Source organism: Flavobacterium sp., assembly GCF_044341185.1.
In the GTDB taxonomy this organism is placed as follows: domain Bacteria; phylum Bacteroidota; class Bacteroidia; order Flavobacteriales; family Flavobacteriaceae; genus Flavobacterium.
The window spans coordinates 1-49,508 of record NZ_JBIISE010000012.1 but is presented as its reverse complement, the minus strand read 5'-3'; the positions used below and the strand labels follow the sequence as shown (position 1 = coordinate 49,508).

The window sequence follows — 49,508 nt, the reverse complement described above, 5'->3', positions numbered from 1 at the left end:
CTTTATTAGTTATAAGTTTTTCTAATTGAATAGTGAGTTCTTCACAGTTATTGGGTTCAAAAAAAAGCCCTGTTTCATTTTTAATTATTATTTCAGAAAGACCTCCATGATTTGCTGCTACTACTGGTTTTTTTGACAACATAGCTTCTGTTGCAACTAAACCAAACGATTCTTTTTCAGTTGAAGGAACAATAGCTATATCAATAGAATCATAATACGGCCAAATATCTTCTTGAAAATCTATGATTGTAGTATTTTTTTCTAAATCTAAATCTTTTATTTTTCTAAATATACTTTCAATATATTCTTCTTTTCCTTTAACATGAGAGCCAATAAACACTAAATGAATATTTCTATGCTTTTTTAGTAAAGCAGAAAAAGCATCTAAGGCTAAGTGTTGCCCCTTTATTTTACTTATTCTACCAATTAAACCTATAACAACTTTTCCTTCAATATCAGAAGAAAATGTATGTCTTATTTTTGTAATGTCAACATCAGATGTTATTACTGTTTTCCTATTTTGACCATTATGAATTATAATTGATTTAGAAATTATTTTTGGTAAAATAGTTGTAAAATGATTTGAAGTAGCAACAGAATTAAAAACAACTCTGTTTGAAAAAAAACTAACTATGTGTGGGTAAATTTGTGCTACTTTTTTTGGCTTTTCAATTATTTCATGAACATGCCAGATATGAGGAATTCGAAAAAAATAGCTATAAAAAGCTCCAATAAAAACTGAAGTTGCATTTGAATGAATTAAGTCAATCTTCTTTCCTTTTAACTCTTTTTTAATTTTAACAAAGGATTTAATAATTTCAAAGGGGAATCTAATAAAAAAAGAAGGTTTTAATATACCTCGTTTAACTTTTATTACAGAAGTTTTTATTACCTGAATCCCCAGATTGTCTAAAATTACTTTTAAAGGCCCTTCTTCGTGTAATACAACAATTGGGGTGTAGTTTTCGGGAAAATTTTCAATTAATTCAAGTATAGCTTTGTCGGCGCCATATAATTCTGCCGATTGATTAACAATTAAAACATTTTTTTTCAAATTCATTACTGATTTTTAGCCGTTCCACTTCCAAAAAATTTATTTTTGGTTTGCACTAGAAAATTAAAATTCTTAGCTAACAGTTTTTTCATAAATGAAGCATCTTCTTTAGGAAACCAGTCTGTTGTTCTTGGAGTTTCTAAAATTTTATGATGCACTTGATAAGCATATGTAGCAATTGAAGTTCTGAATTTACCTTCTGGAAAATTAGTCATATCGTAACCATGTAAAGTGTAAGGCGCACATTGCTGAATTATCAATCTATTAAATGGCACTTCCAATTCGCATTCTTCGTTTGTACGAAGGTCTTTAATACGCAATCCGCCTTTATATTCTGGCTTCCAATCTTTGTTTAAATATAAAAGTAAGTTTAGTTCACGATACCAATTTTTTTGTAAAGGATGGTAATTAAAATCTAAATGCATATCTAAAAAACTATTTTTCTTTCCCTGGTGTAGGCCTCCTCCATGATTTTTTGGATCTACAAATATTTTTTTAGCTGTAATGAAAGACAATAATTCATTAAATCTATCTGAAGACAAATCACGATATAATTCATCTAATTCAGGTGATAAAACTTTATAATTTGATTTTTCAAATTTGTTATTGGCAAAAGCATAATCTCTACTTTTATTTTCTAGTTCAGGAATTGAATTATAAGCCTTTGTTAGTTTTTCTTCCTCACAAAAATTATCAATAATTAAATAAGGAAAAGGTTGAGCGGTTAAATATTTTATCCTTAAAGATTCTTTGTTTTTTTCTAAAAAATCAAAATTAATCATTTTTTTCTTTTTTTAATATTAGCAAAAGTAAGAATTAATAACGTAAAAGTTTTAGGATAATTGCCTATTAAAACAAAATAATTTGAAAACATTCATTTTAATCTATTATTTTTGTTTTTTTATACTAATTAAATGAAAATAGGAATATTAGGAACCCGTGGAATACCCAATAATTACGGAGGATTTGAGCAATTTGCCGAGTTTTTTTCTATTTATGCCGCAAAAGCAGGTCATTCTGTTTTTGTTTATACACCTCATAATCATCCTTATAAAGAAACTACATTTGAAAAAGTGAATCTAATTAAATGTTACGATCCTGAACATAAAATCGGAACAGCGGGTCAATTTATTTATGATTTAAATTGTATTCTTGATTCTCGAAAAAGAAATTTTGATATTATTCTACAATTAGGGTATACGAGTAGCGCTTTTTGGTACGATTTACACCCAAAAAATAGTATTGTTATTACAAATATGGACGGTTTAGAATGGAAACGAACGAAATACATCAAACCCATTCAAAAACTTTTAAAGCTTGCCGAAAAAAGGGCAGCTACAAAAAGCGATTATTTAATTTCAGACTCTTTAGGCATTCAAGAGTATCTATTAAAAACGCACAACAAGGAAAGTGAATACATTGCTTATGGAGCAGATAATTTTGACACACCAAACGAAGAAATTTTAAATAGTTATAAAGTTGAAAAATATAATTTTAATTTAATTATCGCGCGTTTCGAACCAGAAAATAATTTAGATATGGTTTTGGAAGGCGTGATGTTAAGTAAAGATGAAAAACCAATTTTAGTTATTGGGAATCACTTCACAAAATATGGAGATTATTTAAAAAATAAATTTGTTTCTTGCGAAAAAATACAATTTTTAGGAGCGATTTACAATCTAAATCATTTAGATAATCTAAGATTTTTTTCAAATATATATTTTCATGGTCACACAGTGGGCGGAACGAACCCGTCTTTATTGGAAGCGATGGCATCACAAGCACTAATAGCAGCACATAATAATCATTTTAATCATGGCGTTTTGAAAAAAAATGCGTTTTATTTTGAAAATTCGCTAGATGTTAAAAAAATACTTGAAACAATTAAAAAAATTGATAACTTGCAGTTTGTAAAAAACAACTTTGAAGCCATCGCAAATAACTTTAATTGGAACAAAATAAATGAAGAATATTTACAGTTTTTTAGCAAATGCTTGGCAAGAAATTTTACTGGAGCAAAAGATAAATAAATCTTTTTTACCTTTTTTACTCATCTTAATTACATTGCCAACTCTAATGGCAATTAATAATGTTAGTACTGCGATTTTTATTTTTTCAGTATTATTTTTTAATAGAACAAACAAAATTTCATTTAACGGCACTTTATTATTTCCAATAGCACTTTTTATTTGGATGGCAAGTTCATATTTTTGGTCAATTGATAAAGCGGCAACAATACCCGCTATTTTCAAAGAAATCTTTTTATTATTACTTCCGGTTGCTTTTTTAATCATGCGCCCGTTCAATAAAAATCAAGTTTATAAATTATTAAAATATTATAGCTATGCTATGGTATTTTATGCTGGTTTTTTTCTGGTAAGAGCAGTAATTAGATACATAATTACTTCAGACCAACGAGTGTTTTTCTACCATGGAGACTACAATGACGATTTTGGATTAGTTCCAAAATTATTAAACGCAATTCATGTGTCCGTTTATATGGCTATTGCATTTTTTTACTTCTTAAATAAGGAAATAAAATCAAAATTAGATAGTATTTGCGCTTTAATTTTACTTGGGTTTGTTTTTTTATTGTCTTCAAAAAACATAATTATTGTGTTTGTGGTATTAATTGGACTTCATTTTTTTTATTTTTCAAAATCTTCAAATAAAATGCGATTGAGAAATTTAATTATTTTTATAACAATTATTGTATCGGTATTTAGTTTTAGTAAAATTAAGAACAGATTTTTGGTTGAATTTCAATCCAATACAAAAACCAGCTTAAGTCATAGCGTATACAATGAAGCGGATGAAGGTATAAATTATATTAGTATTTATGAAGCATGGAATAACGAAAAATTTTCACAGGGGGATTATTTTCCAGGCACTGCTTTTAGAGTTTATCAATTTAGAATGTTTGTGGAGATTTTTAGCGAAGAACCTCTTTTCTGGAAAGGATTAGGGTTAAATGCTTCACAAGTAAAACTTAAAGAGAAAGAGATTAAATATAATCTTTATCCAGGATATGGATCTTTTAATTTTCACAACCAATATGTACAAAATTTTGCTGAATTAGGTTTTTGTGGTTTTGTGATTTTGATAATAATAGTATTCATTAATATAAAAACCGCTATAACACATAAAAATTTTATACATATTTCTTTTGCAGTTCTAATGATAAGCTTATTTTTGACAGAGTCATTCTTGTGGAGACAAAAAGGGATGTTGTTTTTTATATCTTTATATTGTTTGTTTCAAATTAAGGAAGATAAAATTACCTTAAAAATCTAAAATTTAATGAAAAGAATATTAGTTACTGGTGCTGCGGGATTTTTAGGTTCTCATTTATGCGATCGCTTTTTAGCCGAAGGCTATTTTGTGATGGGGATGGATAATTTAATTACTGGTGATTTAAAAAATATTGAACACTTATTTAAAGAAAAAAACTTTGAGTTTTATCATCATGATATTACAAAGTTTGTTCACGTCCCTGGCAATTTAGATTATATTTTGCATTTTGCTTCACCAGCAAGTCCAATAGATTATTTAAAAATTCCTATTCAAACTTTAAAAGTAGGTTCTTTAGGAACACATAACTTGTTAGGTTTAGCAAGAGTTAAGAAAGCAAGAATTCTAATCGCTTCCACTTCTGAAGTTTATGGAGACCCTTTGGTGCATCCTCAAACCGAAGAGTATTATGGTAACGTAAACACAATTGGACCTCGCGGTGTTTATGATGAAGCGAAACGCTTTCAAGAGTCAATTACAATGGCATATCACACATTTCACGGAGTAGAAACCAGAATTGTACGCATTTTTAATACTTATGGGCCAAGAATGAGATTAAATGACGGACGAGTTATTCCTGCATTTATTGGTCAAGCCCTTCGCGGAGAAGATTTAACGATTTTTGGAGATGGAAGCCAAACACGCTCTTTCTGTTATGTTACAGATCAAGTTGAAGGCATATATAGATTATTACTTTCTGATTATCATTTACCAGTAAATATTGGAAATCCAGATGAAATTACCATTTCTGATTTTGCTGAAGAAATTATCAAATTAACAGGAACTAAACAAAAAGTTGTTTATAAGGATTTACCAGTAAATGACCCTATGCAACGACAACCTGATATTACAAAGGCTAAAGAAATTTTAGGATGGACAGCAAAAGTAAAAAGAGAAGAAGGAATGAAATTAACTTTCGAATATTTTAAATCACTTTCACCAGAAGAATTAGCTAAAGAAGAACACAAAGATTTTTCAAAATACATTTATTAGATTGAAGCCAAAAACAGGAAGATACTCAGGATTTATTAGACCTCTAATTATTTTTATAGATTTATTAATTATAAATCTGTTGATTTTAGTTTGTCTTCGTTCTGCCATGAGTAATTTTGGTTATCATACTATTTTGACTCTTTCATGGATTATTATTTCATATTATTCAGGATATTATGAAGTGTATAGGTTTACTAAAGAAATTACAATCTTAGGGAAACTAATAAAACAATTTATTTTTATAAGTTTAATAACTTTCGCATATGTTGGTTATAAATATAAATATGTAACTCCAGATGAGGTATGGAATTACATTATTTCTTGTTTTGTTTCTGTCGGATTTATTAAGTTTTCAATATTTATATTATTAAAAAAATATCGATTGTTATATGGAGGAAATATTAGAAATGTAATCATTTTAGGAAACGGTAAAGACGTGGAAGAATTGAAATCATTTTTTACTACAAATCCAAATTATGGTTATAATTTAATGCGTGTTTTTAGTTTAAAAATAAATAAAAAAGAAGAAATTAAAGCGTGTTATGAGTTTGTAACAAAATACAAAGTGGATGAAATTTACGGCTCATTAAATACACTTAACAGCACAGATTTAGACGGTTTAATATATTTTGCAGATAATAATCTTAAAACAATAAAATTATTACCCGATAGTAAAAACAGAATGTTAAGAAATTTAGCAGTGGAATACTATGGTTATGTACCTATAATTTCTTTAAGAACCATACCTTTAGATAAAGTAGTAAATAAAAGAATAAAACATTTTTTTGATGTAGTATTTTCTTTACTTGTAATTTTGTTGCTTTTGTCATGGCTAACACCTTTAATTGCATTACTAATAAAGTTAGAGTCCAAAGGCCCGGTTTTCTTTAAACAAAAAAGAAATGGGTTAAACTATAAAGAGTTTTATTGTTATAAATTCAGATCTATGCGATTAAATTCAAAGGCTGATTTAGAACAAGTTCAAAAAAATGATCCAAGAGTTACTAATTTTGGTAAAATATTAAGAAAATTTAGTCTTGATGAGTTACCACAATTTTTCAACGTATTATTAGGAGACATGTCAGTTGTAGGCCCAAGACCACATATGGTTAGTCATACAGAGATGTATGCTAAAAGTGTAGATAAATTTATGGTTAGGCATTTTATTAAACCTGGAATTACTGGTTTAGCTCAAATAAATGGCTGCAGAGGAGAAGTAGAAACCGAAAAAGATATTGTAAACAGAGTAAAGTTTGATATTTTTTATCTAGAAAATTGGTCAATTTTGTTAGATTTAAAAATAATACATAAAACAGTCATTAATGCCATTAAAGGTGAAGAAAAAGCGTATTAACACAAATTTTTCATTGCAATTTCATAAAATTAAAAAATTAAAAATAAACTTCTTATTAAGATCCACCTTATTTTTTAATTAAAAGACACTATTTTTGCACCAATAAAAAACAAAACAAACAATCATGAATATTTTACTTTTAGGATCTGGCGGAAGAGAGCATGCTTTTGCTTGGAAAATGATTCAAAGTGCATTATGTACACAACTATTTGTAGCGCCTGGCAATGCAGGAACAGCAAAAATCGCTAAAAATATTGCTGTAAATCCAAATGATTTTGAAACAATCAAACAGTTTGTTTTGGAAAACGCTATAAAAATGGTTGTAGTAGGTCCTGAAGACCCATTAGTAAATGGTATTTATGATTTCTTTAAAAACGATATTCAAATTTCACATATTCCAGTAATTGGACCTAGTAAATTAGGTGCGCAATTAGAAGGAAGTAAAGAATTTGCTAAAGAATTTTTAGTGAAAAATAATATTCCAACGGCAAAGTATGAAAGTTTTACTTCTGAAACAGTTGAGAAAGGATTTACTTTTTTAGAATCATTATCTTCGCCCTATGTGTTAAAAGCAGACGGTTTAGCTGCCGGAAAAGGCGTAGTAATCTTAAATGATTTACAAGACGCAAAAGATGAATTAAAAGCCATGCTAGTAGATGCAAAATTTGGTTCAGCTAGTGCAAAAGTAGTAATTGAAGAGTTTTTAGACGGAATTGAGTTAAGTTGTTTTGTATTAACCGACGGAAAAAATTATAAAATTTTACCTACTGCAAAAGATTACAAAAGAATTGGCGAAGGAGACACCGGATTGAACACTGGTGGAATGGGCGCTATTTCTCCAGTTCCATTTGCAGATGCTGCATTAATGCAAAAAATCGAATCGCAAATTGTGATCCCTACAATTCAGGGCTTAAAAAACGACAATATTGAATATAAGGGCTTTGTATTTATTGGTTTGATAAAAGTGGGCGACAATCCATTTGTAATTGAATATAATGTGAGAATGGGTGATCCAGAAACAGAAGTCGTTATTCCAAGAATTAATAGCGATTTAGTAGCTTTGTTTGAAGCAGTTGCCACTGAAAAATTAGCTGATTTTGAGTTGAGTTTAGATGAAAGAACGGCGGCAACAGTTGTGGTTGTATCTGGCGGTTATCCTGAAGAATTTGAAAAAGGGAAAGAAATTTTTGGTTTAGATGATAAAACAGATTCTTTAATTTTTCATGCAGGAACAAAAGAAGAAAACGGAAAAATTGTATCTAATGGCGGAAGAGTGTTAGCGGTAACATCATTCGCAAATTCATTTATAGATGCCACAAAAAAATCTTATCAAACTATAGAAAAACTAAAGTTTGATAAGATGAATTATAGAAAAGATATAGGGTTCGATTTATAATCGAACTTTTTTCTTTTATTTTGTTAAGAAAGAGTGTGCGGTAGTGTCTTGTTCATCTTCTCCAGATTTTTTGAAAATCTGCAATTGTTTTGTCCAATAGTATGTCCAATAACAACAAATACAAATAAATATCCAATTGATAATATTTGCTCCCCACCAATTTGTTAATTCTAAACTTCTTAAAAAGTCCATTGGTACAAAAAGTACTTCAACAAATAAAAATTGTATTGCTTCGAAAAATGCTTTCATTTTTTTATTATTATATTTACACTACAAAAATATAAAATATCTTTATGATTGCAAGCCTTTTTAGTAAAACTCGACCAATAAATTATGCATTAGTATTAATAATGTTGTTTTCTTGCTTTTTTTTGTATCAAATTCAGGTTCCAAACGAAGCTTTTACAACTGGTGATCTGTTTTCAAAAATAATTGTTTTTCTATTATTGTTGTTGTCTTTTTTTCTAGTGAATTTTATTTCACTTAAAAATGCCTTAACACAAAACGATAATTATGCAATTCTTCTGTTTCTAGTCTTTATATTATTATTTCCATCGGTACTAAATAACATAAAAATTGTGTTATCAAATGTGTTTTTGTTATTGGCTTTACGTAGGTTAATTTCTTTAAAAACATTAAACTCTTCAAAGGAAAAGATATTTGATGCTTCTTTCTGGATTTTTCTTTCTGCTATCTTTCACTTTTGGAGTATTTTGTATATTATTTTAGTTTTTATTTCAATAATATTTCACTCTGGAAAAGAGTATAAAAACTGGATTTTACCATTTGTGTCATTCCTTTGTGTTTGGATTTTATATATAGCCACTAGCTTATTTTTATTCGGTAACTATTCAATTAACAAGGCTGTTTTTCAGATAAGTTTTAACTTTTTTGACTTTAAAGACGTCTATCAAAATATGGCATTGTCTTTGTTTGTTTCTATTTCTGTTTTGTTTTTTGCTTCTCAAACCATCGACTATCAAAACAAACCTTTAAATATGCAGGCATCATACAAACAAGTTTATTTTGCTTTTCTTTTAGCTTTAGGTATTTATGTTTTTTCTGCAAATAAATCTAACGACTTACTATTGTATACTTTTGCTCCATTAGCCATTTTAGGGGCAAATATGTTCGAAAAAATGGAAAACTCTATCTATAAAGAAGTGTCTCTATATTTGTTATTAGGTATTGGCTTATTTTTCTTTTTTGTTCAATTATAACTTGGTTCCATAAGCCAAATCGCCGGCGTCACCCAAACCAGGGATAATGTAGTTTTTTTCATTTAATTTTTCATCTAATGAAGCTACCCATAAATGACAATTTTTCGGAAGATTTTCTGTCACATATTTAATTCCTTCAGGCGCAGCAATAACAACAGCAATATGAATGTCTTTTGGTTGATGTGTGTCTAAAATTTTATTTAAAACCGTCACTAATGATTGCCCGGTTGCCAACATCGGGTCTACTAAAATTAATGTTTTATCATTCATATTTGGCACGGCTTGGTATTCTACTAAAATATCGAAATTTTCATCCGAATTATAATGATTTCTGTAAGCTGAAATAAAACCATTTTCTGCATCATCAAAATAATTTAAAAATCCCTGATGAAGCGTTAGACCGGCCCTTAAAATAGAACATAACACAATTTTGTTTTCTATTTTTGAAGTGTTTTTAATACCTAATGGAGTAGTTATAGCAATGTTAGTATATGTTAGTTTTTTACTAATTTCATAAGCTATAATTTCACCAATACGTTCCATATTTCTTCTGAAACGCATGCTGTCTTTTTGATTGGTTATTTCTCTAAGTTGGCTCAAAAAATGATTTAAAACGCTGTTTTCTTCTGAAATATAATGAATGTTCATGTGAGATATTTTGTAATTTATGGTTAAAAGTACAAAAAATCCTTATTTTTGTAAATTAAATTAGTAACTATGTTTGCAGAATTCGCCTTTCCTATTTTTGAACAAGCTATAATTGACTATCATGTTATAGATGACGTGTATCAGCCGGTATTAAATCCGTACGAAAAAGGTTCAGTAGAACATTTATTGTATGCTAAAAACTGGGTTGATACGGTGCAATGGCATTATGAAGATATTGTGCGAGACCCAAACATTGATCCCGTTGCAGCCTTAGATTTAAAACGAAAAATTGATGCTTCTAACCAAGTCAGAACCGATATGGTAGAATATATTGACGGTTATTTTTTACAAAAATATGCTCACGTTGAAGTGAAACCAAATGCTAGAATTAATACTGAAAGTCCTGCTTGGGCAATTGATAGATTATCTATTTTAGCCTTGAAGATTTACCACATGAATGAAGAAGCTACTCGCGAAGAAGCCACTGCTGAACACCGAGCAAAATGTCAAGAAAAATTAAATGTATTGTTAGACCAAAAAAACGATATGTTTATATCAATAAGTCAATTAGTGGAAGATATTGAAAATGGCGACAAATTCATGAAAGTATACAAACAAATGAAAATGTACAACGACGCTGATTTGAATCCAGTTTTGTATCAAAATAAAAAATAAATGTCTTCACACATTTTAGTTATTCGGCTTTCAGCTATGGGCGATGTTGCAATGACAGTTCCTGTACTGAGGGCTTTTTCTTTGCAATATCCCAACGTAAAAATTACGGTTGTTTCTCGGCCATTTTTTAAACCTTTTTTTGATGATATTGAAAACGTAACTTTCTTTGCCATAGATTTAAAAGAAAGACACAAAGGTTTTTTAGGACTTTTGCGTTTGTTTTCCGATTTACGAAAACTCAATATTGATGCAGTTGCCGATTTACATAATGTATTACGATCAAAAATTATTCGAACACTTTTTGCTTTGAATGGCAAAAATGTAGCCGCTACAGATAAAGGCAGACAAGAGAAAAAAACACTTACAAAGTTAACTATCAAAGCCATTTCTCCAATAAAAACAATGATTGATAGGCATTGTGAAACATTCGAAAAATTAGGCTTTCAAATAAATTTATACAACCCTACATTTCCAAAAAAAGCTATTTTATCTGAAGAAATAATAAATATTACTGGTAAAAAAGAAGAAAATTGGATTGGAATCGCGCCTTTTGCACAATACGAAAGTAAGGTCTATCCAATAGATTTGATGCAACAAGTAATAGATGATTTAGCCAAAAACGCTTCAAATAAAATTTTATTATTTGGTGGTGGAAATGAAGAAATTAAGAAACTAAATCAATTAAAAAATAATCATAAAAATGTGATTGTTTTAGCTGGAAAAACCAATTTAAAAGAAGAATTAGCCATTATTTCTAATTTAAATGTAATGTTATCTATGGATTCTGGAAATGCGCATATTGCCGCTATGTTGGGCGTAAAAGTAATTACACTTTGGGGCGCTACACACCCATTTACAGGATTTCAACCGTTCCATCAACCCGATGATTTTTGTCTGACTTCAGATAGAAAACAATATCCATTTTTACCTACTTCGGTGTACGGTAATAAAAAAGTAGCAGGCTATGAAAATGCTATGCGTACGATTTTGCCGTCTCAGATTATTGAAAAAATAAATTCCAATCTTATTTAAGTAAAATTGGAATTTGGAATTTTTTATTTGAGATTTTAAGACTAAATATCATCAAAATCAACTTTAATTTCAGCGGATGTTGGTACGGCTTGACAAGCTAATACTAATCCTTCAGCCAACTCGTTATCAGTTAAAATTTGGTTTTTCTTCATAGTAGCGCTTCCTTCTGTCACACGACAAATACAACTGCTGCAAATTCCGCCTTGACAAGAATAAGGCACATCTAAACCTTGTTTTAAAGCCGCTTCTAAAATGGTTTGTTGCTGACTCATTTCAAAAGTAACTTCGTCTGCATCTACAGTAATTGAAATAGCTGTATGACCTTCATTTCCAGTTGCAACTTTGTTTTCTGTGGCAGATGAAGTTCCAAACAATTCAAATTTGATGTCTTTTTCAGCTACATTGTTTTCTTTTAAAGTCGCCGTAACTACTTGTATCATTGCTTCTGGTCCACACAAGTAAAACTTAGAAAAGGTTTTATCGGAATGTTTGGTTTTTAAAACAGTATTTACAACATTTTTGTCAATTCTACCAGATAATTCGCCAGAAATATTGGCTTGACTATATACAAAATGCACAAAAAAGCGACCTAAATTTTTTAGTTGAAGCGCCTTTAATTCCTCGTGAAATATAGTTTCTGATTCGTCCTTATTTCCATAAATTAATACAAAAGTACTATTAGGTTCTTCTTCTAAGACACTTTTTGCAATCGATAAAACAGGCGTAATTCCACTACCAGCTGCAAAAGCGGCATAGCTTCTTTGGTGTTCTTGTTTGGCTTCAAACGTAAATTTTCCTTCAGGAATGCTGACTTCTAACAAATCGCCAACAGCTAATTTTGTATTAGCAAATTTCGAAAAAGTACCGTTTTTTACTTCTTTAATCGCAATTCGTAATTCATCACTTTTTGGTGAAGAACAAATAGAATATGCTCTACGAAGTTCTTTCCCGTCTAAAGTTAGTTTTAAGGTTACATATTGTCCAGCTATAAATTGGTAAGCCGATTTTAGTTCTTGTGGAATATTAAAAACGATTGAAACTGCATTTTTTGTTTCTCGTTTGATTTCTTTTATTGCTAATTTATAAAAATCCATATGATGTATTAGTTGGTAAATAATGCTTTTAATTCAGTTGCTTCACTGGGTTTCATTTTTCCTGCCAATACCAAGCTTAACTGTTTTCTTCTTAGCGCGGCGTCGTATCGTTGTATTTCTAATTCGGTTTGTGGTTCAATTTGTGGCACAGGAACAGGACTTCCAGTTTCGTCAACGGCTACAAACGTATATATGGCTTCGTTGGCTTTGTTTTTAATGCCAGATTCTCTATCTTCAATCCAAACATCAATAAAAATTTCCATAGAAGTATTGAAGGTTCTCGATACTTTCGATTCTACTGTTACCACACTTCCTAACGGAATGGCTCTGTTAAACGCCACGTGATTTACCGAAGCCGTAACGCAAATTCTTCTCGAATGACGACGCGCAGTAATACTTGCGGCTCTATCCATACGAGCTAATAATTCGCCACCAAATAAATTATTTAAAGGGTTGGTTTCGCCAGGCAACACTAAATCGGTTAATGTTGTAACGGAATCTGAAGGATATTTGTTTTGCATTATTTTTTTTACAAAGATACTAACTCTGAATTAAATAAAGGACATAAAAAAATCCCAAATTGGGATTAGTCTATAAGCAACCAAGCTTCTACGCTATCTTTTGTTTTTATTTGAATTTTTAAATTTTGAGCTTCAGTTAAATTAGAAAAACTTCCAAAAGCAACAGGAATTAAACCGTATTTGTTTTCCGTCAATAAATGCGCTTCAAAACCTTTTGATATTAAATCATTCATAGCTTTAATCGCGTTTTGTTTACTTCTAAATGCACCTGCCACTACGTGGTATTTTTCGGTATGTGATGCTTCTAAAGTTAAATCAATAGCGTTTATTGGATTTGGAATCACAAAAGTAGCCTCTTGAAGTTTTTGATTTATTTTTTCTTGCACCGTTTTTTCTACGATACTTGTTTGTTGTTCAATCGTGTAGTCAAAATACATTTTGTAACCATACGTTCCTGCAGAGGCAAAAATAGCCACAGCTGCAGCATATTTCATCCAGTTTTTGGTACGATTTTTTCCGTTTAACGGAATAACTGGCGTTTCTTCTTCAACTGTATTATCAATTGAAACAGGCGTTTCAACAATAGGTTCTACTTCTGAAGTAATTTGATTTGCTCTTACTATTTCTGGCGAATTAAAACCAGCTAAACCAAAAGAATCTGTCAAATAATTTATAGCCGTATTGGGTTTGAAAACAAAATTATGTTCAGAATTTGAAAAAATTTCACCAATATTTTCTAATACCAAGCTTTCTTTGTTTTCTAATTTTTCCAACCAAAAAACAACTTGCGTTTGAATTTTATTTAAGGCGTTTTCGTAACTAATTTTTTCTTGTAATGCGATATGATTGGCCAATAAACCATCATTGTTTTTTATATGAGAATTAAAAGAAATTACTTTTTTCGGCGGTACAAATGAATTTTGAGCCACAATAACTTGTGCAGATTGCCATTCGCATAAAAACGCTCCAAAACCCGGAACGCCTACGCATTGGTATCTGTACAACAATTCTGAAATGTATTTTTCTATTTTCATATATGCAAAATTAAGTATTCAAGCCCAAAAACAAAATTTTATTAACAAATTTTATTAACAATTTAAAAATAAATTTTCTACGTTTTATAGATTGTTATAAATTTTCTAAAAAAATAAATATATTTGTAGGATATATTATACGCCATGTTACATAACGAATTATTACACACGCTCGCACTCTTAAAAGTCGAAGGAATTGGTGATGTTGTTGCCAAAAAACTAATTAAACAATGCGGTTCTGCCGCTGCGGTATTCCAAACCTCTAAAAAAGCTTTTGTTGCCATTGACGGCATAGGGGATTATCTCTACAAAAATTTACAAGAAAAAAAAATTTTTAATTGGGCGGAAAACGAACTTCGTTTCATTGAAAACGAACAAATTTCTTATGCTTCTTTTGAAGATGATTCGTATCCAGAGCGCTTAAAACATTGTGCCGATGGTCCAACTGTTTTATTTCAATCTGGAACTATTGATTTGCAAAATAAAAGAGTAATTAATATTGTTGGAACTCGACAAATCACACCCTATGGTATAGAATTCACAAAAAAACTAATATCAGATTTAGCACCATTAAATCCAGTTATAGTTAGTGGTTTTGCCTATGGAGTAGATATTGTGGCGCATCAAGCGGCCATGCAAAATAATTTACAAACGATAGGTGTTTTGGCGCACGGTTTAAATCAAATTTATCCCAAAACACATAAAAAGTATGTTTCTCAAATGGAGCAAAACGGAGGTTTTATGACCGAATTTTGGAGTACTTCAAATCCGGATAGAGAAAACTTTATCAAACGCAATAGAATTGTAGCAGGTATGTGCGAAGCTACTATTGTAATTGAAAGTGCCGAAAAAGGCGGTTCACTAATTACGGCTAATATAGCGAATGATTATAACCGAGATGTATTTGCTGTTCCGGGAAGAATTACCGATAAATTTAGTCAAGGTTGCAACAATTTGATAAAAACCCAGCGGGCACATTTACTAAATAGCGCGGCGGATTTAATTTATATTTTGAATTGGGATATTGATTATAAAAAAGAAAGCAAACCTATTCAAAAACAATTATTTATTTCCTTGACGGAGGAAGAACAAAAAATCTATGACTATTTAGTACATAAAGAAAATGAATTGATGGATATTATAGCATTAGATTGCGATTTTCCTATTTTTAAAACGTCATCTTTGTTATTAAATATGGAGTTAAAAGGGGTTATTAGACCGTTGCCTGGCAAGTTGTTTGAAGTGGTTTAGTTTTAAACAAAAATTTCACAGATTAGTATCAAACTAATTTGTGAAATTTATGAAAATCTGAGCGAAAAAATGCTACATAAAGCCTAATTTCTCCCTTACTCTTTTTAAAACGCCATCCGCAACTTTACCTGCTTTTGCAGCGCCTTCAAAAAGTAATTTATCTACTTCTTCAGTGTGGTTCATGTAGTAATTATATTTTTCTCTTTCGGTTTTAAATTTTTCAGTAATTAAATCAAAAAGCGCTTGTTTGGCGTGTCCAAAACCATAATTACCAGCTAAATAGTTTGCTTTTAATTGGGCGATTTGTTCTTCTGTGCCTAATAATTTATAAAGTCCAAACACATTACAATTATCTGGATTTTTTGGTTCTTCTAACGGTGTGCTATCTGTTTCAATGCCTTTTATTTGTTTCAATAAGGCTGTATCATCCAGAAAAATATTGATAAAATTATTTCGAGATTTACTCATTTTTTGCCCATCAGTTCCAGGAATTAGCATAGTTTCTTCGCTTGTTTTCCCTTCTGGTAACACAAATGTTTCTCCCATTTGATGGTTAAATCGTGAAGCCACATCTCTTGTAATTTCTAAATGTTGCATTTGATCTTTTCCAACAGGCACAATTTCGGCATCATACAATAAAATATCGGCAGCCATAAGCATCGGATAAGTAAACAATCCTGCATTTACATCTTCTAATCGGTCAGCTTTGTCTTTAAACGAATGGGCTAATGTTAAACGTTGAAAAGGGAAAAAACAACTCAAATACCAAGACAATTCTGCGGTTTGTGGCACATCAGATTGTCTGTAAAACACGACTTTATTAGTGTCTAATCCACACGCCAACCAAGCGGCAGCTGTGCTGTAAGTGTTTTGTTTGAGTTCGGTTCCGTTTTTTATTTGCGTTATCGAATGCAAATCGGCAATAAATAAAAACGATTCATTCGCAGGATTATTTGCCATTTGTATAGCCGGAATAATCGCACCTAATAAATTTCCTAAATGTGGCGTTCCTGTGCTTTGAACACCTGTTAATATTTTTGCCATTTTGATTCTTGTTTTTGCAAATGTAAGTTTTTAAGTAAAAAGAGCCAAGTAAAAAGCAGCAACTAAAAAGAATAAGTTTTTTAAAATTGTTTACTTTTGAAAATCGAATACTGTCTGAGAAATGAAATTATTTAAATATCCGTTTTGGTTGCTATACCGTTTCTGGTTTTACCTATTGGTATTGTTGCCAATACTAGTGTTATTTCCGTTCATACTTTTTACTATTTTAAGTGAAAAAACATATTCATTATTTTTTAAAATTGCACGACTTTGGGCTCGAGTTATTTTAATTGGAATGAGTTTTAGATATTCAATAAAAGGCACTGAAAATTTTGAAGAAGGTAAAAGTTATATGTTGGTAGCCAATCATACTTCAATGACGGATATTATGTTGATGTTGTTGGCTGTAAAAAATCATCCGTTTGTATTTGTTGGAAAAAAAGAATTGGTTAACATTCCCATTTTTGGATTTATTTACAAACGTGTTTGTATTTTGGTTGACCGAGAAAATAGTAAAAGTCGATTTGCTGTTTTTGAACGTGCACAAAAAAGAATTCAACAAGGTTTGAGTATTTGTATTTTTCCTGAAGGCGGTGTGCCTGATGAAAGCATACTTTTAGACGAATTTAAAGACGGCGCCTTCCGAATTGCAATTGAGCACCAACTTACAATTGTTCCGATAACTTTTTATGATAACAAAAAACGATTTTCGTATACTTTTTTTAGTGGCTCACCAGGAAAAATGAGAGCTAAAATTCATCCACCAATAGAAACAATTGGAAAAACGATGGATGATAAACTTCATATAAAGCAACAAGTTAGAGATATCATTTTAACCGAACTCCAAAAATAATAAGCATAAAAAAACGCCTTATTAGGCGTTTTAATTATTGTACTACAACCGAAAATTCTTCATAGAGATTAACTCCGTTGGCATCTTTTCCTTTCCAAAACTTTAAAAGGTAAGTTCCTGCAATTTCAGGTTTAAATCTTAAAGTTTGCGTTTGCAATTGATTGAGTAACGGCAAACATCCTTGTTCTTCTATCACATAATTTAGTACAGCAATAGTTCTTGTTGAAGCATCTTTGGTGTAATAAAAACCTTCGAAACCATGACAACTAGAAGGTTTTGAATAGGTTACTTCAATTTCATTAACGGTATTTGCAGTAAAGGTTGTAGGCAAAACTACCGTTTCCACAGGAACTAATTCTAAATGAACTCTTGGCCCATCAGGTTCATGTGTACAAGAAATAGCTAGTACAAAAATAGAGATAAGTGCTATTAGTTTTTTCATAATACAACTTTTTAAAAATTCCGAATCTTCAATTTGGTTTTATTCAAAAAACCATCCTAAAAAAGGATGATTTTTTGTCTTATGCGTTTTGTTCTTTTAGTAATTCTTTAATTTTAACTTCTAACTCATCCATTAATTCTGGATTGTCTTTTATTAATTGTTTTACAGAATCTCTTCCTTGTCCTAATTTGGTTTCACCATAACTAAACCAAGAGCCACTTTTCTTAATAATTTCAAAATCTACGGCTAAGTCTAAAACTTCACCCACTTTAGAAACTCCTTCACCATACATAATATCAAATTCTGCAGTTCTAAAAGGAGGTGCTACTTTGTTTTTTACAATTTTCACTTTCGTTCTGTTTCCAATAACATTGTCTCCATCTTTAATTTGCGAAGATCGTCTGATGTCAATTCTTATAGAAGCGTAAAATTTTAATGCATTCCCACCAGTTGTAGTTTCTGGACTTCCAAACATTACCCCAATTTTATCTCTCAACTGATTGATAAAAAATACGGTACATTTTGTTTTATGAATGGTTCCTGTTAATTTTCTTAAGGCTTGCGACATCAAACGGGCGTGTAATCCCATTTTGCTATCTCCCATGTCGCCTTCAATTTCACTTTTTGGTGTCAATGCGGCAACCGAGTCAATTACAACAATATCTACAGCACCTGAGCGAATTAAACTCTCCGCAATTTCTAATGCTTGTTCTCCGTTATCAGGTTGTGAAATAATTAAATTATCAATATCAATTCCTAATTTTTCCGCATAAAAACGGTCAAAAGCGTGTTCTGCATCAATAAATGCGGCAATTCCTCCTGCTTTTTGTGCTTCTGCTATGGCGTGTAAGGTTAGGGTGGTTTTACCAGAAGATTCTGGTCCGTAAATTTCGATAATTCTTCCTTTCGGATATCCATTTACACCCAAAGCAATGTCTACGCCTAAAGAACCTGACGAAATGGTTTCTACTTCTTCTACAGCAGAATCGCCCATTTTCATTACAGCTCCTTTACCGTACGTTTTGTCTAATTTGTCTAATGTTAGTTGTAAGGCTTTTAATTTTGCTTCTTTTTCTGTGCTCATAATAATTAATTTTTCGTAAAAATACAGAATTTTTTTATTGCAACAAATTTTGTTTGTAAGTTTCTTGACACATTTTCAATTAAAAAATATTTTTATCTTTGCTGCTGAATTCTTCCATTTAGAATTCGTTTTTTATTTCTTTAAGTCGTGATTATCACGTCTCTAACCTTAATATGTTTATAGCATGCAACTGTACAACACCTTAAGCGCGGAAGAAAGAGCTAAGTTAATTGACCAAGCCGGTCAACGTTTAACGCTTTCTTTTTATGCGTATGCCAAAATTGAAAATCCAACACAATTTAGAAATGATTTGTTTTTGAAATGGAACAAATTAGATGCCTTAGGCAGAATTTATGTCGCAACGGAAGGTATAAATGCGCAAATGTCTGTTCCAGCAGAAAATATTGATGCTTTCAGAGAAACGCTTGAAGCCTACGACTTTATGAAAGGCATTCGCTTGAACATTGCGGTGGAACACGATGATCATTCCTTTTTAAAATTAACTATAAAAGTTAGACACAAAATTGTAGCTGATGGATTAAATGACGACACGTTTGATGTAACCAACAAAGGCGTGCATTTAAACGCGCGAGAATTTAATAAAATTTTGGAAGACCCAAATACTATTGTAGTTGATTTCAGAAATCATTACGAAAGTGAAGTCGGACATTTTGTAGGTGCGATTACACCTGATGTAGAAACGTTCCGTGATAGCTTACCCATTATCAACGAGCAATTAAAAGAGTTCAAAGAAGATAAAAACTTAGTGATGTATTGCACGGGTGGAATCCGTTGCGAAAAAGCCTCAGCTTATTACAAACATCAAGGGTTTAAAAACGTTTTTCAGTTAGAAGGCGGCATTATAAACTATGCCAAACAAATAAAAGAAGAAGGTTTAGAAAGTAAATTCATTGGTAAAAACTTTGTATTTGACCACCGTTTGGGCGAACGAATTACAGACGATATTATTGCGCAATGTCATCAATGTGGCGAACCTTGTGATACCCATATAAATTGTGCTAATGAAGCGTGCCACTTATTATTTATTCAGTGCGATTCTTGTGCTGAAAAAATGGAAAATTGTTGTTCTACAAGTTGTGTAGAAACCATTTATTTGCCATTAGAAGAACAAGAAAAACGAAGAAAAGGGTTAAAAAACGGAAATATGATTTTTCAAAAAGGGAAATCACCGGCGTTAACATTCAAACAAAATTCGGAAAGAAATATTTTTGAAGAAATTGCTCAAAAACCGGTAAAAGTTTCAGCGGTTACCCAAATTAGAAAACGAAAATTAACCACGGAAAGAAAAATATATATTGGCAAAGGGCAACATTATTTCACCAAAGCACAAGTAGGTCAATTTTTGATTGAAAACCAAGAGTTAAAAACAGGAGATACGATTTTTATAAAAGGTCCTACAACTGGAAACGAAAAAATGCAAGTGGGTACCATGTTGATAAATGGGATAGAAAACACCACTGCAAAACCTGGTGATAAAGTAACTTTTGTAGTGCCATTTAAAATTAGAGAATCAGATAAAATGTATAAAATATAACCACCAGTTATAAGAAAAAATTAGCCTGTTACTTCATTAAGATGTAGCAGGTTTTTTTGTTTGTAAAAACTTGAAAAACCAAAAGTTTAAATTCAGTTAAAAAAATGCTATCTTTACGCTCAAAATAACATTTGAAAAGTAGTTTCAATTTTTTTGAGGCGATCAATATATATAAATTATGGCATGTACAAGTTGTTCAACTTCCGATGGTGGTGCACCAAAGGGGTGTAAAAATAATGGGACTTGCGGCACCGATAGCTGCAACAAATTAACGGTTTTCGATTGGTTGGCAAATATGACTTTGCCTGGCGGACAAGCACCGTTTGATTGTGTAGAAGTTCGTTTTAAAAACGGAAGAAAAGAATATTTTAGAAATACCGAAAAACTAACTTTAAGCATAGGTGATGTAGTAGCTACTGAAGCTTCTTCTGGTCACGATGTAGGATTGGTGTCTTTAACAGGCGAATTAGTTCGTGTTCAAATGAACAAGAAAAATGTAAAAGACAATGCCGAAATTCCTAAAGTATACCGAAAAGCCACTCAAAAAGACATCGATATTTGGCATGGCGTAAGAAATAAAGAAGACGCCATACAAGTTCGGGCGCGTGAAATCGCCATAGCGATTAAATTAGAAATGAAAATTTCGGATATCGAATTTCAAGGCGATGGTTCAAAAGCCACGTTTTATTATACCGCAAATGACCGAGTAGATTTCCGACAATTGATTAAAGAATACGCAAGTGAGTTTAAAATTCGTGTAGAAATGAAACAAGTAGGTTTCCGTCAAGAAGCCGCTCGTTTAGGTGGAATTGGTTCTTGTGGACGCGAATTATGTTGTTCTTCTTGGTTAACCGATTTCAGAAGCGTAAATACTTCAGCCGCTCGATACCAACAATTATCCTTAAATCCACAAAAATTAGCAGGGCAATGCGGAAAGCTTAAATGTTGTTTAAATTACGAATTAGATACGTATTTAGATGCACTAAAAGGCTTGCCAGATATGGATACAAAATTGCTTACTGAAAAAGGCGATGCGTATTGTCAAAAAATAGATATTTTCAAAAATTTAATGTGGTTTTCGTACGCAAACGCACCAGCACATTGGCACACGCTAACAGCTGAAAAAGCCAAAGAAATTGTAGCGATTAACAAACAAGGCAAAAAAATTGCGCAATTAGAAGACTTTGTAGAAGAAGTTTCAACGGTAAATGTGGAGAAAAAATTCGAAAATGTTGTTGGTCAAGATAGCTTAACACGATTTGATCAACCTAAAAGAAAATCGAACAATAATAATAAAAGAAAAAAGAAACCGTTTAAGAAAAATGAACAATAATTTTTTTAAAATACTTAGTTTTTTCTTGCTTTTTATTGTAATTTCTTGCGATAAAAAACAGGTTTTTGATGAATATCATGCATTTGATGGTACTTGGAAAAAAAATAAAAAAGCTACTTTTACTTTTGAACAAAAAGACACCACTAGTGTATATAATTTATTTTTAAACGTTAGAAACAATAACGAATATCCGTATAATAATTTGTTTTTAATTGTATCATTAAATCAGCCAAACGGTAAAGTAGTAGTAGATACTTTAGAATATCAAATGGCAAATCCAGATGGTACTTTATTAGGAACTGGTTTTTCAGATGTAAAAGAAAGCAAACTTTGGTATAAAGAAAATTATAGTTTTGAAAAACCCGGAAAATACACGTTAGAAATAGAACACGCTGTAAGACAAACAGGAAAAGTTCAAGGTGTAAAAGACTTAACCGGCATTACAGATTTAGGATTTAGAATTGAAAAAAGAAAATAAAGAAAAAAATGGCAACTAACAACACCCAAGTCAGTTATTCAGATTACGTTAGAAAATTTTGGAAATTATTCTGCTACACATTTGGTGGCGTATTATTATTTTTTCTTTTGGCATCGTGGGGATTTTTCGGAAAAATGCCTTCGTTTGACGAATTAGAAAATCCAGATACCAATATCGCTACTGAAATTATTTCTTCAGACGGCGTAACGTTAGGAAAATTTTATAAAGAAAATAGAACACCGGTTAAATATCAAGACTTACCTAAGCATTTAGTAGATGCATTAGTAGCTACAGAAGACGAACGTTTTTACGAGCATTCTGGCGTAGATGCAAGAGGAACATTAAGAGCTATTTCAAGTTTAGGAAGAAGTGGTGGCGCAAGTACCATTACCCAACAATTAGCCAAAAATTTATTTCATGGTGAAGGCTCTAAATTTTTACCATTTCGTATCATTCAAAAATGTAAAGAATGGATTATTGCTACAAAATTAGAACGTCAATATACCAAACCAGAAATTATAGCTTTATATTTAAACAAAGTAGATTTTGTAAATAGCGCTGTTGGAATTCGTTCCGCTTCAAAAATTTATATGAATAAAGAACCTAAAGATTTAACTTTAGCTGAAAGTGCTTTATTTGTTGGAATGTTAAAAAACCCAGCCTTATTCAATCCTACCAAAGAAAAAAGAAAAGAAAAAGTTTTCCAACGTAGAAATACCGTTTTAGATCAAATGGTAAAAAACAAGTATTTATCGGAAGCAAAGGCAGCAGAATTAAAGCGAATTCCCGTTAAGATTAATTTCAAACCAGAGAGTCATGCAGAAGGAACCGCAACCTATTTTAGAGAATACTTACGTGAAAGTTTAAAACCTATCATTAAAGCTATTGAAGACGAAAAAGGAGAAGAAATTGACCTTTACACGGCCGGTTTAAAAATTTACGTGACTGTTGATTCGCGCATGCAACAATATGCTGAAGAAGCAGTAGAAGAACATTTATCAAACTTACAACCCGAATTCAATCGTCGTCAAAAGGACAATCCAACGGCACCATTTTTAGATATTACGCCTGCAGAAACTCAGAAAATCATGTATCAAGCCATGAAAAATTCCGAGAGATGGCGTATTATGAGTATCAACGGAAAATCGGATGCTGAAATTAAACAATCTTTTGAAGTGCCTGCGAAAATGAAAATTTTTACTTGGAAAGGCGAAAGAGATACCATTATGAAACCTAAAGATTCAATAATCTACTACAAACATTTCTTACAAACTGGAATGATGGCAATGGAGCCACAAACGGGTCATGTAAAAGCTTGGGTAGGTGGAATCAATTATAAATATTTTCAATACGACCACGTTGGTCAAGGCGCACGTCAAGTAGGTTCTACATTTAAACCCTTTGTATATGCTACCGCTATTGACAGATTAGAAAAATCACCTTGCGATATGATAATGGATTCGCCATTTACCATTTTAAAAGGAGATAATAACGATAAAGATTGGACGCCAAACAATTCAGATGGAAAATATCGTGGTTTGGTTTCTATGAAAAAAGCGTTGGCAAACTCTATTAACACGGTTTCGGCACGTTTAATACATGAAGTGGGTGCGCCAGCTGTTGTGGAAATGGCTAAAAATTTAGGAGTAACTTCCGCGATTCCAAACCGCCCTGCAATTGCTTTGGGTGCGGTAGAAATTACGGTAGAAGAAATGGTAGCTGCTTTTAGCACTTTTGCCAATGAAGGGGTTTATATTAAACCGCAATTAATCACAAAAATCGAAGATAAAAACGGCGTGGTAATTTACCAAGGCGTGGAAGAATCGCACGATGTGGTAAATAAAGATGTGGCGTATTCAGTTATTAAATTAATGGAAGGTGTTACGGAATCTGGTACGGGTTCTCGTTTGCGCTGGGCAGCTTCGGCGCCATCCAATTTCTTAACGGGTGTGCCTTATAATATTAAAGGACCTGTTGCAGGAAAAACAGGAACTTCTCAAAACAATTCAGATGGCTGGTTTATAGGAATGGTTCCTAATTTAGCTGCTGGAGTTTGGGTGGGTAATGAAGATCGTTCGGCACATTTTGAAAGTACAAATATGGGGCAAGGTGCTACAACCGCTTTACCTATTTACGGAATTTTTATGCGCAAATGTTTGGCAGACCCAAGTCTTAATATTTCGCAACAACCATTTAAAAGACCAGCAAATATGTCAATTAAAGTAGATTGTGCCACTGAATCAAGAAGATCTGAAAATGATTCGACAGCTACAGATTCCACTGCAGTACCAATAGATGCACAACCTGATACAGACGGATTAGACGGACTATAAATTATATTATGATTTCAAGAAAAGTAAACAACGTAAAAGAAGCACTTGAAGGAATTCAAGATGGACAAACAATAATGCTAGGAGGTTTCGGGCTTTGTGGTATTCCCGAAAATAGTATTGCTGAATTAGTTGAAAAAAATATCACCAATTTAACCTGCATTTCAAACAATGCTGGTGTAGACGATTTCGGATTAGGATTATTATTACAAAAACGTCAAATTAAGAAAATGATTTCTTCTTATGTAGGAGAAAATGCCGAATTTGAACGCCAAATGCTTTCGGGTGAATTAGATGTTGAATTAACTCCTCAAGGAACCTTAGCTGAAAAATGCCGCGCTGCACAAGCCGGAATTCCTGCGTTTTTTACACCTGCTGGTTTCGGAACAGAAGTAGCAGAAGGGAAAGAAACACGCGAATTCAACGGAAAAATGCACGTAATGGAATTGGCCTATAAAGCCGATTTTTCTATTGTAAAAGCATGGAAAGGTGACGAAGCGGGGAATTTAATTTTCAAAGGAACAGCTCGAAATTTCAATGCATGTATGGCAGGAGCAGCAAAAATTACGATTGCTGAGGTAGAAGAATTAGTACCAGCAGGAACATTGAATCCAAACGAAATTCATATCCCAGGAATTATGGTAAATCGTATTTTTCAAGGAGAAAAATTTGAAAAAAGAATTGAGCAACGCACAGTTCGTCAAAAGTAATTTGAAGATTTTTTAATTTGAAAATTTGAAGATGAGAAACGACAAGGATAATTTAATTGTAAAATTAACTTTCGAGTTTGCCCTTGAAATAATTTGTTTTTCGGAGGAAATTAGAAAGACAAACCGTTTTGAAATGGCCTCTCAAATTTTTAGAAGCGGAACTTCAATTGGCGCTAATATTAGAGAAGCCCAAAATGCAGAAAGCAAAGCTGATTTTATACACAAGTTTAAAATCTCAGCAAAGGAAACAGATGAATTACAATTTTGGTTAGAACTTTGCCAAAAATCAGAATTTTATCCAAGTCCTAATGAAGAATTATTTAAAAAGTTACAATCGATAAATTTGATAATTTCTAAGATTATATCTTCTTCAAAGAAGCGTTAATTTTCAAATCATCAAATTTTCAAATCATCAAATAACATATGGCATTAGATAAAAATCAAATAGCACAACGCATCGCACAAGAAGTAAAAGACGGGTATTACGTTAATTTAGGAATCGGAATTCCAACTTTAGTAGCGAATTATGTTCGTACGGATATTTCAGTTGAATTTCAATCAGAAAATGGGGTTTTAGGCATGGGTCCGTTTCCTTTTGAAGGAGAAGAAGATGCCGATATTATCAACGCAGGAAAACAAACGATTACGACTTTGCCAGGAGCCAGTTTCTTTGATTCCGCTTTTAGTTTCGGAATGATTCGTGCCCAAAAAGTTGATTTAACGATTTTAGGCGCAATGGAAGTTTCTGAAAATGGCGATATTGCCAATTGGAAAATTCCAGGAAAAATGGTAAAAGGAATGGGTGGCGCTATGGATTTAGTAGCTTCTGCAGAAAACATTATCGTAGCCATGATGCACGTAAATAAAGCAGGCGAATCAAAAATATTAAAGAAATGTACACTGCCATTAACCGGTGTAGGTTGTGTGAAAAAAGTAGTAACAGAATTAGCCGTTTTAGAAGTAACACCTAAAGGGTTTAAATTGCTAGAACGTGCACCAGGCGTTTCAGTAGAAGAGATAATCAAAGCCACAGAAGCTGACTTAATCATTGAAGGAGATATTCCGGAAATGAGTATATAATTAATCAATTTGAAGATTTGAGAATTTGAAAATGGACTACTCAGTTATTTTCAAATTTTCAAATTTTTTCATTTTCAAATCAAACTATGTTTCCAAAAGTAATTCTAAAATCAGGTAAAGAAAAATCCATTCAACGTCGTCACCCTTGGATTTTCAGCGGTGCGGTGTATGGCGTGAGTCGTGAAATTCACGACGGCGAAATGGTAGACGTAGTCGATTCACAAAACAATCCTTTAGGAACAGGATATTTCAGCGACAAAGGAAGTATCGTAGTTCGAATTTTAACTTTCGGCGATGAAACTTTTTCTGATAACTTTTGGGCAGCCAAACTACAATCGGCTTGGTATTTACGTACTCAACTATTAGATTTTGAAGTTACCAATGCGTTCCGAGTGATTCACGGAGAAGGCGATGGCATTTCGGGGTTAATTATTGATTATTATGATAAAAACTGGGTCATTCAAGCGCATTCAACAGGAATTTTTCTTCAAATGGAGCAAATTGCTGAAGCCATAAAATCGAATTTTTCGGAGTATTGCGAAACCATTTATTGTAAAAGTGCAGGAACATTACCAAATACAGGAACCGATTATTTTTTATTCGGAAATAAAGTCGAAACAATTGCTAAAGAGAACCACATTTTGTTTTCTGTAAATTGGGTAGAAGGTCAAAAAACAGGTTTCTTTTTAGATCAACGTGAAAACCGAAAATTATTAGGCGAATTCTCCAAAGGCAAAAAAGTACTAAACACCTTTTGCTACACTGGCGGATTTTCCATTTACGCGATGAACGCTGGGGCGAAATTAGTAACTTCAGTAGATATTTCTCAAAAAGCAGTGGATTTAGCAGCAAGTAATATGGAATTGAATTTTCCAAAAGCCAACCATACCGCAGTAGCTGATGACGTGTTCAACTTTATGAAAGAACACACGCAACACTATGATGTTATTGTTTTAGACCCTCCTGCATTTGCAAAAAGCATCAAAAGCAAACATACCGCAACGCAAGCCTACAAACGTTTAAACATAGCAGGTTTAAAAGCCTTAGCACCCAACGGAATTTTGTTTACCTTCTCCTGCTCGCAAGTAATTGACGATGTGTTGTTTTACAACACTGTTGCCGCCGCAGCCATAGAAACCGGAAGAAACATCAGAGTATTACATAAATTAGAACAAGGCCCAGACCATCCAACCAATATTTACCACCCCGAAGGACATTATTTGAAAGGATTGGTTTTGTTTGTGGAGTAGATTTTAGTGTTCAGTAATTTGCTAAAAACTACTATGCCGCTAATTTTTTCATTAGAATAAAACAATAACATTATAATTTTTATTATATTGCTTATCAAATCTTTTGCCCTATGAAACGGTTTCTTACCTTCTTTAAATGGTTTTTTATAAGCTGTGTTGGCTTTATTCTTATCTTGTATGCATTTGATGTAGATTACTTGCTTCGTGCCGTAAAAACCATTTATTTAAAAGGACATACCACTGCGTTTTTAGAAGATTATAAAGAATTTCCAAACCGTAACATTCAAAAAGGAATAGCTCAACCTTGGGCGGTTTCTAAAGATTACAATAGCGTTCCAGCTACAGACATATTAAATACGGCTCATAAAAACTTACAAACCGTAGCGTTCCTTATCATAAAAAACGATAGTATTTGGCATGAAACTTATTTTGATGGGTACACCAACACGTCTAAAAGTAATTCTTTTTCTATGGCCAAAAGCATTGTTTCGGCAGCTTTAGGAAAAGCCATAATGCAAGGAAAAATTAAAAGTTTAGATCAAAAAGTTACCGATTTTTTTCCAAAATTAAAAGGCAAATTTGCTAAAGATGTTACGGTTGGCGATTTGTCTTCTATGGCCTCTGGGTTAAGTTGGGACGAAAAATACTATAGTCCATTTTCTATTGTAACTCGGGCGTATTTTGACGACCAATTAAAAGAAGTCATTTTAGGTTTAAGCATCAAAGACAAGCCAGGGCAAAAATTTAATTATTTAAGCGGCGCCACACAATTATTAGCGATGTGTATTGAAAAAGCTACAGGAATGTATCTTTCTAATTATGTGTCTGAGCATTTTTGGAAACCTATGGGTGCCGAAAACGATGCGCTTTGGCAATTAGATGCCGCCGATTTTGGTATTGAAAAGGCCTATTGTTGTATTGCCAGTACGGCTCGAGATTTTGCCCGATTTGGTAAACTTTACAAACAAAATGGTGTTTGGAATGGCAAGCAAATTTTAGCGCGTTCGTTTGTTGAAAAATCATTACAACCGCGATTTTCCGATAGTCCGGAATATGGTTATGGGTGGTGGTTGCATCAAATAAACGGAAAGAAAATATATTACATGCGAGGTCATTTGGGGCAATTTGTGATTGTACTTCCAGAGGACGATGTTATTATTGTTCGATTGGGGCATTTAAAAGGTAAACAAACTCAAACCGACCCACATAGTAACGATTTATATGTTTATATAGAAGAAGCTTTAAAAATGATTAATAAAAAGAAATAGATATGCTAAACAACATCCAATTAGACAATATTTTATTTTTAGATATTGAAACGGTTCCTGAAACGGAACATTTTTCAGATTTAGATTCTGATTTTCAAGAACTTTTTGCACACAAAACGCAATATCAAAGAAAAGAAGACGTTTCTCCAGAAGAATTTTACGAAAGAGCCGGCATTTGGGCTGAGTTTGGTAAAATAATTTGCATTTCTGTAGGCTATTTTACGCAAAAAAGTGGCGAACGACAATTTAGAGTCACCACGTTTCAAGGAGATGAAGAACGCTTATTATTGGATTTTTCTAATTTGATAAACAATCATTTTAATTTACCACAGCATGTCATGTGCGGACATAATGTAAAAGAATTTGATTTTCCGTTTATCGCACGTCGTATGTTAATTCACGGAATAAAAATTCCAGACAAATTAAATTTAATGGGCAAAAAACCATGGGAAGTACCGCATTTAGACACGTTAGAATTATGGAAATTTGGCGATTACAAACACTTCACCTCTTTAAAATTATTAACAAAAGTATTGGGTGTTCCTTCTCCTAAAGATGATATTGATGGAAGTGAAGTAGCAAAAGTGTTTTACAAAGACAAAGATATTGACCGAATTGCTACGTATTGTGAAAAAGATGTAATAGCTGTAGCGCAAATAATATTGAAGTTGCGACTGCAAAAATTATTAACTTCAGATGAAATTTTGAAAGTATAAGGCATAAAAAAACCACGTAATCATTACGTGGTTTTTTTATTTTAATTATGTTTTAGTTTCCTGCTAAAGCATTGGTACTAAACTTTTTCACATCCGCAATTTCGTTATCTGAATAAACTACTGCGCTTAAAGCTTTTGTGGTATAAAAATTCCAAAGACCTGTTTTTTTCCCTTGTTCGAAAGAACCTTCCGAAACTAAATTACCTGTTTCATCAAACGATTTCCATAAACCATCTGCTTTTCCATCAATATAATTTCCTTGGTGCATTACTTTACCGTTAGAATGATAATACGTTACTTTTAATGTGTTTTCAGAAATTTGTTCTCCAACTGCCTCAGTTTCTTGAGCAAAACCGAAAGAAGTAAACAAAATTAAACCAAAAATAAGGGCTAAATTTTTCATAATTATAGGTGTTATGATTAATAATGATATAAACCTACAACATATTTTTACATTAACCAAACAAAAACTTAACAATTTCGTAACATTGGAAAAAAGAGCATAAAAAAAGCGATCTAATTTAGACAGCTTTTAATATTTATTTTGGGTTATTCTTAATGTAATAATGTAGCTCCATTTACTGTTGACCAAGCACCATTTGTTAATGTTGCACCATTTGCACTAGTTGAAGTAGTAGTAGTGTATTGTCCAGTTGGGAAAACAATTGAAGTAACTGTAGATGTTCCACCGAATAGAGGTGTAGTTCCATTAATTTTAACATTCGTTAATTTAATTTTACTTGCATTTACTTGATTGTTATTTGTATTTGCATCTTGAATTCTAACCGCTACTGCACTTGGATTTGAATATCCATCAATTAAAATGTTTGTATATTCTCCGTTTCCTTGATTTTTAAATTGGATTGCATCGTATTCAGCAGAATTGTTTTCTGTTAATGTACCAGCCGCTCTTTTTAAAGTAATGTTAGAAACTTTAGGCAAGAACGAATTGTTATTGTTTTTACATTCAATTTCCATTCCGAAATTACCTGTTCCTGTTTGGTATGCATACCAGTTTGTGCTTAATTGACCTTTCCATCCATCTTGCCAGTCAAATGAATCATCAAAATTTCCGTAAGAGATTGCGTTAATTAAATTAACTGTTCCTCCGTAAAATTCGAAACCATCATCAGCTCCTTTATAAGCTACTAAGTTTTCTAAAACTGTTCCTGAACCTACAGAGTAAAATGAGAACCCGTTCATTTCAGAAGTTCCATCTGTAATTTTCTTTCCTGCGTATTCAACACGTACATATCTTAAAGTACCACCATTGTGAGTATCATTAATTCCACCGTATTGCTGTGCTAAACCGTCTTCTGAAGTTGCTGTATTTAAACCATTAAGCGCTACAATAGGAGCGTTGCCGTACATAATAATTCCACCCCAAGAACCTGGAATCTGTGAACTTTCAGTAAATACTACAGGTTCAGCGGCAGTACCATTAACAATTAATTTTCCACCGTTTTCTACTACCAAGGCATCTACTGACCCATCAGAAAGGGTAGCAGTAATTTTGGAACCTGCTTCAATAGTTACAGTCGCTCCAGCTTTAATTTTTACAATACCTTTTAAGGTATAGTTACCAAACACATAATTTCTGTTTGCTGTAATGTCACCTGTAATTTCTCCAACTACTGGTGTTTTTGGCGTTGCTACTGTTTCATCATTATCTTCAGAACAACCTGCGAATAATAAACTTAATACCGATAAGCTTAAGACTAATTTTTTCATGTTATTTAATTTTAGTTTTGTTATACAAATTTATTATGGGTGCTTAATGTTACAGTTAAGCATATATTATTAAAATTTTAAGAATTTCTTGCTATGTAAATTTTCTGTAAATAAAAAATCCTACCGAAGTAGGATTTTATTTTTAGAACGTATAACTTAAGTTTAAACTTAGCCCTACACCTCTTTTATAATCTCTTACAATTAATGAATCCTCTAAAATAGCAGTTTTATTATTCGAACCTAATTCAAATTTTTGAACAGGGTTTAATATATTATCCGCTGAAAATTTTGCATTTAAGTTTTTAGTTAATTTACTTGATAACACTAAGTCTAACTTGTGAAATGGTAATTCGTAAATATGATCTAATCCTGCAGTTCCAACAGAATAAATATTTTTCCCTTTTACTCCATATACTAAAGTAACTGTGTTTTTAATTTTTTGATTGATGTTGAATTCATATTTTGCATCAGCATTAATAACCCAATTTGAAGCGCCTTGTAATTCTCTTTTTCTAGAGTTTTCTAATTGGTTATTATCTGCAATTTCTACTTGCGTTTTCATTAATGAGGTATTGAAACCTAAAGACACGTTTTCTAAATTTGAAGATATATTTGCCATATTTAAAATAAACTCAAACTCAGCACCGTATAAGTTAGCCACTTTTGAATTTTTGTAGGTAGTTAATAAAGTGGCGCTAGCTTCATAAATTCTTTCAATTGGATCTTTAATGTTTTTAGCATACACTCCAATTGCAAACATATCTTTTTTATCTGAAAAGAATTCGTATTTGAAATCTGCATTTAAATTTTGAGTATCTACTAAATCTTTATTACCTAATGTCACATTTCCATCAGGATTTACAATTTGTACTGGTAACAATTCCATCAAAACGGGTCTTGTTATGGTTTGAGAAGCCGCAAAACGTATATTCGATTTGTCGTTTAATTTATATTTTGAATTAATAGCTGGTAAGATATAGTTTTTCTTAACCTGGTTTTTAATGTACGTGTCATCAAAACTTGTAGAGGTATTTAAATCTCTATATTTAATAATTCTATTTGAAGCTTCTAATCGTAAACCACCATTAATTTCTAATTTTTCGTTTATATTAAATAAAAGATTCGCATATCCCGAATTTACAAATTGATCTAATTTTTGTTTGTACGATACATTAGATTCTTCTCTTTCGAAAATTAAACCATTTTCTGCATCAGACATTATTTGGCTATTAATATCATTTATATCAGTAATAGTTTGTAAACCATTATTAATAGGAATTGAAGCAAATAATCGGTACGTAGCGCTTAAATTGTTTCTGAAAGAATTATATCCAAAAGATAATTTATTGGTTTTTCCATCAATTTCTTTTCCAAAATTAAAGTTGTATTCCACTAATCCACTCATAAAATAGTTTCCTTTAATTCTAAAGTTTTGACGGTTTAATGTTGAACCTCCGTAAGTATTTGAAAATAAATTATTATTTAGAGAACCTACTAAGAATTTTCTGTCCGGCAATTCAAAAATTGTTTTCACATAAGAAACTGCAGCTTTAATACTATGCTTATTATCTGAAGTTAATTTATAACTTGTAGATAATTGATTGTTAAAATAATCAGATTGTTCAAACTGATTTACTCGAATTAATTGATTTGGCTCACTTTTTTGATTTCTTAATACTCCAAATTGATCTTGAATTAAACTTTCAGTTGTTCTTAAAAACATTGAATTGGTTGCAATTTGAAATCTATCTGATTTGTATTTTAATCCTAATAATGCAGATGTACTTGTAATATAACTATATGAGGTATTTACTAAATTATTATTATATTCATTTCCGCCTTCAATAAAGGTTCTATCTACACCTTGTCGAAATTGGTATTTATTATCCCAGTTTAACAACATTAAGTAAGAAAATGAACGATTTTTATTAAATTTAAATTTATCAGAATGACTAAAACTTATACTATTGTTAATTGGAGCACTAACTTTATCTACATTCCAAGAATTGTTTCCATACCCGTTTTTGTATTCTGTAGAAGATAAGGATACATTTCCTATGTTTCCGTATGGTGTCGGTATGGTTTTAAATTTCTTTTGAATTCCAAAAAAACCTTCACTATTATTAGCCGTTTCAGAAAGTAAGAAATCAATTCCATTATTACCTGTAACATAACCAAAACCTAAGCTAAGTTTTGTTTGAGCACTTTGTGGCTCAGAAGTTTCTACATTAATTGTTGCACCTGCAAAATCTCCGGGAACATTTGGATTAAAGGTTTTGTACACACTTAAAACACCAACAATATCTGTAGGAAATAAATCTAAAGGAATAATTTTTTTAAACGGACTGTTTGAAGGTGCTTGTAAATCATTAATCAATAAGTTGTTGTATCTATTTTCTAAACCTCTAACAAAAAGCCCTTTTGATTCTGCTTTTGTAATACCGGTAACTTTCGTTAATCCTTCTTCCACATCGCTAATCCCTTTTCTTTCCATTTCTTGGGCACCGATGCTTTGTTTCATTTCAACTGCTTTTTGTTGTTCTTTCAACAATGCGGTTTCTTTGGTTTTATTTGTAGAACCTTTAATTACAATTCCTTCAATACTATTTGAATTTTCTTGTAAAGCAACATTTTCAGTAATTGTTTCATTTTCAGCAACAGTAATAGCTTTTTCAAAAGTTTTATAACCAATAAAAGCATACACTATTGTATATTTTCCTGGTTTCATAGCAATTTCATAATTACCATTAATATCAGATTCCGCATTTATCATGGTTCCTTTTAAGGATACTGAAACAAATCCAACCGGTTGTTTGCTGTCTTTGTCTGTAATTACACCGTTTACTTTAGCAGTGTTTTGAGCGAAAGAGATTATTGTAAAGAATAATCCAATAAGTAGAAATTTTAATTTCATGAGTTTGTGTTTATTTTTGATGCAAAAATAGAACCACCTTAATTATGTAAATGTTACTTAGAAGTTATTTATTAGTTTAGATAGTGTTAAGATAGTGTTAACATATTAAATAATGGTAAACAAGTAATTAATGTCAATTTTATATATAATTTTACACAAGTTAAATTATTTTAATTACTTTTATATTCAATATGAAAAAGAAAGACATAAAAATATTATTGGTTGATGATGAACCGGATATTTTAGAAATTGTTGGTTATAATTTAGAGCAAGCAGGCTATCACGTTACCAAAGCAGAAAATGGTAAAGAGGCGGTTAAACTTGCGATAAAAGTAAAACCACATCTAATTATTATGGATGTAATGATGCCAGAAATGGACGGGATGGAAGCGTGTGAAAAAATTAGAGAAATTCCAGAATTAAAAGACACCATTATTACCTTTCTTACCGCTAGAAGCGAAGATTATTCGCAAGTAGCTGGTTTTGAAGTTGGCGCGGACGATTATATTGCCAAACCAATAAAACCAAAGTTATTAGTTAGCAAAGTAAAAGGATTATTACGCAGACTTAAAGACGAAGAATTAGAAAATTCTGAAACGTTAACGGTTGGGAATTTGCAAATTAACCGCGAAGAATATAAAATTATTAAAGACGGAATTTCTATCGTTTTACCAAGAAAAGAATTTGAACTTTTATATTTATTAGCTTCAAAACCAGGCAAAGTATTTACAAGAGCCGAAATTTTAGATAAAGTTTGGGGAAATGAAGTCATTGTAGGCGGAAGAACTATAGATGTTCACATCAGAAAACTTAGAGAAAAAATTGACGAAGATGTTTTTAAAACCATCAAAGGCGTGGGATACAAAATTGAATTAAATGGCGATTAGTTTTAAAAAATCATACAAATTTGCCTTTAAATCATCACTTTATATTTCGTTTTTTGTAGTTTTAAGTTTGTTGGTTTACCATAATTTCGTTCAGCCAATTAACTATTTTGTACTTATTGTTTTTCCAGTAACGTTATTTTTCTTTAGTTTTTTTCTAATGCAATATCGTGTAGAAGTTTTTATCTACAAACGTATAAAAAAACTATATGATGAGGTGTCTTTGTTAGACGCTACTTCGTTACAAAACAAAACCGTTACCACTGATGTTTCTACTTTAACAAATGATATTAGAAATTTTGCTAAGGAGAAAAAAATCGAAATCGAATCGTTAAATGTTCGAGAAGAATATAGAAGAGAATTTTTAGGGAACATTTCTCACGAATTAAAAACACCACTTTTTACAGTTCAAGGTTATTTAGACACGCTTATTGAAGGCGGTGCTATTAAAGATAAAACCCTACGAGTAAAATACATCGAACGCGCTTCAAAAGGCGTAGAAAGATTAATTAATATTGTACAAGATTTAGATATGATTTCTAAATTTGAAGTTGGTGATTTAAACATCGAAATCGAAGGATTTGATATTATTGCCGAAATTCAAAACGTTTTTGATCTTTTAGAGATGAAAGCTGATGCCAAAAACATCATTTTAATGTTCGATGAAAAGTACATTTCTCCCATAATTGTTTATGCCGATAAAGATAAAATTCAGCAGGTTTTAACAAACTTAGTGATGAATTCTATCAAATACGGAAAAGAAAATGGCACCACAGAAATTGCCGTTGAAAAAATAAGTAAAACCAAAATTTTAGTTCGCATTCACGATAACGGTCAAGGAATTGAACAACAACATATGTCAAGAATTTTTGAACGTTTTTACAGAATCAACAAAAGCGGCTCAAGAGAAGAAGGCGGTTCTGGCTTAGGTTTAGCTATCGTAAAACACATTATTGAGGCACATAATGAGAAAATATTTGTGCAAAGTACCTATCAAAAAGGCTCTGAGTTTTCGTTTACCTTGAAAACGAATAAATAATTGCGTTACCAAAACTTTAATTTTTATACTTTTGCAACATAAAATTAATTGTTGTGGGAAGTAAAAATAAATTAAAAAGATTCAACGAAAACGCTACGTTTTCAAATGTTTTTCAACCAACTCGTGAAGAAGTAGTTAGCGATAGTTTAGCATTAAAAGGAAAATGGAATTCAGATTTCTTTAAAAACGATAACCCAATTGTTCTTGAATTAGGCTGCGGGAAAGGCGAATATTCTGTAGGATTAGCAGAAAAATTTCCAAACAAAAACTTTATTGGAATTGATATTAAAGGTGCCCGATTTTGGCGCGGTGCTAAAACCGCTGTAGAAAACGGTCTAAATAATGTGGCATTTCTTCGTACTCAAATTGAATTAATTAAACATTGTTTTGAAGAAAATGAAGTAGATGAAATTTGGATTACCTTTCCAGATCCACAAATAAAATACAAACGCACAAAACACCGTATGACCAATTCTGAATTTCTTCAGAATTATAAAAAAATACTAAAACCTAACGGGTTGATGCATTTAAAAACAGATAGCGAGTTTATGCACGGCTACACTTTAGGGTTATTACACGGTGAAGGACACGAAGTTTTGTACGCTAACCATAACGTATACAACAACGCCGGAGCACCAGAAGAAGTAACAAGCATTCAAACTTTTTACGAAAGTCAGTATTTAAAAATAAACAAAAGCATAACTTACATTCAATTTAAAATAAAATAATGTCGATATTTTTAGCTTTTGCATTTGCAGTTTTGTTTTCGTTTGTGGGGGTTTTGCCTCCAGGAATTGTAAATATGACTGTGGCTAATTATAGCGTTAAAAAAACGTTATACAAAGCTAAAAAGTTTATCAATGGTGCTATTTTAGTGGTATGTATTCAAAGCGTTTTAGCGTTTTATTTTGCTACTTTTTTGGAGAGCCATCCGCAAGTAATGCAAAATTTAAAATTTGTAGGAAGTTTAGTCTTTATATTATTAACCTTGTTTTTTTTAGGTAAGGGAATTCAAAATGCCATTCATACTAAAGAAGCAATTAAAAAGAAGTCAGCAAAAAGCAAACTAAAACCCTTTTTACACGGCATTTTTATTTCGGGTTTAAACATTTTCCCAATTCCATATTATGCGTTTGTAAGTTTGTATTTATCGGCTTTTATTGAAGATTTTTTCACTAATTTAGTTGGTTTAGCATTTGTACTTGGTACAACTCTGGGCACATTTATTGTATTTATGGGGTATGCTTTTTTGTTCAGAAAAATCAAACATAAAGTAGCGTTTTTTATTAAAAACATAAATTTTATAATTGCTATCATTACCGGATTAATTGCCGTTTTCACGATTTATAATTTAAATAAGTAACTTGAAAATAAAAGAAGACAATTTTTTTGAACGTGTGTACGAAGTCGCCCGAAAAATCCCTTACGGGAAAGTAACTTCATATGGCGCTATTGCCAAAGCGTTGGGCGCAGGTCGTTCTGCAAGAATGGTCGGATGGGCTATGAATGCGTGTCACGGGCAAGATGATATTCCGGCACATCGCGTGGTCAATCGTTTAGGACTTTTAACTGGGAAACACCATTTTGAAGGGACTAATTTAATGCAACAATTGTTAGAAAGCGAAGGTATTCAAGTAATTGATAATCAAATAATAGATTTCAAAAAACACTTTTGGGAACCTGATTTTTAGATTATTTCTCTATATTTTAATTACATAAGAAATTCCTATACACGCATTAACAAACTTTTATCGTTTGTCATTTGTCATTTGTCATTTTCAAACTATCTTTGCAATTCAGATTCAGTTTAAATAAAAGTAAAAAAGTTTACACAATAAAATGAAATTAGATAGAAAAGAAATACTTACCGCATTAGAAACCATTTCAATTGCTGGTGAAGGAAAAAATATGGTAGAAAGTGGCGCGGTACAAAACGTAGTTACTTTTGGCGATGAGGTAGTTGTAGATGTAATTTTAACCACTCCGGCTTTACATATAAAAAATCGTGCAGAAGCTGATATTAAAAAGGTAATTGCCGAAAAAATTAATGCTAACGCAAAAGTTAAGGTAAATATTAAAGTAGAAGCTCCAACAAAAGAAGAAGCCAATACCATTAAAGGAAAACAAATTCCGGGAATTAGCAATATTATTGCAGTTTCTTCTGGAAAAGGTGGTGTTGGAAAATCGACTATTACTGCAAATTTAGCCGTTGCTTTATCCAAAATGGGATTTAAAGTAGGTATTTTAGATGCTGATATTTACGGACCATCTATGCCAATTATGTTCGATGTAGAATCGGCTAAACCCATTTCAGTTGAAATAGAGGGAAAATCAAAAATGCAACCCGTACAAAGTTATGGTGTAGAAATTTTATCCATCGGATTTTTCACCAAGCCAGACCAAGCAGTTATTTGGCGTGGTCCTATGGCTTCAAAAGCCTTAAATCAAATGATTTTTGATGCCAATTGGGGCGAATTAGATTTTATGTTAATCGATTTACCTCCAGGAACAGGGGATATTCACTTGTCAATTATGCAATCGTTGCCAATAACAGGAGCTGTTGTAGTTAGTACGCCTCAAGCGGTTGCTTTGGCAGATGCCAAAAAAGGAGTGTCTATGTTTATGTCCGATGCGATTCAGGTTCCCGTATTGGGAATTATCGAGAATATGGCATATTTTACACCAGAAGAACTTCCTGAAAATAAATATTATATTTTTGGAAAAGAAGGTGCCAAAAACTTAGCAGCAGATTTAGAGGTGCCGTTTTTAGGTGAAGTACCTTTAGTGCAAAGCATCAGAGAAGCAGGAGATTATGGAAGACCAGCAGCCATGCAAACAGGAACGATTTTAGAAACCGTTTTTGAAGAATTAGCCAGAAGTGTAGTAGCAGAAACGGTAAAAAGAAACGAAACATTACCTGCTACAGAGGCAATAAAAATAACAACAATGGCAGGATGTTCTGCTGTAAAAAAATAGACATTTTAAATTTCTTAGACATTTCAGTCTAAAAATCTAAAGATTCTAATCATCTAAAAGTCTAAATAAATGACAGAAATTGAAATAACCGAAAACATTGAGAAAGCTTTAGCTGAAATTCGTCCGTTTTTAAATTCAGACGGAGGCGATATTGAATTAGTAGAAGTTCTTGATGGCAAACACGTAAAAGTTAGATTACAAGGCGCTTGTACGAGTTGTAGTTTAAGCATTAGTACAATGAAAGCGGGTGTAGAAACTACCATCAAAAAGTTTGTTCCGCAAATAGAAACAGTAGAAAACGTTAATTAGTTATTAGTCGATAGTTTTAAAGTTAATTATTAAACTTTAGACTTTAGACATTTAGACTTAAATAAAATGATTGAAACAGATATATTAATAATTGGAGCAGGTCCTACAGGACTTTTTACTGTTTTTGAAGCCGGTTTATTACAATTAAAATGTCATATTATTGATGCACTTCCTCAACCAGGAGGACAGTTAGCGGAATTATATCCAAAAAAACCTATTTTTGACATTCCAGGTTATCCTGAAGTTTTAGCTGGCGATTTGGTTACCAATTTAATGGAACAAATTAAGCAATTTCAACCCGGTTTTACCTTAGCTGAAACGGCTGAAACAATAGAAAAATTAGAAGACGGTACATTTATTGTTACTACTAATAAAGGCACAAAACACAAAGCAAAAGCCATTGCAATTGCGGGCGGTTTAGGAACTTTTGAACCTAGAAAACCTGTTTTAAAAGACATAGAATTTTACGAAAATGAAGACCGAGGTGTCGATTATTTTGTAAAAGATCCAGAAAAATATCGAAACAAAAATATTGTAATTGCAGGCGGTGGTGATTCTGCGTTAGATTGGAGTATTTTTTTAGCAAACGTAGCCGCTTCGGTTACATTAATTCATCGAAGAAATGAGTTTCGTGGGGCATTGGATTCAGTAGAAAAAGTTCAGGAATTAAAATCTGCAGGAAAAATAAAATTAATCACACCGGCCGAAGTGTCAAGTTTGAACGGTAAGGAAAGAATCGAATCGATTACCATTGACACAAATGACGAACAAATGAATGTACCAGCCGATTATTTTATTGCTCTTTTTGGATTAACACCAAAATTAGGCGCTATTGCAAATTGGGGATTAGAGATTGAGAAAAACGCCATCAAAGTAAACAATGCCTTAGATTATCAAACCAATATTGATGGAATTTATGCTATTGGCGATGTAAACACCTATCCTGGAAAGTTGAAGCTAATTTTATGCGGTTTCCACGAAGCGACTTTAATGTGTCAAAGTGTGTATAACAGAATCAATCCAGGAAAACGATATGTATTAAAATACACCACAGTTTCTGGTGTAGACGGATTTGACGGAACAAGAAAAGAAGCTGAAAAAGCGGTTGTAAAAGCAATAGATTAATATGAGTCAAGACGTAACTATATTTATTACGGATAGAAACGGAGTGAAACACAAAGTTTTGGCCCCAACGGATATGAATATGAATGTGATGGAACTCATCCGTTCTTATGAATTAGCAGAAGAAGGAACAGTTGGAATTTGTGGCGGAATGGCTATGTGTGCTTCCTGCCAATGTTATTTACTTAACGATGTTTTAAAAACCGAAAGAAACGACGAAGAAGAAGCTATGTTAGCCGACGCCTATCACGTGAAAGATAATAGTCGATTAGGGTGTCAAATACATATTTCGGAAGACTTAGAGGGCTTGGAAATAGAAATAGCGCCAGAACAATAAAAAGAAGCGAGAAGTATTTCTCGCTTTTTTATTTTATTTATTGAAATGCCTGTTCCAAATCGGCAAGTAAGTCTGAAATGTCTTCTACACCTACGCTTAAACGCACTAAATCGTCTGTAATACCAATTTCTTTTCGCTTTTCTTCAGGAATTGAGGCGTGTGTCATTAAAGCAGGATGATTTGCTAACGATTCCACACCACCTAAAGATTCGGCTAACGTGAATACTTTTACTTTTTCTAACATTTTAATCGCATCGGCTTTCGCACCCGATTTAAAGGTAAAAGAAACCATACCGCCAAAACCACCAATCATTTGTTTCTTGGCAATTTCGTGATTTGGATGACTTTCTAATCCTGGATAATAAACAGTAGCTACCTTTGGATGATTCACTAAATATTCCGCTACTTTTGCTCCGTTTTCACAATGTCTTTGTACGCGTAAATGCAAGGTTTTTATCCCTCGTAATACTAAATAACTATCCATTGGACCTAAAGTTCCACCTGTTGCAAATTGAGCAAAGTGTAATTTTTCGCCTAACGCTTCATCTTTTACGATTAATGCACCAGCAATTACATCACTGTGACCACCTAAATATTTAGTTGCAGAATGCATTACAATATCTGCACCTAAATCTAAAGGTTTTTGTAAATAAGGCGTGGCAAAGGTATTATCTACTGCGAAAAGCAAGTTGTGTTTTTTAGTAATTTTTGCAATTTTTGCAATATCCGCCAATTTCATTAATGGGTTTGTTGGCGTTTCTACCCAAACCAATTTCGTATTTTCATTAATTAACGACTGAAATTTTTCAAAATTCGTCATATCAATAAAATGAAATTTTATCCCAAATTCTTGATATATACGCGCAAACATTCGGTACGTACCGCCATATAAATCGTCCATCGCAATGACTTCATCGCCTGGTTTTAAAAGTTTCATTACTGAATCCGTTGCCGCTAAACCAGAAGCAAAGGCTAAACCACGCACGCCATTTTCAATACTGGCTAACGCTTGTTCTAAAGCGGTACGAGTTGGATTCGCTGCTCTACTATATTCATATTCCGATAAAGGAACACCTGGACTTGTTTGTACAAATGTAGACGTTTGATATACGGGTGGCATTACGGCTCCAGTACTTGGATCGTGATGCTGATTCCCGTGAATTACTTTGGTGTTGAATTTCATTATTTTATATATTACTCTTTTATATTCCTTGTTGTTTGTCGCCTCGCAATTGGCGGTATTGTTTTCTGGCTTCCGTAAAATAAATACTTTCGGGATGTTCGAGAACTACTTTTTCGTATAAATTTTTAGCTTTTTCTAAATCGTTTAGCTGATTTTTATAAATTTCTGCCGAATAAAATAAGGCTTCATCAATATAAATTCCGTCTTTGTGATTGTCTAAAATGTATTGATAATAACCAATTGCTTTGGCAAAATTACCTAATTTTTCGTAATTTTTTGCTACTTTATACAACGTTCCGGCTTCAATAGATTGCCCTTTATGTTTTTCTAAAATTTGTAAAAATGCTTCTAATGCATCTTTTGGTTTGTTTTGATATTCTAATAAATCGGCTTTTGAAAAATCTTGTAACGCAACTTGAAGTGAATCTTCTGCAGAATTATCGCTAATTAACAAAAACAATTCTACAGCGTCATTCGCAATTAATTGGGTTGAAGCTTGTTTCAATTCGCCTGCTTGTTTTTTTGCCCAATTGAAATCTTTTTTAAAGAAGCTGGTTTTTGCCATTCGCATACTGGCTTCGTGCGAAAATTCATCATTAGGTAAATCGTTTTGAATTTGCGCGTAATAAATAATAGCTTGATTAAACTTTTCGTTAAATACAAAAACATCTGCCAATTCCATCTTTACTTTTGCTTTCTGACGAATATTTATTGACATTTCCATAGTTTCTTCTAAAAGTGCTTTTGCTTTTTCAAAATCATTCAAATAAAAGGCTTTAAAATGGGCTGCTAAAATTCGTAAATCTATGGCATAAGGGGAATTTCCAAACTGGCTTAATAACGTCTCAAATTTTGTTTGAATTAGTGGATAATTTTCTGGCTTTGCTATTGAAATTTCATTTTTTAACAGAAAAAATTGTGCATTTAAGATGGTTGATTCGTCCGTTGTATTTTGTAAAATAAATTGAAAAATAGCTTGTGCGGTTTCGTTTTCTTTTTCGTTTACACAAATTTGAGCCAGTTGAATAATATCGTCAAACGATTCTGGATTTCTTTTATAAATAGATTTTTCTTGAATAAAAGCTTTGTTATATTCTTTCAGATTTATGTATAACCAACTTAAAAACTGATTCCAATAAATGTCTTGTGTTTTTTGGGTGCGAAGTAAAAGTTCTTTTTTTAGTGAATTAGCAAACACATTTTCAGCATCATCTTGCATGAAAAATACCAATTGATTTTGTACACTTAAAGTTGAATTTATGTTAGCATAAGAGTAATCTAATAATTTTATTACCATCACATCTAAATTCCCCATTTGACCTTGAAGCAAAGCCATTTGGTAATCGAAATTCATACTTGAATTTGTTTTTTGTGCTACTTCATACGTGGAATACGCCTGAAGTAATAACGATTTTTGCTCAAAAGCTTGCCCAATTTGATAGGCATAATTGGGCTGTTTTTCAACTACTTCAATCGCTTTTTTATAATAGGATTCTGCTTTAATTGTGTCTTTTTGCAGTTGCGAATTGAATCCTAATTCAACAAAAATTATTGGTTGATTAGATTTATCTTTTTTACTTAAAAGTAATTTTTCTGCTTTATCAAATTGTTTTAAACCTTGAAAACAAGCAACTAATTTCTGAGTAAAATAGAAATTATTGGGTTGTTTTTTCTCCATTTCTTCATACAAAGATGCGGCTTTATCAAATTCACCTTTGTCAATATAATTTTGTGCCAATTGTTCGTTTTGAGCGACAACAAGTAGCGAGAAAAAGGACAATATGATGCTATAAATTTTTTTCATAAAAAGAATGCACTAAATTAACAAAAAATGGTTAACTCAGTGCATTATTAGTAAAGATTTAATATTAGTTTATAATATCAAATCCAGTATATCGTCTTAAAACTTCCGGAATTATGATGCCTTCAGGTGTTTGGTAGTTTTCTAAAATTCCTGCTAAAACGCGAGGTAGCGCTAAGGAACTTCCGTTTAAGGTGTGTGCTAATTGGTTTTTACCATTTGCATCTTTATATCTTAATTTTAATCGGTTTGCTTGAAAGGTTTCAAAATTAGAAACAGAAGAAATTTCTAACCAACGATCTTGTGCAGTTGAAAAGACTTCAAAATCATAAGTTAATGCCGATGCAAAACTCATATCGCCACCACATAATCGTAAAATACGGTATGGTAATTTTAATTCTTGTAATATTTCTTTTACGTGTTCCACCATTCCTTCTAAAGCAGCATAAGAATTTTCAGGTTTTTCTATACGAACAATTTCAACTTTATCAAATTGGTGTAAACGATTTAATCCACGAACGTGCGCACCATATGAACCAGCTTCTCTTCGGAAACAAGGCGTGTAACCTGTACATAAAATAGGCAAATCGTTTTCTGCAACTAAATCGTCTCTAAAAATATTTGTTACCGGCACTTCTGCTGTTGGAATTAAATACAAATTATCCGTTGCATCGTGATACATTTGTCCGTCTTTATCTGGTAATTGTCCCGTTCCATAAGCGGATGCTTCGTTTACTAAATGTGGTACTTGATATTCTTTGTAACCTGCATCGGTATTTTTATCTAAGAAATAAGAAATTAATGCACGTTGTAATTTAGCCCCTTTTCCTTTGTAAACAGGGAAACCTGCGCCAGTGATTTTTACACCTAATTCAAAATCGATAATATCATATTTTTTCGCTAATTCCCAATGAGGCAAAGCGCCTTCATGTAATTTTGGAACAACTCCCTCTTCAAAAACATTTACGTTTTCTTCAGGTGTTTTTCCAAAAGGAACAATTTCGGCTGGTAAATTCGGTAATTTGTATAATTCGTCTTGCAATTGACTTGCAATTGCATTTAAACTTTCGTTTAATAGTTTAGAATTTTCTCTAATTTGAGTCGTTTTTTCTTTTAAGATTTCGGCTTTGGCTTTTTCGCCATTTTTCATCATTTCGCCAATATCTTTGGATAATTTATTAGATTCAGCTAACAAATTGTCTAATTCTACTTGCGTATTTCTACGTTTTTCGTCTAATTCTACAATAAGTTCAACAATGGCAGTTGCCTCAAAGTTTTTTTTCGCCAAACGCGTAATTACTTCTTCTTTGTTTTCTCTAATAAAATGTACTTGTAACATGTTTGTTTGTTTTTGGAAAGCAAATGTAAGAAATTGTTGTAAATTTTTAGAAAAGTGCCCACACAAATGTATACAATCTTTTAAAATTAAAAAAAAATACCTAGTTTCGTGGTTTAATTTACAATAATGAAAAAATTTATTCATTTCTTTTTTCTTTTATCTGTTACTTTTTCTTTTTCACAAACTACAGAATTAGAATTTGAAAAAATGGTGGAATCCGAATCAAAATCGGCCGCATCAACGATGAATGTTCAAGTAAATCCGAACACACAAAATTATGATGTAACGTATCATGAATTACGGTTTACAGTAAATCCAAACAACACCACTGCTTCTATTAGTGGTATTGTAAAAACCACTTTTACTGCTTTAGCAAACATGAATACGATCACTTTTGATATGGCTACTCAGTTAGTAGTAAGTTCTGTAACTATGAATAGTGTGAATTTAACTTATTCTCAAAGTAATTACGAATTAAACATTAATTTTCCAAGTACCATTTCCTCAGGAACTAGTGCTTCAGTAATAATTACTTATGCGGGTATTCCGCCAACTGCTGAAGGCGCTTTTACAAGAAGCACGCACAACGGAACACCTGTTATATATACGCTTTCTGAACCTTTTGGTGCTAGAGATTGGTGGCCGTGTAAGCAAGATTTAAATGATAAAATCAATAGCTTTGATATGTATATAACGGCACCAGCTACTTTTAATAGCGTGTCGAACGGGTTAGAACAGAGCAGAATTGTAACAGGTGCTAATGCTACCACACATTTTAAGCATTTATATCCAATTCCGGCCTATTTAATTGTTTTAAATGTAACCAATTATGAGGTGTATAATCAACAAGGAGGTTTAGGAACTGTAGCCTCACCTTATTTTCCAATAATTAATTATTTATATCCAGAAACCAATACAGCTACCACACAAACACAATTAGGAGTTACGCCAACTATTATAAATTTTTTCGAAAGCATATTAGAACCCTATCCTTTTAGAAATGAAAAATATGGGCATGCTCAGTTTGGTTGGGGAGGCGGAATGGAACATACTACCGTTTCATCAATGTTTAATTTTAGTAGAGATTTAATTGCGCATGAAATGGCTCATCAATGGTTTGGAGATAAAATTACATGTGGTACTTGGAAAGACATTTGGTTAAACGAAGGGTTAACAGAATACATGTCTGGTATGGTGTATGAATTTTTAGATGGTGCTTCAACTTTTGTAAATTGGAAAAGCAATAAAATAACTAGTATTACATCACAACTTGGAGGCGCTACTTATTTAACAGATGCTGGCGCATTAAATGTAAACACAATTTTTAGTTCACGGTTAACCTACAATAAAGGTTCGATGATTACACATATGTTACGATGGAAATTGGGAGACGTGAAATTTTTTCAAGCATTAAAAAGTTATTTAGCTGATCCTGCTTTAGCTTACGGATATGCTGTTACAGCAAATTTAAAATCACATTTAGAAGCAGCGGATAATGGAAATAGTTTAACAGAATTTTTCAACGATTGGTTGTACAATCAAGGATATCCAACTTATACTATTACAGCTCAAAATTGGGGTACAGGACAAGTAAAGATTATTGTAAATCAAACGCAATCTCATTCTAGTGTTACTTTTTTTGAAATGCCTTTAGAAATTAGATTAACAGGAAGCGGAGCACAAGTTTTAGACGTTGTTGTAAACAATACAACCAACGCTCAAGAATTTATTGTTTCGGTTCCGTTTGTAGTAACTGGTGTTGCTTTTGACCCAAATAAACATATTATTTCTAAAAATAATACGGCTACATTAGGGACTGAAACTTTTGATATGAACTCGGCGATTTCTGTTTATCCGGTTCCTTCAGAAAACGAATTAACTATCCAATTCCCGAGTAACGTAACTTTATACAAAGTGGAAATTTATAATAATTTAGGGCAACTTTTAAAAACAGATTTCAAAAATATTCTTGATATTTCTGGACTTTCAAGTGGGGTACATTTTTTAAAAATAGAGACTTCTGAAGGTATATTTCATAAAAATTTCATAAAAAAATAGGGGAACCATAAAATAATATTAAAAAGTAAGGTGAAAACCTTACTTTTGTTTTTTAAATACAAATCAAAATTAAAATGATTCAAGTTGCACAAATACTTTTTATATTATCGGTTTTAGTAATTCTTCACGAATTTGGCCACTATATAACAGCAAAAATGTTTAAAATGCGAGTAGAAAAATTCTACTTGTTTATGGATGTTGGTTTTTCATTATTGAAGAAAAAAATTGGGGAAACTGAATGGGGAATTGGCTGGTTGCCATTAGGCGGCTACGTAAAAATTTCGGGGATGATAGACGAAAGTATGGATGAAGACCAAATGAAACAAGAGCCACAACCTTGGGAATTTCGTTCAAAACCAGCTTGGCAACGTTTAATTGTTATGTTGGGCGGAATCATAGTTAATATTTTATTGGCTTGGTTTATTTACACAATGATGTTTTCTACTGTAGGACAAAAATATATTTCTACAGATAAAATTCAGAAAAACGGATTGGCTTTTGGTAAAATAGGTCAAAGTGTAGGGTTTAAAAATGGCGATAAAATTGTTTCAATTGATGGCGATTTACAACCAAAATTTAATTGGGCTGTAATTGATGTTTTATTGAGTGATGAAGTGATAATAGACAGAAACGGAACAGAAGTTAAATTAAATTTGACAGATGAACAAAAAGGTGAAATTTTAGGAAGTGAAGGGAAAAACTTTATCCAACCAAGAATTTCAAAGATTGCTATTGATTCTGTAACGCCAAAATCTGAAGCGGCTAAAGCCAAACTTTTAAAAGGCGATGTAATTCAATCTGTAAACGGCAAACAATTTAGTTATTTTGATGTTTTTGCAGAAGACTTAAAAAATTTAAAAAACGACTCAATCAACATAGTTGTTGAAAGAAATTCTAAGTTAGTAAATCTAAGAGCAAAAGTAAATGCTGAAGGCAAATTAGGGTTTGTGCCTAAAATCCAAGATAAATTTGATTTTCAAATTACCAACAAACTTTCTTTTAGCGAAGCAGTTTCAGCTGCAGTAAAAGAATCATATCAATTGTTAGTATATAACGTTAAACAGTTTAAATTAATATTAAAACCGGCAACTGGCGCTTACAAACAGGTTAAAAGTCCAATTGGAATTGCACGTCAATTACCAGATTCTTGGGATTGGGAATTTATTTGGAATTTCACTGCTTTATTTTCTATTGGCTTGGCTTTTATGAATTTATTACCTATTCCTGGTTTAGATGGCGGACATGCTTTATTTACAATTGTAGAAATGATTACCGGTAAAAAATTATCAGACAAAGCGGCGGGTTACGTACAAACTGGGGGTATGATTTTTCTACTTTCCCTAATGGCACTAACGTTTGGAAAGGACATTTATCAATTGATTTTAGACAAATTAGTAAATTAAAACAAAAAAGTGTTTAAATATTTTTGATAGATTAAAAATTCAATTATATTTGCACTCGCTTAAATAAAGAAGCAACTTCCTTCTTAGCTCAGTTGGTTAGAGCATCTGACTGTTAATCAGAGGGTCCTTGGTTCGAGCCCAAGAGAGGGAGCAAAACAAAACCCGATTCGAAAGTGTCGGGTTTTTTTGTGGTTAATCGTGAATTAAGGTATTACTATGTTTTTGTTTTTTATTTATAACCACTTCACTCCAAAATAGAAATTAATTTCTCTAATTTTATTAATTCTTTATCTAGATTGAATATTAATAACAATAGAATTTTAAATTTTTGCTAAAAATTTTTATTTTTGCAGAATTAATACTACAAAATTTCATTTATTTTTATTGTTCTATGCAAAAAATATTTTTCTCAAAGATAAAAATAATTTTTATATTTTTTCTTTTATTTTCTTTCACAGTTGTTGAAAGTCAAAATTTAATTAGCGTTCCTTTTACAAATGGATTTGTTGGTGACAATACAGCAAACAATCAATCTGCAAATACTTATTATTTAAGCGGAGCGTCTGGTTTAGGTTGGACAAATGTTCAATTTGCACAAAGTTCATCTTCAAATATATTTGTTGCTCAGGGTAATGATATTATAGGTATGGTAATTATTACAGATGCTAATGGTGTTGAACATACCATTACTGGTTTTGTCAAATGG

49 protein-coding genes and 1 tRNA gene are annotated in these 49,508 nt (G+C 32.0%); 33 read left to right on the top strand and 17 right to left on the bottom strand.

The window, feature by feature from the left end:
- A partial coding sequence (locus ACIQZ1_RS04195; RefSeq protein ID WP_396159365.1) for a glycosyltransferase family 4 protein occupies positions 1-1,060 on the bottom strand: 1,060 nt, incomplete at its 3' end.
- Positions 1,060-1,836 carry a 2OG-Fe(II) oxygenase gene (locus tag ACIQZ1_RS04190; protein ID WP_396159363.1) on the bottom strand — a complete coding sequence of 259 codons (777 nt, stop codon included), beginning with the start codon at positions 1,834-1,836 and terminating at the stop codon, positions 1,060-1,062. The genes ACIQZ1_RS04190 and ACIQZ1_RS04195, both read right to left, overlap by 1 nt.
- A 132-nt stretch (positions 1,837-1,968) precedes the next feature.
- Between ACIQZ1_RS04190 and ACIQZ1_RS04185 the strand changes: the two genes are divergently transcribed.
- Positions 1,969-3,084, top strand: coding sequence for a DUF1972 domain-containing protein (locus ACIQZ1_RS04185; RefSeq protein WP_396159361.1), 1,116 nt, complete (start codon positions 1,969-1,971; stop codon positions 3,082-3,084).
- Here ACIQZ1_RS04185 and ACIQZ1_RS04180 read toward each other — a convergent pair.
- The gene (locus tag ACIQZ1_RS04180) at positions 3,028-3,348 is read right to left on the bottom strand and encodes a hypothetical protein (RefSeq protein ID WP_396159359.1); all 321 of its coding nucleotides are present in this window, start codon (positions 3,346-3,348) and stop codon (positions 3,028-3,030) included. The two genes, ACIQZ1_RS04185 and ACIQZ1_RS04180, sit on opposite strands and share 57 nt — an antisense overlap.
- Between ACIQZ1_RS04180 and ACIQZ1_RS04175 the strand changes: the two genes are divergently transcribed.
- The 4 genes from ACIQZ1_RS04175 to purD all read left to right on the top strand — a co-directional run bounded on the left by ACIQZ1_RS04175 (position 3,347) and on the right by purD (position 8,088).
- The gene (locus ACIQZ1_RS04175) at positions 3,347-4,348 is read left to right on the top strand and encodes an O-antigen ligase family protein (RefSeq protein WP_396159357.1); all 1,002 of its coding nucleotides are present in this window, start codon (positions 3,347-3,349) and stop codon (positions 4,346-4,348) included. The genes ACIQZ1_RS04180 and ACIQZ1_RS04175 overlap by 2 nt on opposite strands.
- Before the next feature lie 6 nt (positions 4,349-4,354).
- Entirely contained in the window at positions 4,355-5,338 is a 984-nt protein-coding gene (locus ACIQZ1_RS04170; RefSeq protein WP_396159354.1) for a UDP-glucuronic acid decarboxylase family protein, read from the top strand.
- 1 nt (position 5,339) lies between these two features.
- The gene (locus ACIQZ1_RS04165; protein ID WP_396159351.1) at positions 5,340-6,692 is read left to right on the top strand and encodes an undecaprenyl-phosphate glucose phosphotransferase; all 1,353 of its coding nucleotides are present in this window, start codon (positions 5,340-5,342) and stop codon (positions 6,690-6,692) included.
- Between the two features lie 124 nt (positions 6,693-6,816).
- A complete protein-coding gene (gene purD, locus ACIQZ1_RS04160; protein WP_396159349.1) occupies positions 6,817-8,088 on the top strand; it encodes a phosphoribosylamine--glycine ligase in 1,272 nt (423 codons plus the stop codon).
- A 15-nt stretch (positions 8,089-8,103) separates the two neighbouring features.
- Here the strand turns inward: purD and ACIQZ1_RS04155 are convergent, their stop codons facing one another.
- Entirely contained in the window at positions 8,104-8,337 is a 234-nt protein-coding gene (locus tag ACIQZ1_RS04155; RefSeq protein WP_396151678.1) for a uracil phosphoribosyltransferase, read from the bottom strand.
- A gap of 44 nt (positions 8,338-8,381) precedes the next feature.
- Here ACIQZ1_RS04155 and ACIQZ1_RS04150 point away from each other — a divergent pair, with 44 nt between their 5' ends.
- Complete coding sequence (locus ACIQZ1_RS04150; protein WP_396159347.1) at positions 8,382-9,308, top strand: DUF6427 family protein; 927 nt, start codon at positions 8,382-8,384, stop codon at positions 9,306-9,308.
- Here the strand turns inward: ACIQZ1_RS04150 and upp are convergent.
- Positions 9,303-9,956 carry a uracil phosphoribosyltransferase gene (upp, locus tag ACIQZ1_RS04145; RefSeq protein ID WP_396159345.1) on the bottom strand — a complete coding sequence of 218 codons (654 nt, stop codon included), beginning with the start codon at positions 9,954-9,956 and terminating at the stop codon, positions 9,303-9,305. The genes ACIQZ1_RS04150 and upp overlap by 6 nt on opposite strands.
- A gap of 69 nt (positions 9,957-10,025) precedes the next feature.
- Here upp and ACIQZ1_RS04140 point away from each other — a divergent pair, with 69 nt between their 5' ends.
- A complete protein-coding gene (locus ACIQZ1_RS04140) occupies positions 10,026-10,631 on the top strand; it encodes a DUF4254 domain-containing protein (protein WP_396159343.1) in 606 nt (201 codons plus the stop codon).
- Positions 10,632-11,663: a glycosyltransferase family 9 protein gene (locus ACIQZ1_RS04135; protein ID WP_396159340.1), complete on the top strand. Its 1,032-nt coding sequence runs from the start codon at positions 10,632-10,634 to the stop codon at positions 11,661-11,663. It begins immediately after the preceding gene.
- Between the two features lie 41 nt (positions 11,664-11,704).
- Here the strand turns inward: ACIQZ1_RS04135 and ACIQZ1_RS04130 are convergent, their stop codons facing one another.
- From ACIQZ1_RS04130 to ACIQZ1_RS04120, 3 genes are all read right to left on the bottom strand, one after another.
- On the bottom strand, positions 11,705-12,757 hold the full coding sequence (locus tag ACIQZ1_RS04130) for a 2Fe-2S iron-sulfur cluster-binding protein (protein WP_396159338.1): 1,053 nt from the start codon (positions 12,755-12,757) through the stop codon (positions 11,705-11,707).
- An 8-nt stretch (positions 12,758-12,765) separates the two neighbouring features.
- Positions 12,766-13,278 carry an acyl-CoA thioesterase gene (locus tag ACIQZ1_RS04125; protein WP_396159336.1) on the bottom strand — a complete coding sequence of 171 codons (513 nt, stop codon included), beginning with the start codon at positions 13,276-13,278 and terminating at the stop codon, positions 12,766-12,768.
- Positions 13,279-13,343: 65 nt separating this feature from the next.
- Positions 13,344-14,312, bottom strand: coding sequence for an SPOR domain-containing protein (locus ACIQZ1_RS04120; RefSeq protein ID WP_396159334.1), 969 nt, complete (start codon positions 14,310-14,312; stop codon positions 13,344-13,346).
- Between the two features lie 144 nt (positions 14,313-14,456).
- Between ACIQZ1_RS04120 and dprA the strand changes: the two genes are divergently transcribed.
- Positions 14,457-15,563, top strand: coding sequence for a DNA-processing protein DprA (gene dprA, locus ACIQZ1_RS04115; RefSeq protein WP_396159332.1), 1,107 nt, complete (start codon positions 14,457-14,459; stop codon positions 15,561-15,563).
- Positions 15,564-15,635: 72 nt separating this feature from the next.
- Here the strand turns inward: dprA and trpS are convergent, their stop codons facing one another.
- Entirely contained in the window at positions 15,636-16,607 is a 972-nt protein-coding gene (gene trpS / locus ACIQZ1_RS04110) for a tryptophan--tRNA ligase (RefSeq protein ID WP_396159330.1), read from the bottom strand.
- A gap of 121 nt (positions 16,608-16,728) precedes the next feature.
- Between trpS and ACIQZ1_RS04105 the strand changes: the two genes are divergently transcribed.
- Entirely contained in the window at positions 16,729-17,460 is a 732-nt protein-coding gene (locus tag ACIQZ1_RS04105) for a lysophospholipid acyltransferase family protein (RefSeq protein WP_396159328.1), read from the top strand.
- Between the two features lie 34 nt (positions 17,461-17,494).
- Here the strand turns inward: ACIQZ1_RS04105 and ACIQZ1_RS04100 are convergent, their stop codons facing one another.
- Together ACIQZ1_RS04100 and recA are read right to left on the bottom strand one after the other, a co-directional pair.
- Positions 17,495-17,902 carry a hypothetical protein gene (locus ACIQZ1_RS04100; protein WP_396159326.1) on the bottom strand — a complete coding sequence of 136 codons (408 nt, stop codon included), beginning with the start codon at positions 17,900-17,902 and terminating at the stop codon, positions 17,495-17,497.
- Between the two features lie 79 nt (positions 17,903-17,981).
- On the bottom strand, positions 17,982-18,986 hold the full coding sequence (gene recA, locus ACIQZ1_RS04095) for a recombinase RecA (RefSeq protein ID WP_291242689.1): 1,005 nt from the start codon (positions 18,984-18,986) through the stop codon (positions 17,982-17,984).
- Positions 18,987-19,170: 184 nt separating this feature from the next.
- Between recA and ACIQZ1_RS04090 the strand changes: the two genes are divergently transcribed.
- The 10 genes from ACIQZ1_RS04090 to ACIQZ1_RS04045 all read left to right on the top strand — a co-directional run bounded on the left by ACIQZ1_RS04090 (position 19,171) and on the right by ACIQZ1_RS04045 (position 29,706).
- Entirely contained in the window at positions 19,171-20,541 is a 1,371-nt protein-coding gene (locus ACIQZ1_RS04090) for a rhodanese-related sulfurtransferase (RefSeq protein WP_396159324.1), read from the top strand.
- 178 nt (positions 20,542-20,719) lie between these two features.
- On the top strand, positions 20,720-21,874 hold the full coding sequence (locus tag ACIQZ1_RS04085; RefSeq protein WP_396159322.1) for a stage 0 sporulation family protein: 1,155 nt from the start codon (positions 20,720-20,722) through the stop codon (positions 21,872-21,874).
- A complete protein-coding gene (locus ACIQZ1_RS04080) occupies positions 21,864-22,352 on the top strand; it encodes a gliding motility lipoprotein GldH (protein ID WP_396159320.1) in 489 nt (162 codons plus the stop codon). The genes ACIQZ1_RS04085 and ACIQZ1_RS04080 overlap by 11 nt, the downstream gene beginning before the upstream one ends.
- An 8-nt stretch (positions 22,353-22,360) precedes the next feature.
- A complete protein-coding gene (locus ACIQZ1_RS04075) occupies positions 22,361-24,685 on the top strand; it encodes a penicillin-binding protein 1A (RefSeq protein WP_396159318.1) in 2,325 nt (774 codons plus the stop codon).
- 8 nt (positions 24,686-24,693) lie between these two features.
- On the top strand, positions 24,694-25,392 hold the full coding sequence (locus ACIQZ1_RS04070) for a CoA transferase subunit A (protein ID WP_396159316.1): 699 nt from the start codon (positions 24,694-24,696) through the stop codon (positions 25,390-25,392).
- A 31-nt stretch (positions 25,393-25,423) separates the two neighbouring features.
- Entirely contained in the window at positions 25,424-25,777 is a 354-nt protein-coding gene (locus tag ACIQZ1_RS04065) for a four helix bundle protein (protein WP_396159314.1), read from the top strand.
- A gap of 38 nt (positions 25,778-25,815) precedes the next feature.
- Positions 25,816-26,472 (top strand): CoA transferase subunit B, encoded by a 657-nt coding sequence (locus ACIQZ1_RS04060; RefSeq protein ID WP_396159312.1) that lies wholly within the window; start codon positions 25,816-25,818, stop codon positions 26,470-26,472.
- Positions 26,473-26,558: 86 nt separating this feature from the next.
- A complete protein-coding gene (locus ACIQZ1_RS04055; RefSeq protein WP_396159310.1) occupies positions 26,559-27,722 on the top strand; it encodes a class I SAM-dependent rRNA methyltransferase in 1,164 nt (387 codons plus the stop codon).
- Positions 27,723-27,832: 110 nt separating this feature from the next.
- Positions 27,833-28,990 (top strand): serine hydrolase domain-containing protein, encoded by a 1,158-nt coding sequence (locus ACIQZ1_RS04050; RefSeq protein WP_396159308.1) that lies wholly within the window; start codon positions 27,833-27,835, stop codon positions 28,988-28,990.
- A 2-nt stretch (positions 28,991-28,992) separates the two neighbouring features.
- Entirely contained in the window at positions 28,993-29,706 is a 714-nt protein-coding gene (locus ACIQZ1_RS04045; RefSeq protein ID WP_396159306.1) for a 3'-5' exonuclease, read from the top strand.
- 52 nt (positions 29,707-29,758) lie between these two features.
- Here ACIQZ1_RS04045 and ACIQZ1_RS04040 read toward each other — a convergent pair whose 3' ends face one another.
- The 3 genes from ACIQZ1_RS04040 to ACIQZ1_RS04030 all read right to left on the bottom strand — a co-directional run bounded on the left by ACIQZ1_RS04040 (position 29,759) and on the right by ACIQZ1_RS04030 (position 34,351).
- Complete coding sequence (locus ACIQZ1_RS04040) at positions 29,759-30,109, bottom strand: toxin-antitoxin system YwqK family antitoxin (protein WP_396159304.1); 351 nt, start codon at positions 30,107-30,109, stop codon at positions 29,759-29,761.
- A 152-nt stretch (positions 30,110-30,261) separates the two neighbouring features.
- Complete coding sequence (locus tag ACIQZ1_RS04035) at positions 30,262-31,437, bottom strand: hypothetical protein (RefSeq protein WP_396159302.1); 1,176 nt, start codon at positions 31,435-31,437, stop codon at positions 30,262-30,264.
- A gap of 142 nt (positions 31,438-31,579) precedes the next feature.
- Positions 31,580-34,351, bottom strand: a complete 2,772-nt coding sequence (locus ACIQZ1_RS04030) for a carboxypeptidase-like regulatory domain-containing protein (RefSeq protein ID WP_396159300.1) — start codon at positions 34,349-34,351, stop codon at positions 31,580-31,582.
- 191 nt (positions 34,352-34,542) lie between these two features.
- Here ACIQZ1_RS04030 and ACIQZ1_RS04025 point away from each other — a divergent pair, with 191 nt between their 5' ends.
- From ACIQZ1_RS04025 to ACIQZ1_RS03985, 9 genes are all read left to right on the top strand, one after another.
- Positions 34,543-35,238, top strand: coding sequence for a response regulator transcription factor (locus ACIQZ1_RS04025; RefSeq protein WP_396159299.1), 696 nt, complete (start codon positions 34,543-34,545; stop codon positions 35,236-35,238).
- Positions 35,228-36,274: a sensor histidine kinase gene (locus tag ACIQZ1_RS04020; RefSeq protein ID WP_396159297.1), complete on the top strand. Its 1,047-nt coding sequence runs from the start codon at positions 35,228-35,230 to the stop codon at positions 36,272-36,274. The genes ACIQZ1_RS04025 and ACIQZ1_RS04020 overlap by 11 nt, the downstream gene beginning before the upstream one ends.
- A 53-nt stretch (positions 36,275-36,327) precedes the next feature.
- Positions 36,328-37,002 carry a tRNA (guanosine(46)-N7)-methyltransferase TrmB gene (trmB, locus tag ACIQZ1_RS04015; RefSeq protein WP_396159295.1) on the top strand — a complete coding sequence of 225 codons (675 nt, stop codon included), beginning with the start codon at positions 36,328-36,330 and terminating at the stop codon, positions 37,000-37,002.
- Positions 37,002-37,637 (top strand): LysE family transporter, encoded by a 636-nt coding sequence (locus ACIQZ1_RS04010; protein WP_396159293.1) that lies wholly within the window; start codon positions 37,002-37,004, stop codon positions 37,635-37,637. The genes trmB and ACIQZ1_RS04010 overlap by 1 nt, the downstream gene beginning before the upstream one ends.
- Before the next feature lie 7 nt (positions 37,638-37,644).
- Positions 37,645-37,965 (top strand): MGMT family protein, encoded by a 321-nt coding sequence (locus ACIQZ1_RS04005; RefSeq protein ID WP_353168093.1) that lies wholly within the window; start codon positions 37,645-37,647, stop codon positions 37,963-37,965.
- Positions 37,966-38,113: 148 nt separating this feature from the next.
- Positions 38,114-39,250, top strand: coding sequence for a P-loop NTPase (locus ACIQZ1_RS04000; protein ID WP_396159291.1), 1,137 nt, complete (start codon positions 38,114-38,116; stop codon positions 39,248-39,250).
- Positions 39,251-39,319: 69 nt separating this feature from the next.
- Complete coding sequence (locus ACIQZ1_RS03995) at positions 39,320-39,559, top strand: NifU family protein (protein ID WP_291242258.1); 240 nt, start codon at positions 39,320-39,322, stop codon at positions 39,557-39,559.
- A 66-nt stretch (positions 39,560-39,625) separates the two neighbouring features.
- The gene (locus ACIQZ1_RS03990) at positions 39,626-40,684 is read left to right on the top strand and encodes an NAD(P)/FAD-dependent oxidoreductase (RefSeq protein WP_396159289.1); all 1,059 of its coding nucleotides are present in this window, start codon (positions 39,626-39,628) and stop codon (positions 40,682-40,684) included.
- A 1-nt stretch (position 40,685) separates the two neighbouring features.
- Positions 40,686-41,018 (top strand): ferredoxin, encoded by a 333-nt coding sequence (locus ACIQZ1_RS03985; protein WP_396159287.1) that lies wholly within the window; start codon positions 40,686-40,688, stop codon positions 41,016-41,018.
- A gap of 37 nt (positions 41,019-41,055) precedes the next feature.
- On the opposite strand, the gene ACIQZ1_RS03980 is transcribed toward ACIQZ1_RS03985, so the two are convergent.
- The 3 genes from ACIQZ1_RS03980 to serS form a co-directional block, all read right to left on the bottom strand.
- On the bottom strand, positions 41,056-42,201 hold the full coding sequence (locus tag ACIQZ1_RS03980; RefSeq protein ID WP_396159285.1) for a cystathionine gamma-synthase: 1,146 nt from the start codon (positions 42,199-42,201) through the stop codon (positions 41,056-41,058).
- A gap of 19 nt (positions 42,202-42,220) precedes the next feature.
- Positions 42,221-44,005 (bottom strand): tetratricopeptide repeat protein, encoded by a 1,785-nt coding sequence (locus tag ACIQZ1_RS03975; protein WP_396159283.1) that lies wholly within the window; start codon positions 44,003-44,005, stop codon positions 42,221-42,223.
- Positions 44,006-44,069: 64 nt separating this feature from the next.
- The gene (serS, locus tag ACIQZ1_RS03970) at positions 44,070-45,341 is read right to left on the bottom strand and encodes a serine--tRNA ligase (protein ID WP_396159281.1); all 1,272 of its coding nucleotides are present in this window, start codon (positions 45,339-45,341) and stop codon (positions 44,070-44,072) included.
- 126 nt (positions 45,342-45,467) lie between these two features.
- Here serS and ACIQZ1_RS03965 point away from each other — a divergent pair, with 126 nt between their 5' ends.
- The 4 genes from ACIQZ1_RS03965 to ACIQZ1_RS03950 all read left to right on the top strand — a co-directional run.
- Complete coding sequence (locus ACIQZ1_RS03965; RefSeq protein ID WP_396159279.1) at positions 45,468-47,399, top strand: M1 family aminopeptidase; 1,932 nt, start codon at positions 45,468-45,470, stop codon at positions 47,397-47,399.
- 74 nt (positions 47,400-47,473) lie between these two features.
- Positions 47,474-48,802: an RIP metalloprotease RseP gene (rseP, locus tag ACIQZ1_RS03960; RefSeq protein ID WP_396159277.1), complete on the top strand. Its 1,329-nt coding sequence runs from the start codon at positions 47,474-47,476 to the stop codon at positions 48,800-48,802.
- 77 nt (positions 48,803-48,879) lie between these two features.
- A tRNA-Asn gene (locus ACIQZ1_RS03955) sits at positions 48,880-48,953 on the top strand.
- A gap of 240 nt (positions 48,954-49,193) precedes the next feature.
- Positions 49,194-49,508: hypothetical protein (locus ACIQZ1_RS03950; protein ID WP_396159275.1), on the top strand; the 315-nt coding region annotated here is incomplete at its 3' end.

Bases quoted from the DNA above. Each gene is read 5' to 3' on its own strand.
- ACIQZ1_RS04190 (WP_396159363.1), bottom strand. From the start codon at position 1,836: ATGATTAATTTTGATTTTTTAGAAAAAAACAAAGAATCTTTAAGGATA.
- ACIQZ1_RS04185 (WP_396159361.1), top strand. From the start codon at position 1,969: ATGAAAATAGGAATATTAGGAACCCGTGGAATACCCAATAATTACGGA.
- ACIQZ1_RS04175 (WP_396159357.1), top strand. From the start codon at position 3,347: ATGCGCCCGTTCAATAAAAATCAAGTTTATAAATTATTAAAATATTAT.
- ACIQZ1_RS04180 (WP_396159359.1), bottom strand. From the start codon at position 3,348: ATGATTAAAAAAGCAACCGGAAGTAATAATAAAAAGATTTCTTTGAAA.
- ACIQZ1_RS04170 (WP_396159354.1), top strand. From the start codon at position 4,355: ATGAAAAGAATATTAGTTACTGGTGCTGCGGGATTTTTAGGTTCTCAT.
- purD (WP_396159349.1), top strand. From the start codon at position 6,817: ATGAATATTTTACTTTTAGGATCTGGCGGAAGAGAGCATGCTTTTGCT.
- ACIQZ1_RS04155 (WP_396151678.1), bottom strand. From the start codon at position 8,337: ATGAAAGCATTTTTCGAAGCAATACAATTTTTATTTGTTGAAGTACTT.
- ACIQZ1_RS04150 (WP_396159347.1), top strand. From the start codon at position 8,382: ATGATTGCAAGCCTTTTTAGTAAAACTCGACCAATAAATTATGCATTA.
- upp (WP_396159345.1), bottom strand. From the start codon at position 9,956: ATGAACATTCATTATATTTCAGAAGAAAACAGCGTTTTAAATCATTTT.
- ACIQZ1_RS04140 (WP_396159343.1), top strand. From the start codon at position 10,026: ATGTTTGCAGAATTCGCCTTTCCTATTTTTGAACAAGCTATAATTGAC.
- ACIQZ1_RS04135 (WP_396159340.1), top strand. From the start codon at position 10,632: ATGTCTTCACACATTTTAGTTATTCGGCTTTCAGCTATGGGCGATGTT.
- ACIQZ1_RS04130 (WP_396159338.1), bottom strand. From the start codon at position 12,757: ATGGATTTTTATAAATTAGCAATAAAAGAAATCAAACGAGAAACAAAA.
- ACIQZ1_RS04125 (WP_396159336.1), bottom strand. From the start codon at position 13,278: ATGCAAAACAAATATCCTTCAGATTCCGTTACAACATTAACCGATTTA.
- ACIQZ1_RS04120 (WP_396159334.1), bottom strand. From the start codon at position 14,312: ATGAAAATAGAAAAATACATTTCAGAATTGTTGTACAGATACCAATGC.
- dprA (WP_396159332.1), top strand. From the start codon at position 14,457: ATGTTACATAACGAATTATTACACACGCTCGCACTCTTAAAAGTCGAA.
- trpS (WP_396159330.1), bottom strand. From the start codon at position 16,607: ATGGCAAAAATATTAACAGGTGTTCAAAGCACAGGAACGCCACATTTA.
- ACIQZ1_RS04105 (WP_396159328.1), top strand. From the start codon at position 16,729: ATGAAATTATTTAAATATCCGTTTTGGTTGCTATACCGTTTCTGGTTT.
- ACIQZ1_RS04100 (WP_396159326.1), bottom strand. From the start codon at position 17,902: ATGAAAAAACTAATAGCACTTATCTCTATTTTTGTACTAGCTATTTCT.
- recA (WP_291242689.1), bottom strand. From the start codon at position 18,986: ATGAGCACAGAAAAAGAAGCAAAATTAAAAGCCTTACAACTAACATTA.
- ACIQZ1_RS04090 (WP_396159324.1), top strand. From the start codon at position 19,171: ATGCAACTGTACAACACCTTAAGCGCGGAAGAAAGAGCTAAGTTAATT.
- ACIQZ1_RS04085 (WP_396159322.1), top strand. From the start codon at position 20,720: ATGGCATGTACAAGTTGTTCAACTTCCGATGGTGGTGCACCAAAGGGG.
- ACIQZ1_RS04080 (WP_396159320.1), top strand. From the start codon at position 21,864: ATGAACAATAATTTTTTTAAAATACTTAGTTTTTTCTTGCTTTTTATT.
- ACIQZ1_RS04075 (WP_396159318.1), top strand. From the start codon at position 22,361: ATGGCAACTAACAACACCCAAGTCAGTTATTCAGATTACGTTAGAAAA.
- ACIQZ1_RS04070 (WP_396159316.1), top strand. From the start codon at position 24,694: ATGATTTCAAGAAAAGTAAACAACGTAAAAGAAGCACTTGAAGGAATT.
- ACIQZ1_RS04065 (WP_396159314.1), top strand. From the start codon at position 25,424: ATGAGAAACGACAAGGATAATTTAATTGTAAAATTAACTTTCGAGTTT.
- ACIQZ1_RS04060 (WP_396159312.1), top strand. From the start codon at position 25,816: ATGGCATTAGATAAAAATCAAATAGCACAACGCATCGCACAAGAAGTA.
- ACIQZ1_RS04055 (WP_396159310.1), top strand. From the start codon at position 26,559: ATGTTTCCAAAAGTAATTCTAAAATCAGGTAAAGAAAAATCCATTCAA.
- ACIQZ1_RS04050 (WP_396159308.1), top strand. From the start codon at position 27,833: ATGAAACGGTTTCTTACCTTCTTTAAATGGTTTTTTATAAGCTGTGTT.
- ACIQZ1_RS04045 (WP_396159306.1), top strand. From the start codon at position 28,993: ATGCTAAACAACATCCAATTAGACAATATTTTATTTTTAGATATTGAA.
- ACIQZ1_RS04040 (WP_396159304.1), bottom strand. From the start codon at position 30,109: ATGAAAAATTTAGCCCTTATTTTTGGTTTAATTTTGTTTACTTCTTTC.
- ACIQZ1_RS04035 (WP_396159302.1), bottom strand. From the start codon at position 31,437: ATGAAAAAATTAGTCTTAAGCTTATCGGTATTAAGTTTATTATTCGCA.
- ACIQZ1_RS04030 (WP_396159300.1), bottom strand. From the start codon at position 34,351: ATGAAATTAAAATTTCTACTTATTGGATTATTCTTTACAATAATCTCT.
- ACIQZ1_RS04025 (WP_396159299.1), top strand. From the start codon at position 34,543: ATGAAAAAGAAAGACATAAAAATATTATTGGTTGATGATGAACCGGAT.
- ACIQZ1_RS04020 (WP_396159297.1), top strand. From the start codon at position 35,228: ATGGCGATTAGTTTTAAAAAATCATACAAATTTGCCTTTAAATCATCA.
- ACIQZ1_RS04010 (WP_396159293.1), top strand. From the start codon at position 37,002: ATGTCGATATTTTTAGCTTTTGCATTTGCAGTTTTGTTTTCGTTTGTG.
- ACIQZ1_RS04000 (WP_396159291.1), top strand. From the start codon at position 38,114: ATGAAATTAGATAGAAAAGAAATACTTACCGCATTAGAAACCATTTCA.
- ACIQZ1_RS03995 (WP_291242258.1), top strand. From the start codon at position 39,320: ATGACAGAAATTGAAATAACCGAAAACATTGAGAAAGCTTTAGCTGAA.
- ACIQZ1_RS03990 (WP_396159289.1), top strand. From the start codon at position 39,626: ATGATTGAAACAGATATATTAATAATTGGAGCAGGTCCTACAGGACTT.
- ACIQZ1_RS03985 (WP_396159287.1), top strand. From the start codon at position 40,686: ATGAGTCAAGACGTAACTATATTTATTACGGATAGAAACGGAGTGAAA.
- ACIQZ1_RS03980 (WP_396159285.1), bottom strand. From the start codon at position 42,201: ATGAAATTCAACACCAAAGTAATTCACGGGAATCAGCATCACGATCCA.
- ACIQZ1_RS03975 (WP_396159283.1), bottom strand. From the start codon at position 44,005: ATGAAAAAAATTTATAGCATCATATTGTCCTTTTTCTCGCTACTTGTT.
- serS (WP_396159281.1), bottom strand. From the start codon at position 45,341: ATGTTACAAGTACATTTTATTAGAGAAAACAAAGAAGAAGTAATTACG.
- ACIQZ1_RS03965 (WP_396159279.1), top strand. From the start codon at position 45,468: ATGAAAAAATTTATTCATTTCTTTTTTCTTTTATCTGTTACTTTTTCT.
- rseP (WP_396159277.1), top strand. From the start codon at position 47,474: ATGATTCAAGTTGCACAAATACTTTTTATATTATCGGTTTTAGTAATT.